The organism is Streptomyces sp. NPDC057287, from assembly GCF_042667905.1.
Taxonomy (GTDB): Bacteria; Actinomycetota; Actinomycetes; order Streptomycetales; family Streptomycetaceae; genus Streptomyces.
Map to the genome: position 1 here is coordinate 1 of NZ_JBHUYV010000015.1, position 57,015 is coordinate 57,015.

Below are 57,015 nucleotides of genomic sequence, written 5' to 3' on the forward strand. Positions count from 1 at the left end.
AGCTAAGCCTTTCAGCGCCGATGGTACTGCAGGGGGGACCCTGTGGGAGAGTAGGACGCCGCCGAACAATTATTCCGGGAAAGCCCCGTGCCCTTTTGGCACGGGGCTTTCCTGCGTTCCGGGGCCGAGCAGTTCACGAGCGAGGACGGCCGGCCCGAGGGGCGGGCGTGCGGCCTGCCCGGACGGAGCTGAGGCCCGAGGCCACGACCGCAGCCGAAGCCCGCTGCGACGCGTCCAGGATGTCTTCGAACTGGTGGTTCTGAGCACCCCCGTGTTCGGGGTATGCTTTACCTCGTTGCCGCAAGGCAGCAGGCCCCAATAGCTCAGTCGGTAGAGCGTCTCCATGGTAAGGAGAAGGTCTGCGGTTCGATTCCGCATTGGGGCTCAGCAGAGAAAGGCCCCCGCCTGTGGCGGGGGCCTTTTCTGTACCCCGGCTGGGGATCGCCGGCAGATGATCGAGGTGGGTACAGCAACAGGCCCTGCGAGGATCTGCACTCTCACGACGGCGATCGAACCCCTGCTACAGGGGGCGGAGAACGGGATCGATCTCCGCCAGGCTTTCGTGCAGTCGACGGGCCCCCCGGACAACACGATCGTCGATGTCGCCCGACATCTCCTCGCAGAGCCGTAGCGCCTCGCCCAGGTCGTCCGAGAAGATGCTGAAGACATCGACGATCGCGGTGTGGATGTGATCGGCGTGGTTGTCGTCGGCGGCTGCCAGTGCGGACGCGACTATCGTCAGTCCGGCCCTGTCCTTTCGCCGGAGCAAGCCCTCCGCGGTCCGCCGGGTGACGAAGGTGTCACCAGGATCGAGCACAAGCCCCAGGAGCGGCTCCGAGGCTTCCGGCATCTCGGCGAACCCTGCCAGGCCGTGACCGGCATCCGCCCGGTCACGCCAGTCGTCGCTTCGCCCGAGTTCGCCGAGCAGCACGACGACCGCACGCCGCAGGTCACTGTCCACGGATTCGCCCGCCCCTTCCCACGATGCCGGTCAAGACTCTTCCCCATCGTCCGTGGTGGTGCCGTCAGGTCTCCGTCCGAAGGAGGCTGCAAGAACCGCGGGGAGGTCTGCTTCCGTGACCCGGGCGCGTATGTCCGGCAGAACCTCGCGGAACTCGTCGTCGCTGATGACGCTGAGGAACTCCTGACGCAACTCGCGTATGACCTCGACGAGTTCCGGTCGCAGGCGCATCCACGCACGCGATGTGCGGATCTCCGCGTCCACCTGGTCCATGAACCAGCGGATCACCGTGTACGGGATGTCCAGGTGCTCTCCGTGCACGTCGAAGCAGACCGTGGGCTCCCGTGCCGGATCCTCGTCGGGGACGATCGCCGTGACCAGGGTGCGGTTGTCGGCAACGAGATCCAGCTCCAGGTACCAGGAGTCGTCGGGCACGGAGTACATCGTGGTGATCGCATAGTCGCCGTCGGGCGGGAAGATGGCCATGGCGGCATGCTGCCATCCCGGAGCGGGCCTCCTTGTTGAATCCGATCACCACGACAGCCGGAGTGAGCGCATGGCATGGACAGCACCGCCCGTCGTCCGGACCGTGGAGGTCGCCAGTCTGGGAAGCGTCCCCGAGCGTCGGATGCTGGAGGGCTGGTTGCAGTGGCACCGGGAGACGCTGATGGTCAAGTGTGCCGGGCTGGAGTCGGCGGACCTGGCCATCACGACGGTGGAGCCGTCCACGCTCAGTCTCCTCGGCCTCGTCCGTCATATGGCGGAGATCGAGCGCTGGTGGTTCCGGAGGAGCTTTGCGGGTGAGGCTCTCGGCGACGTCTTCACCGGCCCGGAGGACGGAGATGAAGGGCTGGACGGAGTCGAGGCGGCGGATGCGGCTCGGGCATTCGAATCGTTCCGGACCGAGGTTCGTCTGAGTGACGCGGCAGCTGCCGGGCACGACCTCGACGAGACGTTCCGGTCGGGCGGGGGAGTCCCTCTCAGCCTGCGATGGGTGTACGTCGTGATGATCCAGGAGTACGCCCGGCACAACGGTCACGCAGACCTTCTGCGGGAGCGGACCGACGGGGCGACGGGCGACACCGGCTGATCCACGGACGCGGGCTGCCCCGCCGGGGCGGGTGAGCACCGGGGACAAGATGAGCACCGGCGGTCCGCCGCAGGCGGGGGCCCGACGGGAGCCCTCCGCCGCGGCATGGCTCGACTAGTGCTGTGACCGCTATGGCTCGCCGGGTTGAGATGGAGGACTGTGGTGTTCGTGGAGATCGTCTTCGTGGGGCTGCCGATCGACCGTGACGAGGTCGAGGAGGCGTTGGAAGCGGCGTTCGAGCTCGACGGCGAGGTCACGGGGGCGGGCAGCGGCATGGGTCGTTGCCACCTCGACCTTGAAGTCGCGGAGAGTCTGGACGCTGCCGTGGCTCTGGAGCGACTGAAGCGCGTGCTGTCCGAACTGGGCGTCGCGGGGTGCGCGACGACGAACGTCAGCGAATGATCAGGCTGCCATCCGGGCTCGTCCGCCCCAGCGAATCCCCTTCTCGCTGCGGATCCGGGCGCGTTCGCGGCGTTCGGCCGCCAGGACATCGCGGTGGCGGGAGTTGGCGTTGCACCAGCGCAGATAGGCGTGCAGAGCCCTGGTCCGGACCGTGTGGTTGCGGTGGTTCGAGCTGGCGACGGCGAACTGCCGCAGCGGCCCGAAGTGCGCCTCGATCGGATTCGCCCAGGACGCGTAAGTGGGGGTGAAGCACAGCTCGACCCGGTTCTTCCTGGCCCAGGCACGGATCGCCGGTTGACGCCCCACAGGGTGTCGTCGCCGATTGAGTAGCAGCCATGGAAGTAGCGGACCCCGTGGGTGCGGTGGTAGGTCGCGGGATGCCGTTCGGGGTGTCCGGAGGCGGCCCAGCCCGAGCCGCCGGCCGGGCGGATTCCCGGGGGTCCGAACTCATCGAACGCGAAGACCCGGCCGGGGAAGCGGTCCAGGACGTGCTCGATCCGGTCGAGCTTGGCGTCGCGGTCCGGGTCCGGGGATTCCTTCCAGGTCTTCGTACGCTGGAAGGTGACGCCGCGGCGGGCGAGTAGGCACCGTAACGCCTCCCTGCCGATCCGGATCACGCGGCCGTGAACGCGCCGCAGGTAGATGACGGGTTTGCGGATCGACCAGCGCGTGAAGGGCTGGCCGAGCCTGGTCGGGCGAGTGATGGCCGTCGCGACGACGAAGTCCTCGTCGTCAGGACCGAGCAGGCGGGGACGGCCTCCCGCCCAGCGAGGGTCCAGGCAGGCCAGGCCGATCTCGTTGAACCGGTGGATCACGTCGCGGACCGTGTCCTCGTCCGCCTGCACCAGCTGGGCGATGACTGGGACGCGGTTCCCGCCAGCCGAGGCCGGCAGCGTCATCGCGCGCCGGTAGCGCACCGAACCGGTGCTGCCCCGGCGCACGACCTGCTGCAGCTTCTGCCCTTCCTGGTCGGTCAATCCGCGCACACGGACAGGGCACGGCCACCGCACCTCCACCGGTCGGATCGGACGTCACCGCACATCCAACTGCCTCGACCACCAACCCGGCGAACCAACCCGGTCAGAGCACTAGATGTTCTGCGGCTCCGGGACACGCATGGCCAGGATGGCCATGTCGTCGGACGCGGGCTCCGCAGCGAAGCGCTCGACCGCCCGCAGGATGCGCCCCGCGACCGCGCCGGCCGTCAGGCCCGTACACATGGCCAGGACATCGGCCAGGCCGTCGTCGCCCAGCATGCGGGTTCCCTCGCGGCGTTCGGTGACTCCGTCGGTGACGCACAGGAGGACGTCTCCGGGCTCCAGAGTGACCTCCTGCTCGTACAGCTCGAGGTCCTCGATGACGCCCAGCAGCGGCTGCGGTTCGGCCGCGGCCTCCACGGAGCCGTCCTGGCGCAGACGCAGGGGGAGAGGGTGCCCGGCACAGACGACCTTCAGGAGGGCGCTTCCGTCCTCCTGGGGCCACAGCTCCCCGTAGAGCAGGGTGAGGAAGCGGCTGCGGGCGCCCTCGTCCAGGATCGCGGCGTTGAGCCGCTCCAGGACCGCCGGGCCGCCGAACCCCTCGCGGGCCAGCAGGCGCAGGGCGTGCCGGGCGAGGCCGGTGACGGCCGCCGCCTCCGGGCCCGTACCGCAGACGTCGCCGATGGCGAAGCCGTAGGCCCCGTCGCGGATGGGGAACACGTCGTAGAAGTCGCCGCCGACCTCGTTGCCCTCGCCCGCGGCCCGGTAGATGACCTCGATCTCGACGTTGGGCACGTCGGGCAGGCCCGGCGGGAGCAGGCTGCGCTGGAGCGACTGGCTGATGGCCATGCGCTCCGAGTACAGGCGGGCGTTGTCGAGGGCCAGAGCGGCGCGTCGTGACAGGTCCTCCGCCAGCTCCAGGATCTCCTGGCGGAAGTGTTCGTCGGACGGCTTGCCGAGCGTGAGCATGCCGATGACGCGGTTCCTCGCCACCAGCGGCAGGACGACGGTCTCGCCTCCCACGGCAGCCGCCGTGGCCAGGACCGTGCGGGCGGCCGCTCCCATGCTCAGGGGCGCGTCCCTGCCCAGGGTGCGCTTGGAGGTCCGCAGGGCGGCCTGGTGGCCGGCCTCCGTGGGCACAGGCCAGAGGCGGGCGCCGGGGGCCGGGACGGGGTCGGGCGGGTCGATGGAGGAGAGCAGGGCCTTCAGGCCGTCGATGAGCTCCTCGTCCTCGTGGAGGACGTAGGAGAGATACGGCTCCGAGGACTGGTCGGCGATCGTGTAGACGGCGCACCAGGTGGCCAGCGTGGGCACGGTCATCTGTGCCATCAGCGCCAGTGTCTGATCCCTGTCCAGCGTGCCGGCGAGGAGGTCGGACGCTTCCACGAGGAAGGACAGCGAACCGCGGCGCAGGCGTTCCAGCTCGCCGAGTCTGGCCGACTCGACGGCCAGCGCGATGCGGTCCGCGGCGAACTGCAGCCTCAGCGCCTCCTCGTTGGAGTACCGCCCCGCCGCTTCGGCCGCGACTCCCAGCGAGCCGGTGAGGCGGCCCTCGACCTTGAGCGGGACCGTGACGACCGAGCGCATCCCGGTGTCGCCGAGCAGCGGTACTGCGCCCGGTACGACGGTGAGGTCCTCGTGGACGGCGGGCATGCGGGCGGAGCCGTAGCGTCCTGTGCCGGCCTCGACGGGCACCCGTGCGAAGCGCTGGCGGGCCGAGGGCAGGCCGGTCGTCGCCCGGACCTCCAGCTCGGTCTCGTCGTCCGTGGCCAGCAGCAGGAAGGCGGCGTCGGCGTCCAGCATGTCGCGGGCCCGCTCCACCGTGCGCTGCAGCAGTCCGTCGAGGTCGTCGGGTGCGGGGGAGCCGATGAAGATCTCGAACGGGTCCGCACTGCGGTTCTCGGACGTGGTGTCGGAGACGGGGGTACGGACCGGCGTCTGGAGGACGGCACGTTCGTAGTCGCGTACGAGGAGACAGACGGTGGACGGTTCGCCGTCCGCGTCGCGGACTCTGAGGTGCGAGGCGTACACGGGGATGTTCCGGCCGTCGGCGCCGCGGATGCCGTAGCTGCCCTCCCACCGGGAGAGCCGCAGGGCGTCGGCGATGCCGGTGTTGGTGCCCGGGGTGTGCGGCCAGGCCACGAAGTCGGTCAGCTGCTTGCCGTCGACCTGCTCCGCGGCGTAGCCGAAGAGGAAGGAGGCGTCGTCGTTCCACGAGGCGATGGATCCGGAGCCGTCGATCTGGACGACGGCCACCCGTACACGCGGTTCCGCCACCGGCAGCAGCGCGGTGGGCAGCACCGGGCTCGCGGAGCGGACACCCACGGGCCGTTCGGGAAGGTCGAGCTGGAACCAGACGTGCTTGTGCGTCGGGGTGTACTCGACGCCCCAGCGGGAGGCGAGGGCCGCGCAGAGCAGCAGTCCGCGACCGCCCTCGCGGTCCGGGCTGCCGAAGTCGAGGCCCGAGCTCTGGAGCGGGACCTCCCGCTCCGGGTAGTGGTCGGCGACCTCGACGCGTACGCCGTCCTCGGTGCGCAGGCAGAGGACATCGGCGGCGGTGCCCGCGTGCACGACCGCGTTGGTCACGAGTTCACTGGTAAGAACGACGGCGTCGTCAACGACGTCGGTGTAACCCCACCCCTGAAGGGTGTCGCGGACGAACGCGCGGGCGGTCGCGACCGAGCGTCCGACCGGATCGAAGGTGGCAGCCGCGCGCGCGGTGATCACAGCACTCCCCATTTGGTGTCTCGTCGCTTCCCCGAGTCCTGTGCCCGTATATCGCCGCTTCGATTCGCCTGCCAGGCTAGACGCTCGCCAGGTGTCCCGGGTACACGAGGGCGGACTTGGGTGCTCAGAGCACCCGGCGGTTGTGCGCCGGGCGCACAACTATGGGTCCCCCGGTGAGGGAAATGGGACGACCACGAGACTTTCCTCGCCCCGCCGCTCCGGCCTGGTACGTTTCAACGATTTGACGACCGCATAGTCACCCGTTGACGGTGTGCTGTGGCGGTGAGCCAAAGTGGAAGTGGGCAAGCTTCCGACAACGGCCCGAGCGATACGGTCAACCCCTGCGGGAGGGACACGGTGGAGTCTGGCGTGGCGGCGCGGGGTTCAGGAACGCGCACAAAAGGCGGGCAGTCCGTGAAAAAGCAGCGCAATGGGACCATCGACGTGGACGCGGCAGCTCTGAACAGACTGCTCGCGGGCCTGGTGGCGATGCGTGACGGCAACTTCCGCAGGCGGCTCACCGTCTCCGGCGACGGCGTGCTCACGGAGATCGCCGCGGTCTTCAACGAGGTGGCCGACCGCAATCTGCATCTGACGGGCGAGCTCGCCCGCGTGCGGCGCGTGGTCGGGCGCGAGGGGAAACTCACGGAGCGCCTGGAGACCGGCGCCTGCGAGGGCTCCTGGGCGGCGGCGATCGACGCCTCCAACGAGCTCGTCGACGACCTTGCACGGCCCGTGTCCGAAGTCGGACGCGTGCTCTCCGCGGTCGCCGACGGTGATCTCGAGCAGCGGATGGAGCTGCGCACCCACACGGCGGACGAGACCGTCCGCCCGCTGCGCGGGGAGTTCCTGAAGGTCGCCCGCACGGTCAACAACCTCGTCGACCAGTTGTCCGCGTTCACCGAACAGGTGACGCGCGTCGCGGTCGAGGTGGGCACCGAGGGCAAGCTCGGCGGCCAGGCCCAGGTGCGTGGCATGTCCGGGTCCTGGAAGGACCTCACCGACTCGGTGAACACCATGGCCTACCGGCTGACCGCGCAGGTGCGCGACATCGCCCTGGTGACCACGGCCGTGGCCAAGGGGGACCTGTCACGGAAGGTCACCGTCCATGTCGCCGGTGAGATGCTCCAGCTGAAGAACACCGTCAACACGATGGTGGACCAGCTGTCGTCGTTCTCCTCCGAGGTGACGCGGGTCGCCCGTGAGGTCGGCACCGAGGGCGAGCTGGGCGGGCAGGCGACGGTGCCCGGGGTCGCCGGGGTCTGGAAGGACCTCACCGACTCCGTCAACACGATGGCGGGGAACCTCACTTCCCAGGTACGCGGGATCGCAGAGGTGACGACGGCCGTCGCCAACGGTGACCTGTCGCAGAAGGTCACGGTGAGCGCCCGCGGCGAGGTCGCGCAGCTCGCCGAGACGATCAACCAGATGACGGAGACGCTGCGTACGTTCGCCGACGAGGTGACGCGCGTGGCGAGCGAGGTCGGTGGCGAGGGTCTGCTCGGTGGCCAGGCCCAGGTGCCGGGTGCCGCGGGCACCTGGAAGGACCTCACCGACTCGGTGAACACGGTCTTCCGGAACCTGACGACGCAGGTGCGCGACATCGCGCAGGTGACCACGGCGGTGGCCAGTGGTGACATGACGCAGAAGGTCACCGTCGACGTGGCCGGCGAGATGCTGGAGCTGAAGAACACCGTCAACACGATGGTGGACCAGCTCCAGGCCTTCGGTGGGGAAGTGACCCGGGTGGCCCGGGAGGTCGGCGTCGAGGGCCGTCTCGGCGGTCAGGCCGAGGTACCGGGGGCGGCGGGCACCTGGAAGGACCTCACCGACTCGGTGAACACCGCCTTCCGCAACCTCACCGGCCAGGTGCGCGACATCGCGCAGGTGACCACGGCCGTCGCCAACGGCGATCTGTCGCAGAAGGTCACCGTCGACGTGGCCGGCGAGATGCTGGAGCTGAAGAACACCGTCAACACGATGGTGGCGCAGCTGTCCAACTTCGCGGACCAGGTGACCCGGATGGCCCGCGACGTGGGCACCGAGGGCCGTCTGGGCGGTCAGGCACGCGTCGACGGTGTCTCCGGCACGTGGAAGGAACTCACCGACTCCGTCAACTTCATGGCGGGGAACCTCACCTCGCAGGTGCGCCAGATCGCGCAGGTGACGACGGCGGTGGCGCGGGGCGACCTGTCGCAGAAGATCGATGTGGACGCCCGGGGCGAGATCCTGGAGCTGAAGAACACCATCAACACGATGGTCGACCAGCTGTCCGCCTTCGCCGACCAGGTGACGCGCGTGGCCCGCGAGGTGGGCACGGACGGCCGTCTCGGCGGCCAGGCCCAGGTGCCCGGCGTGGCAGGCGTGTGGCGTGACCTGACGGACTCGGTGAACGGCATGGCGGGGAACCTCACCGCCCAGGTCCGTAACATCGCGCAGGTCGCCACGGCGGTGGCGCGGGGCGACCTGTCGCAGAAGATCGATGTGGACGCCCGGGGCGAGATCCTGGAGCTGAAGAACACCCTCAACACGATGGTCGACCAGCTCTCGAACTTCGCGGAGCAGGTGACCCGGGTGGCCCGTGAGGTGGGTACGGAGGGCATCCTCGGCGGGCAGGCGGAGGTGCAGGGCGTCTCCGGTACGTGGAAGGACCTCACCCAGTCCGTCAACGGCATGGCGAACAACCTGACCCTTCAGGTGCGCAACATCGCCGAGGTGACCACCGCGGTCGCCAAGGGCGACCTCTCCAAGAAGATCACGGTCGACGCCAAGGGCGAGATCCTCGAACTGGTGACGACGGTCAACACGATGGTCGACCAGCTGATGAACTTCGGCGACGAGGTGACCCGGGTGGCCCGTGAGGTGGGCACCGAGGGAATCCTCGGCGGCCAGGCCAGGGTGCGCGGTGCCACGGGCATCTGGAAGGACCTCAGCGAGAACGTCAACCTGATGGCCAACAACCTGACCAGTCAGGTGCGGAACATCTCCCGGGTCTCGTCCGCGGTCGCCAACGGCGACCTGACGAAGAAGGTCACCGTCGAGGCGCGCGGCGAGGTCGCCGAACTGGCCGACACCGTCAACACGATGGTGACGACCCTGTCCTCGTTCGCCGACGAGGTGACGCGAGTCGCCCGCGAGGTGGGCACGGAGGGCGAGCTCGGCGGTCAGGCGCGCGTCCCCGGGGTCTCCGGGACGTGGAAGGACCTGACCGAGTCGGTGAACTCGATGGCGTCCAACCTGACCGGGCAGGTCCGGCAGATCGCCACGGTCACCACGGCCATCGCCAAGGGCGATCTCACCAAGAAGATCGACATCGACGCCCGGGGCGAGATCCTGGAGCTGAAGAACACCATCAACACGATGGTCGACCAGCTCTCCTCCTTCGCCGAGCAGGTGACCCGGGTGGCCCGCGAGGTGGGTACCGAGGGGCAGCTGGGCGGCCAGGCCAGGGTCCGGGACGTCGACGGGACCTGGCGCGACCTCACCGAGTCGGTGAACGAGATGGCGGGGAACCTGACCCGTCAGGTGCGCGCCATCGCCGCCGTCGCCACCGCGGTGACCCGGGGCGATCTCAACCTCAAGATCGACGTCGACGCGGCCGGCGAGATCCAGGTGCTGCAGGACAACATCAACACGATGATCGCCAACCTGCGCGACACCACGCTCGCCAACAAGGAGCAGGACTGGCTCAAGGGCAACCTCGCCCGGATCTCCGGTCTGATGCAGGGCCGTCGTGATCTGGACGACGTCGCCTCGCTGATCATGAGCGAGCTGACCCCGGTCGTGTCCGCGCAGCACGGTGCGTTCTTCCTGGCCATCAGCACCGGTGACGGCGAGGAGGTGGGCTCCGACAGCGCCAACGAGAGCGCGTACGAGCTGCGGATGCGCGGCAGTTACGGCTATTCGGCGGGCTCGATGCCGACCTCCTTCCGGCCCGGTGAGACGCTCATCGGCACGGCGGCGGAGGAGAAGCGGACGATCCAGGTGGACAACGTGCCGCCGGGATACCTGAAGATCTCCTCCGGCCTCGGCGAGGCGCCGCCGGCACATGTGATCGTGCTGCCGGTGCTGTTCGAGGGGCAGGTGCTGGGTGTCATCGAGCTGGCCTCGTTCCAGCCGTTCACCCACATCCAGCGGGACTTCCTCAACCAGCTCGCCGAGATGATCGCCTCGAGCGTCAACACCATCAGCGTCAACACGAAGACCGAGAAGCTCCTCGAGCAGTCCCAGGAGCTCACCGAGCAGCTGCGTGACCGTTCGCAGGAGCTGGAGAACCGACAGAAGGCGCTGCAGGCCTCCAACGCGGAGCTGGAGGAGAAGGCCGAACTGCTGGCTCAGCAGAACCGCGACATCGAGGTGAAGAACACCGAGATCGAGGAGGCACGGCAGGTCCTGGAGGAGCGTGCCGAACAGCTGGCCGTCTCGATGCGCTACAAGTCCGAGTTCCTGGCCAACATGTCGCACGAGCTGCGCACACCGCTCAACTCGCTGCTCATCCTGGCCAAGCTGCTCGCGGACAACGCCGAGGGCAATCTCTCGCCGAAGCAGGTGGAGTTCGCCGAGACGATCCACGGGGCGGGCTCCGACCTGCTCCAGCTGATCAACGACATCCTGGACCTTTCCAAGGTCGAGGCGGGCAAGATGGACGTCAGTCCGACCCGTATCGCCCTGGTCCAGCTGGTCGACTACGTGGAGGCGACGTTCCGGCCGCTCACCGCGGAGAAGGGGCTCGACTTCTCCGTACGGGTGTCTCCGGAGCTGCCCGCCACGCTGCACACGGACGAGCAGCGGCTGCTGCAGGTCCTGCGCAACCTGCTCTCCAACGCGGTGAAGTTCACCGACGGCGGCGCCGTGGAACTGGTGATCCGGCCGGCCGGCGCCGATGTGCCGAACTCGATCCGGGAGCACCTGCTGGAGGCCGGTTCGCTGCGTGACGCAGACGGTGACCTGATCGCGTTCTCGGTCACCGACACCGGGATCGGCATCGCCTCCAGCAAGATGCTGGTGATCTTCGAGGCGTTCAAGCAGGCGGACGGCACGACCAGCCGCAAGTACGGCGGTACGGGCCTCGGCCTCTCCATCAGCCGGGAGATCGCCCGCCTGCTGGGCGGCGAGATCCACGCGGCGAGCGAACCGGGACGTGGCTCGACCTTCACGCTGTACCTGCCGCTGCACCCGAGCGAGCTGCCACCTCAGGGCTACCCGCAGATGGGGCCGGGGCCCATCGAGGTCCACGGCGGCTCCGGCGACGGTGCCCTGCGTCTGGAGGCACCGCAGGGCAACGGGGGCGAACAGCCCCTGGGTGACCCGGCCAACTCCGCAGGGGTGTTCCGCCGCCGGCGCAAGGCCCTCGGAGGATCGGTGCAGCGCCCCGCCCTGGCGAACGGCAGCTCCGGTGAGGCGACCGGCGCGGCACCGGAGGAGTGGGTGAAGAGCGCGCCGGAGGAGCAGGAGCCCCGCAGGACCTTCCGCTTCCACGGGGAGAAGGTGCTGATCGTCGACGACGACATCCGCAACGTCTTCGCGCTCACCAGCGTGCTGGAGCAGCACGGACTGTCGGTGCTGTACGCGGAGAACGGGCGCGAGGGCATCGAAGTCCTCGAACAGCATGACGATGTGACGATCGTTCTGATGGACATCATGATGCCCGAGATGGACGGCTACGCCACGACGACTGCGATCCGCCGGATGCCGCAGTTCGCCGGTCTGCCGATCGTCGCGCTGACCGCCAAGGCGATGAAGGGCGACCGTGAGAAGGCGATCGACTGCGGAGCCTCCGACTACGTGACCAAGCCGGTCGATTCCGATCATCTGCTGTCGGTGATGGAGAAGTGGATGCGCGGAGAGTGACGGTACGAGGAACGGTTCGCCGGGATCCGTCGAGCGACTGCGCCCGCAGGGGTGTGAGCGAGCGGATTCCGGGGAACCTTCTGGTCTTCGACCGCGTTTTCGCTGTGTGCACAGTGACATCGCGGTGACAGGGTGTGGTGACGGGCGGGGTGCGGCTACCATGACCGGCACAAGGACGGACGGCGTAAGGGAGTCGTCCTCTGGGGCGGCACCCGGTGCGATTCCGGGGCGAGGAGGACGGGCCATGGTGCAGAAGGCCAAGATCCTCCTGGTCGATGACCGGCCGGAGAATCTGCTGGCGCTGGAGGCCATCCTCTCTGCGCTCGATCAGACACTGGTACGGGCATCGTCAGGGGAGGAGGCGCTCAAGGCGCTGCTCACGGACGATTTCGCGGTCATTCTGCTGGACGTACAGATGCCCGGTATGGACGGATTCGAGACCGCTGCGCACATCAAGCGGCGGGAGCGGACCCGGGACATCCCGATCATCTTCCTGACGGCGATCAACCACGGTCCGCATCACACCTTCCGGGGTTATGCGGCGGGCGCGGTGGACTACATCTCGAAGCCCTTCGACCCCTGGGTGCTGCGCGCCAAGGTCTCGGTCTTCGTCGAGCTCTACATGAAGAACTGCCAGTTGCGTGAACAGGCGTCGCTGCTGCGGCTCCAGCTCGAAGGCGGTGCTCACCAGGGCGCCGAGGAGAAGGAGCCGGCCGGTCTGCTCGCGGAGCTGTCGGCGAGGCTCGCCGCGGTCGAGGAACAGGCCGAGGCCCTCTCCAAGCAGTTGGACGACGAATCGGCGGACGCGGGAGCCGTGGCCACCGCCGCCCACCTCGAGCGCAAGCTCACCGGACTGCGCCGTGCGCTCGACGCGCTGGAGCCCGGCGCGGGCGGTTCCGCGGCCCACCTGCCCTCGCAGGGCTGACCGGCGACGGCCTGAGGGTGAGTCAGTTCGGCGCCTGTGCAAGGGCGACACGGACGGGTGAAGCCGTAGGCACACGTGTCCACCGGCGTCGGCACCGGTAACCTCAGTCACATGGCCTCACGTACGTCCGGCAAGGGTTCCCTGGGCACGGCGGGCACCGCGAAGCGCGCCGGCCGTACCCAGGGACCGGCGAAGAAAGCCGCGCCCGCCAAGAAGGCGGCGGCGAAGAAGACAGCGCCCGCCAGAAAGGCGCCCGCCAGGAAGGCGGCGGCGAGGAAACCCGCGCCCAAGCCCGCGCCGTCTCCCACGGGGGGCGTGTACCGGCTCGTCCGTGGGCTGTGGCTGGGTACCGCGCACGGCGTCGGGGCGGTGTTCCGCTCCATAGGGCGTGGAGCGAAGGGACTCGACCCCGCACACCGCAAGGACGGGCTCGCCCTGCTGCTCCTCGGCCTCGCGCTGGTCGTCGCTGCGGGCACCTGGTCGCATCTGAAGGGCCCAGTCGGCGATCTCGTCGAGATGCTCGTGACAGGCGCGTTCGGCCGGCTCGACCTGCTGGTGCCGATACTGCTGGGTGCCGTCGCCGTGCGGCTGATCCTCTATCCCGAGAAGCCCGAGGCCAACGGCCGTATCGTCATCGGGCTCTCGGCCCTCGTCATCGGCGTGCTCGGCCAGGTCCACATCGCCTGCGGATCGCCGGGCCGCGAGGACGGCACGGGCGCCATGCAGGACGCGGGCGGGTTGATCGGCTGGGCGGCCTCCCAGCCCCTCGTCTTCATGATGGGCGAGGTCCTCGCAGTCCCACTGCTCCTGCTGCTGACGGTCTTCGGACTCCTGGTCGTCACCGCCACCCCGGTCAACGCCATCCCGCGCCGGCTGCGGCAGCTCGGCGTCAAGCTCGGCATCGTCGACCCCGTGTACCTGCCGGACGAGGAGGACGGGAGCGACGACGAGCGGTACGACGAGCAGTGGCGCGACGCGCTGCCCGAGAGCTCCCGGAGGCCGGCGGCACGCGGCGTGGGGCCGGACGTGTACGACCCGGACCAGGCCGAGGGCGAGGCGCTGACCAAGCGGCGCCGGTCCCGCAGGACGTCCGCCCAGCCCGCGATGAACCGCACCATGGACGCGGTGGACGTCGCGGCCGCCGCGGCCGCCGCGCTCGACGGGGCGGTGCTCAACGGCATGCCCCCTTCCCCGGTGGTCGCCGATCTGACCCAGGGCGTCTCCACCGAGCGGGAACGGGCCGGTACCCCGGTCCCCGGTGCACGTTCGTCCGGGAAGGTCCCGTCCGGCGACGGGGGCGCCGAGAAGAGCTCCTCCACCGGAGGCGTCCCCGATCTGACGAAGCCGGTCCCCGAGCGGTCGCTGCCTCTGCCCGCCCGGGCCGAGCAGCTCCAGCTCTCCGGCAACGTCACCTACTCGCTGCCCTCCCTGGACCTCCTGGAGCGCGGGGGCCCCGGCAAGACGCGCAGCGCCGCCAACGACGCGGTCGTCGCCTCACTGACCACCGTCTTCACGGAGTTCAAGGTCGACGCCGCCGTCACCGGATTCACCCGTGGCCCGACGGTCACCCGCTACGAGGTCGAACTCGGACCCGCCGTCAAGGTCGAGCGGATCACCGCCCTCACCAAGAACATCGCGTACGCCGTCGCCAGCCCCGACGTCCGGATCATCTCCCCGATCCCCGGCAAGTCCGCCGTCGGCATCGAGATCCCCAACTCCGACCGGGAGATGGTCAATCTCGGGGACGTCCTGCGCCTCGCCGACGCGGCCGAGGACGACCACCCGATGCTGGTCGCGCTCGGCAAGAACGTCGAGGGCGGCTACGAGATGGCCAACCTGGCGAACATGCCGCACGTCCTGGTCGCCGGTGCGACCGGCTCCGGCAAGTCCTCCTGCATCAACTGTCTGATCACATCGGTCATGGTGCGGGCGACGCCCGAGGACGTACGGATGGTCCTCGTCGACCCGAAGCGTGTCGAGCTCACCGCCTACGAGGGCATTCCGCACCTCATCACGCCCATCATCACCAACCCGAAGAAGGCCGCCGAGGCGCTCCAGTGGGTCGTACGGGAGATGGACCTCCGCTACGACGACCTGGCGGCCTACGGCTTCCGGCACATCGACGACTTCAACCACGCGGTACGCACCGGCAAGGCGAAGGCGCCCGAGGGGAGCGAGCGGGAGCTCTCGCCCTACCCGTACCTGCTGGTCATCGTCGACGAGCTGGCGGACCTCATGATGGTGGCCCCGCGCGACGTCGAGGACTCCATCGTCCGCATCACCCAGCTGGCCCGCGCCGCCGGCATCCACCTGGTGCTCGCCACGCAGCGCCCGTCGGTCGACGTCGTGACCGGGCTGATCAAGGCCAATGTGCCCTCCCGGCTCGCCTTCGCGACCTCGTCGCTCGCCGACAGCCGGGTCATCCTCGACCAGCCGGGCGCCGAGAAGCTCATCGGAAAGGGTGACGGTCTGTTCCTGCCCATGGGGGCGAACAAGCCGACCCGCATGCAGGGGGCCTTCGTCACCGAGGCCGAGGTCGCGGCCGTCGTCCAGCACTGCAAGGATCAGATGGCGCCGGTCTTCCGCGAGGACGTGGTGGTCGGCACGAAGCAGAAGAAGGAGATCGACGAGGACATCGGCGACGACCTCGATCTGCTCTGCCAGGCGGCCGAACTGGTCGTGTCCACCCAGTTCGGCTCGACATCGATGCTCCAGCGCAAGCTGCGGGTCGGCTTCGCCAAGGCCGGTCGGCTGATGGACCTCATGGAGTCGCGCAATATCGTGGGTCCCAGCGAGGGTTCCAAGGCGCGCGATGTCATGGTGAAACCGGACGAGCTCGACGGTGTGTTGGCCGTCATTCGTGGGGAAACCGCTTCGTAGGAGTTTTGCGGGCAACCGTTTCGCCCGGCCGTACGTCAAGTTGAAGGGAGGAGCAGCGGGATGATCCGTTGTGCTCTCCGCCCTCCGTCCTGCCCGAGGGGCTGCCCGGCGAACCCGATGGCGTACAAAGTCGTCGCTCCCGGTTGCCCCACCCTTTCGTACCACCCCTAGACTGAACATCCAGCAGGTGGCTCACGCTCGAAAGGCGCCCCCGTGTCCATCGGCAACTCCCCCGAAGACGACCGGCCTTCGATCGGTCGCGCGCTTCAGCAGGCTCGTATCGCCGCAGGTCTGACGGTCGAGGAAGTCAGCAGCTCCACCCGGGTGCGCATCCCCATCGTGCACGCGATCGAGGAGGACGACTTCTCCCGCTGCGGCGGCGACGTCTACGCACGCGGCCACATCCGCATGCTCGCCCGTGCCGTCCGGCTCGACCCCGATCCGATGATCGAGGAGTTCGACGCCGAGCACGGTGGGCGCCCCGCGCCCACCCCCGCGGCACCTCTGTTCGAGGCGGAGCGGATCCGCTCCGAACCCCGTCGGCCCAACTGGACCGCTGCCATGGTCGCCGCGATCGTCGCCGTCGTCGGCTTCGTCGGCTTCACGCTCTTCAGCGGCGAGGACGAGGGGTCGGGCTCGGCACAGGTCGCCGAAGGCTCCACCCCCGACAAGACCACTCCCAAGCCCACAGCCACCAAGCCCGCAGACCCCAAGCCCGCTCCCTCCGAGAGCGCCATCGCCGCGGCCCCCCGGGACAAGGTGACGGTCAGGCTCAGCGCCACCGAGGGCAAGAGCTGGATCTCCGCCAAGGACCACAACGGACGGCTGCTCTTCGACGGGCTGCTGGACCAGGGTGACTCCAAGACCTTCCAGGACAAGGAGCGGGTCGACCTCGTCCTCGGAGACGCCGGGGCGATCGATCTCTTCGTCAACGGCAAGAAGGTCGACGACCAGTTCGAGTCGGGTCAGGTCGAACGGCTCTCGTACACCAAGGGTGACCCCGAGGTCGGCTGACCTCTTCCCACCCTCGCGTTCCCGACGGTGCGTGCCCGGCAGTCCTGCCGGGCACGCACCGTCCGCGTTCGCCCTCTCCTCCCTCGGATCCACCGCGTGCTCGGTCACTCCCTGTAGCGGGCAACCCTGCACGGTAGGACGAGTGCCGGGACAAAGTAGTCTTGAGCCCATGCCCGAACGCCGTACCGTCGCCCTTGTCACTCTTGGCTGCGCCCGTAACGAGGTGGACTCGGAGGAGCTCGCAGGCCGCTTGGCAGCGGACGGCTGGGAGCTCGTCGAGAACGCCACCGACGCGGATGTCGCCGTAGTCAACACCTGTGGGTTCGTCGAAGCTGCCAAGAAGGACTCCGTCGACGCCCTCCTCGAAGCGAACGATCTGAAGGACCACGGCAGAACCCAGGCCGTCGTGGCCGTGGGCTGCATGGCCGAGCGCTACGGCAAGGACCTCGCCGAGGCGCTGCCGGAAGCCGACGGAGTCCTCGGATTCGACGACTACGCCGACATCTCCGACCGTCTTCAGACCATCCTCAACGGCGGCATCCACGCCTCGCACACCCCGCGCGACCGGCGCAAGCTGCTGCCGATCAGCCCTGCCGAGCGGCAGGACGCCGCCGTCGCGCTGCCGGGGCACGCCCAGGAGATCGCGCCCGCCCCCGCGGACCTGCCGGAAGGCGTCGCGCCGGTCTCGGGGCCGCGGGCACCGCTGCGCCGCAGGCTGGGGACCAGCCCGGTCGCCTCCGTGAAGCTCGCCTCGGGCTGTGACCGGCGCTGCTCGTTCTGCGCCATCCCGTCCTTCCGCGGCTCGTTCATCTCGCGGCGCCCCTCCGACGTCCTCCAGGAGACCCGCTGGCTCGCCGAGCAGGGTGTCAAGGAGGTCATGCTCGTCTCCGAGAACAACACCTCGTACGGCAAGGACCTCGGGGACATCAGGCTCCTGGAGACCCTGCTGCCCGAGCTCGCCGACGTCGACGGGATCGAGCGGATCCGCGTCAGCTACCTGCAGCCCGCGGAGATGCGGCCGGGGCTGATCGACGTACTCACCTCGACGCCGAAGGTCGCCCCGTACTTCGACCTCTCCTTCCAGCACTCCGCTCCCGGGGTCCTGCGCGCGATGCGGCGGTTCGGCGACACGGACCGTTTCCTCGAACTGCTGGACACCATTCGGGGCAAGGCTCCGCAGGCCGGTGCCCGGTCGAACTTCATCGTCGGATTCCCCGGCGAGACGGAGGCCGACCTGGCCGAGCTGGAGCGCTTCCTCACCGGCGCGCGCCTGGACGCCATCGGGGTCTTCGGCTACTCCGACGAGGACGGCACCGAGGCCGTCGGCTACGAGAACAAGCTGGACGCCGACGTCATCGCGGAGCGCCTCGCACACATCTCGCAGCTCGCCGAGGAGCTGACCTCACAGCGTGCCGAGGAGCGGGTCGGCGAGACCCTCCAGGTCCTCGTCGAGTCCGTGGAGTCCGACGAGGACGGGCCCGTGGCGGTGGGCCGAGCCGCCCACCAGGCGCCGGAAACGGACGGCCAGGTCGTCTTCACCACACGCGAAGGGCTCGTGCCGGGCCGTATGGTCGAAGCCAAGGCAGTGGGCACCGAGGGAGTGGACCTCGTGGCCGAACACCACGAGCTTGCGGAGGCAGCCAGATGACGGGAGCCCCGGCATCCGCGGCAGGCGGCTCCGGCGCGACGCCGGTTCCCCGAGGCGGCAAGCTGGGTGCGGCGGCGGTCAACCAGGCCGGCCTGTGGAACATCGCGAACATCCTCACGATGGTGCGGCTGCTGCTGGTCCCGGGCTTCGTCGTGCTGCTCCTGCACGACGGTGGCTACGACCCGGTGTGGAGGGCGTTCGCCTGGGCGGCCTTCGCCGTCGCGATGATCACCGATGTCTTCGACGGCCATCTGGCACGCACGTACAACCTGGTCACGGACTTCGGCAAGATCGCCGACCCGATCGCGGACAAGGCGATCATGGGTGCGGCGCTGATCTGCCTCTCGTCGCTGGGTGACCTGCCCTGGTGGATCACCGGTGTGATCCTCTTCCGCGAGCTCGGCATCACGCTGATGCGCTTCTGGGTCATCCGGCACTCGGTGATCCCGGCCAGCCGCGGCGGGAAGGTGAAGACCCTCGCCCAGGGCATCGCCGTGGGCATGTACGTCCTGGCGCTGACGGGGCCCCTGGCGACCCTGCGCTTCTGGGTGATGTTGGTCGCCGTCGTGCTGACGGTGGTCACGGGCCTCGACTACGTGCGGCAGGCCATCGTGCTGCGCGGGCACGGGCTCGCGGCCGAGCAGGCCGCCGCCCTGGAGGCGGTCGCGGCGGCGGCGGAAGCCGAGGGGACCGTGGGCGGCGAGTGCGCCGCCGATGACGTGGACGTGAAGGCGCAACACGGCGTGGAGCCGATGGTGGAGTCCCTCGGGGAGCCCGTCGGGGAGCGCGTGGCGGGCGGCCGGGGGACTGCGGAGACCGAGCGGTGACGTCCGGGGCGGCCCGGGTGCTGCGGCAGCTTCAGGAACGCGGTGAGACGCTCGCCGTCGCCGAGTCGCTCACCGGCGGTCTGGTGGCCGCCGAGCTCACTTCCGTCCCCGGTGCCTCGCGGACCTTCCGCGGGTCCGTCACGGCGTATGCCACACCCCTCAAGCGGGACGTGCTGGGCGTCGACGGCGCGCTCCTGGCCGAACGCGGAGCGGTGGACCCCTCGGTCGCCCAGTCGATGGCCGCCGGCGTGCGCCGGGTCCTGGGTGCTGACTGGGGGATCTCGACCACGGGGGTCGCCGGACCCGAGCCGCAGGACGGCAAGCCCGTGGGAACGGTCTTCATAGCCGTTTCCGGTCCGGGCGACGTACGGAAAGTCACCGAGCTGAGGTTGAACGGCGGGCGGGCGGACATCCGTAAGGAGAGTGTGCGGAGCCTGCTGGAGCTGCTCTCCGGCGAACTCGGTGAAAATGCGAGGGCACAGGATACGGAACAGAACGGGGAGAATTGATGTTTGCAGCCCTGAGTGAACACGACATCGCTCCCCGCACGGCCGCAGCGCGAGGCGGTACGGTGGGGCGTGAAGGATGCGGCTACGCGGTCCGAGGAGGGAGCCACCGATGATTCTGCTCCGTCGCCTGCTTGGTGACGTGCTGCGTCGGCAGCGCCAGCGCCAAGGCCGTACTCTGCGCGAAGTCTCCTCGTCCGCCCGAGTCTCGCTCGGCTATCTCTCCGAGGTGGAGCGGGGGCAGAAGGAGGCATCCTCCGAACTGCTCTCCGCCATTTGCGACGCGCTGGACGTACGGATGTCCGAGCTCATGCGTGAAGTGAGCGATGAACTGTCGCTGGCTGAGCTGGCCGAGTCGGCAGCGGCCAGTGATGCGGTGCCTGTGCCAGTACGCCCGATGCTCAATTCCGTCTCCGTTGCGTCGGTCGCCGGCGTACCGACAGGACGGGTGACCATCAAGGCGCCCGCGGAAGCGGTGGATGTCGTCGCCGCCTGACCACGCGGTTCGTGGTGTACGAAGCCCCGGCCGGCCCCTCACGGGGCCGGCCGGGGCTTTCGCGTGTGCGGGGTGTGTGCGGAGCTCGTTGCAGGGCAGGCGCGAAGTGAGGCCGGGTGGGAGCCCCTCGGGGAGTCCATCCGAATGACTGTTTTATGTTATTTGTGCCATCGTGGACGGGTGGTAGGCCGAGCAGCTATCCGATCGGAGAATTGCATGTCTGTCGTGAAGAGCGCGTTGGCCGACAGCGACCGCAAGGTCGTCGGAGACGCTCTGCAGGGTGCCCTGGTGGATCTCATCGACCTCTCCCTGGCGGCCAAGCAGGTCCACTGGAATGTCGTGGGTCCCCGGTTCCGGTCCGTCCATCTGCAGCTCGACGAGGTCGTCGACACGGCGCGGCAGCACTCGGACACCGTCGCGGAGAGGGCTTCCGCGATGGGAGTCAACCCGGACGGGCGGTCCCGGACCCTCGCGAAGACCACGGCCATCGACTCCGTGCCCGACGGCTGGATCAAGGACGGGGACGCGGTACGGGTACTGGTCGATGCGCTCCGTGTGGTCATCGACCGCATGCGCGAGCGGATCGACGCGACCGCCGAGCCGGACCCCGTCAGCCAGGACATCCTGATCACGCTGACGGCGGACCTCGAGAAGCACGCCTGGATGTTCCAGGCCGAGAGCGCCTGACCTGCGGTGACGGCCGGACCCGGAACGCGGGTACCGGTGACCGGCAGCGAGTGAGGAGTACGAGATGACTGACGACAAGGCCATGGACAAGATCAAGGGCAAGGCCAAGGAAGCGACGGGCAAGCTCACCGGAGACCGCCGCAAGGAGTCCGAGGGCAAGGCGGACCAGGCCAAGGCCAAGGCGGAAGGCGCCCTGGGCGGTGCCGGTGAACGCGCCAAGGGCGTGAAGGACTCCATGAAGGACGACGACGGGCGCTAGCCCCGACCGACCGGCTTTCGACGCTCAGGCAGGACGGATCCACCCTCGGTCGGGAGACCCGGCCGGAGTGTCTGCCACGGGCACGTGTGCCCCCGCCGATGCGATCGGCGGGGGCACACGCGTGTGCGCCTGCCCGCTTCCCGCCGGACGCGGGATGCAGCCGCCGCCGACCCGGGGGAAACTGCGGGGGAGGGCCACGGGTTCCCAAGGGTTCATACCTCCCGAAGCGGCTGGGAAAGGGCGCGCAGTGTCGTCCCGCCTCCGCCGCGCACGCCGGTCGCGCATCGGTGCGCCCTCCCGTCAGGTGAACGTGCCGTACTAGCGTCGGCCGGAGGAGGCAGCCATGGTGCGGCGATGGGTGCCGGCGCTCGTCCTCGGCGGCGTGTGGTGGTGGGCGGTGCTGCGGCTCTTCCTGAGACCGGAGCACGCCGGAGTGGTCGAGGGTGCGGTGGCGGCCGGCGGTTGGGGGCTGAGCCTCCTGCCGGTACACGTGGCGGCGGCGTCGCGGGCGGAGAAGGTCCTCGAAGAGCCCGGGACGGATCGAACGGAGATACCCTCCGAGCCGTCCGAGCCCTCCTAGCCTTCCCGGCGAGGCCGGCCCGACGGTGTGGGGCCGGGGCCGTGGCGGCCAAGGTCATTCAGGTAGTGGGTCCGGATGCATGCGGCCGGTGGTCCGGGCCGCTCAGGCCGGTGGGCCCCGACTGGCAGCGCGGACACCAGTAGGTGGGGCGATCGTCGCGGTCCGCCACACGGATGAGTGTGCGGCAGCGGAGGCAGGGGCGGCCCGCCCGACCGTAGACGAAGAGACGCTCCCGTGTCCGGCTGCGGGACAGCGCCGCGGTCGCCCTCGTGGTGGTCCGCATCGGACGTTCGCGGTTGGCGTCCAGGAGCTGCTTGGCCGTGCTGACCAGGCGGGTGGCGACGGGCAGGGGCAGCTCGCCCACCGGGAGCCAAGGTGTCGCGCGGGCCATGAAGCAGAGCTCGCACATGTAGACATTGCCGATACCGGCCAGATTGCGCTGGTCCAGGAGCGCGTCCCCGACACGGCGTCCGGGGTCTGCGAGCAGATTGCGCAGGGCGGTGTCCGGATCCCAGTCGGGCCCCAGGAGGTCGGGTCCGAGGTGGCCGACGACCTCCTCCTCGTCCTCGGTGCGGAGCAGTTCGAGGATGGGCAGCCGGTAGCCGACGGCGGTGTTCTCCGCGGTGGCAAGGACGGCGCGGATCTGGTGGGAGGGACCACCCCGCCAGCGCTCCCCGCGGCTGTACACGCGCCAGGCGCCCTCCATGCGCAGGTGGCTGTGGAGGGTGAGGCCACCCTGGAAGCGGGTGAGCAGGTGCTTTCCGCGGGCGGCGACGCCCAGGACCGTGCGACCGGTCAGATCCGAGGTGGCGAACCGGGGGACCCGCAGGTCGAAGACCGTCAGCACCTGGCCTGCCAGCGCTGTGTCGAGACGTCGGGCGGTCTGCAGGACGGTGTCACCTTCGGGCATGACTCCATCATGCGCGGACGGGGCTGCGCGCGGCCCCTGCCCCGCGCCGTTCCTCGGGCGTTCGCTTCCCCGCGGCGGGGCCTAGGCGCGAAGACGCAGCCCTCGCGGCGTGGCGAGGAAGCCGGCGGCTTCCAGAGTGCGGCCCAGCGGGGACGTCAGCGAGGAGGCGCCGTTGGTGCGCTCCACCGTGACCGTGCCGAGCGTCCCCGCGCGGGAGGCCGACGCGAGCGCCTCTGCCGCGGCGCGGAGTGCCGGGTCGGCGGGGTCGGTCGGCCACGCGAGGAGGGACTTGCCGCCGCGCTCCATGTAGAGCGTCAGCTCACCGTCGACGAGGACCACCAGCGAGCCGGCCTTCCGTCCCGGCTTGTGTCCCGCGCCGTCCGGTGACTCGGGCCAGGGCAGGGCGGCGCCGTAGGCGTTGGCGGGATCGGCCGCGGCGAGGACCAGGGCGCGGGGAACCGAGCCGGGGTCGGCACGGTCGCGTGCGGTGGAGGCGGCCCGGAGCCGGTCCACGGCGCCGTCCATCGCGAACTGGGCCGCCCCCAGCCCCTCGACGACGTAACCGCGGCGGGCCTGCCCGCTGTCCTCGAACGCGGCGAGGATGCGGTAGATCGCCGAGAACCCGCCCTCGACCCCCTCGGCCTGCACCGCACCGCGGGTGACCACACCGTGGCGGTCGAGGAGCGTCCTGGCCAGGGCGTGTGCACGGTGGGTCGGCTCGGGCTCGGGAGGGGGCAGGAGCGACCAGCGTCCGGAGACGGTCGGGGGCCCGGTCCGGGAGGCGGGGCGGGCAGCCGCGGTCAGGGATCCGTATCGACCGCGCGGCACGTTGCGTCTCGCGCGGTGTGCGGTGGAGCCGGCCGTGCGCCCCGAGCCGAGGAGCGAACGCAGCGGGGCCAGCGTGTCGTTGGTGAGACGGCCGGACCAGACCAGGTCCCAGAGCGCGTCGGCCAGCTGGGCATCGGTGCAGTCCGGGTGGGTGGTGGCGCGGACCTGGTCGGCGATCTGGCGGAAGAAGAGCCCGTATCCACCGGAGAGGACGGTGAGAACCGACTCGTGCAACGCGGTCAGTTCCAGTGGCGGTGGCGGCGGCAGGAGCAGGGGCGCACTGTCGGCCAGGTAGACGGAGAGCCAGCCGTCCTTTCCGGGCAGGGCGCCCGCTCCCGCCCAGACGACCTCGCCGGTGGTCGTGAGCTCGTCGAGCATCGCGGGGGTGTATCCCATGACGCGGCTCGGCAGGATCAGCTTCTCCAGTGCGGACGCGGGGACCGGAGCGCCTTGCAACTGCTCGATGGCGCGGGCCAGTCCGTCGATCCCGCGAAGGCTGTTGTCGCCCACGTGCTGCCATTGGGGGAGGAAGCCGGCCAGTGCCGCAGGCGGAACCGGCTCCAGCTCCTGGCGGAGCGCGGCGAGCGAACGGCGGCGGAGTCGCCGCAGGACGGTGGCGTCGCACCACTCCTGGCCGATGCCCGCGGGGTGGAACTCACCCTGGACGACGCGGCCCGACGCGGCGAGCCGCTGGAGTGCGCCGTCCGTGACGGCGGTTCCGAGGCCTAGACGGCTTGCCGCCTGTGTGCTGGTGAACGGGCCGTGGGTACGGGCGTAGCGGGCGAGCAGGTCGCCCAACGGGTCCTTGACCGGCTCGGTGAACGCCTCGGGGACCCCCACCGGAAGCGCGGTGCCGAGGGCGTCGCGCAGCCGGCCCGCGTCCTCGACGGCCGCCCAGTGAGGGGCGCCGCCGATGCGGACCTGGATGGCGCGCCGTGATGTCTCCAGCTCCGGCGCCCATGCGGGCTCCGCGCCGCGCTCGGCCAGCTCCGCGTCGGTGAGCGGGCCGAGGACGCGCAGCAGGTCGGCGACGCCCTCGACGTCCTTGATCTTCCGGTCGTCGTTCAGCCACTGCAGCTCCCGCTCCAGCTCGCCCAGGACGTCGGCGTCGAGCAGCTCGCGCAGCTCGGCCTGGCCGAGCAGCTCCGCCAGGAGATGGGAGTCGAGCGAGAGCGCTGCCGCACGCCTCTCGGCGAGGGGCGAGTCGCCCTCGTAGAGGAACTGCGCCACGTAGCCGAAGAGAAGTGAGCGGGCGAACGGGGACGGCTCGGGCGTGGTCACCTCGACCAGGCGGATACGGCGTGCCTCCAGGTCGCCCATCAGCTCGGTGAGGCCCGGGACGTCGAAGACGTCCTGAAGGCACTCGCGGACGGCTTCGAGGACGATCGGGAACGAGCCGAACTCGGAGGCCACCTGGAGCAGCTGGGACGCGCGTTGGCGCTGTTGCCACAGGGGCGTGCGCTTTCCGGGACTGCGCCGGGGCAACAGCAGGGCGCGCGCGGCACATTCGCGGAAGCGGGAGGCGAACAGAGCCGAACCGCCGACCTGTTCGGTGACCATCTGGCTGATCTCGCCCTTGTCGAACACCACGTCGGCGGCCGCCACCGGGGGCTGGTCACTGTCGAATCCGGCGTCGGGAAAGCCGGGGCGGGCATTGCCGCGCCCGGGCTCGGCGCCCCCGCCGCCCCCCGCGTCCGCCTGGACCGGATCGAAGTCGAGGAGGTCGAGACCCATGAGATCGGCGTCGGGCAGCCGCAGCACGATGCCGTCGTCCGCGTGCATGACCTGGGCGTCCATGCCGTACCGCTCGCTGAGCCGGGCGGACAGGGCGAGCGCCCACGGGGCGTGTACCTGCGCGCCGAACGGCGAGTGCACCACGATCCGCCAGTCGCCGAGCTCGTCGCGGAACCGCTCGACCAGGACGGTCCGGTCGTCGGGGACGTGGCCGCAGGCGCGGCGCTGCTCGTCGAGGTACGACAGGATGTTGTCCGCCGCCCAGGCGTCGAGCCCGGCGGCGAGCAGCCGGAGCCGGGCGTCCTCGTCGGACAGGGCGCCGATCTCCCTGAGGAACGCGCCCAGCGCTCGGCCCAGCTCCAGCGGGCGGCCCAACTGGTCGCCCTTCCAGAAGGGCAGCCGTCCCGGGACCCCGGGGGCGGGCGAGACCAGGACCCGGTCCCTGGTGATGTCCTCGATGCGCCACGATGTGGTGCCCAGGGTGAAGACGTCGCCGACCCGGGACTCGTAGACCATCTCCTCGTCCAGCTCGCCGACGCGTCCGCCGCCCTTCTTCGGGTCCGCGCCGGCCAGGAAGACGCCGAAGAGCCCGCGGTCGGGGATGGTGCCGCCCGAGGTGACGGCGAGCCGCTGCGCGCCCGGACGGCCCGTGACGGTGCCGGTGACGCGGTCCCACACGACGCGGGGGCGCAGCTCCGCGAAGGCGTCGGACGGATAGCGTCCGGCGAGCATGTCGAGCACGGCGGTGAACGCGGACTCGGGCAGCGAGGCGAAGGGAGCGGCCCTGCGGGCGAGAGCGAGCAGGTCGTCGGCCTGCCAGCTGTCGAGGGCCACCGTGGCGACGATCTGCTGGGCGAGCACGTCCAGGGGGTTGGACGGGATCCGCAGGGCCTCGATGGCTCCCTCACGCATCCGCTCGGTGACCACGGCCGCCTGCACCAGGTCGCCGCGGTACTTGGGGAAGACGACGCCGGTGGACACGGCGCCCACCTGGTGACCCGCGCGGCCCACCCGCTGCAGCCCCGAGGCCACGGACGGCGGCGACTCGACCTGGATCACCAGGTCGACCGCGCCCATGTCGATGCCCAGCTCCAGGCTGGAGGTGGCGACCACGGCCGGCAGCCGGCCTGCCTTGAGGTCCTCCTCCACCTGGGAGCGCTGCTCCTTCGACACCGAACCGTGGTGCGCACGGGCGAGGACGGGGGGTGCGCCCTTGGCGGCCCCGGACTGGGCCATGATCTCGGCGGGGGAGTGGGCCTCGGCCAGGGGCCCGCCCTCGGCCCCCTCCTCGAACGCGGCGCCGGTCGCCCGTTCGTGGGCGATCTCGTTCAGCCGGTTGCACAGGCGCTCGGCCAGCCGCCGGGAATTGGCGAAGACGATCGTGGAGCGGTGGGACTGGACCAGATCGGCGATCCGCTCCTCGACATGGGGCCAGATCGACGGCTTCTCGGCCTGGCCGCCCTCGTCGCCCGTGGCCGGGGACCCGCTCAGCTCGCCCAGATCCTCGACCGGAACCACGACGGAGAGGTCGAACTCCTTGGTGGACCGCGGCTGGACGATCTCCACCTTCCGCTGGGGCGACAGGAACCGCGCGACCTCGTCGACCGGGCGGACCGTCGCCGACAGCCCGATACGGCGCGCGGGCCGTGGCAGCAGCTCGTCCATCCGCTCCAGGGACAGAGCCAGATGGGCACCGCGCTTGGTGCCCGCGACGGCGTGCACCTCGTCCACGATCACCGTCTCGACCCCGGCCAGTGCGTCCCGGGCCGAGGACGTGAGCATCAGGAACAGTGATTCGGGAGTGGTGATGAGGATGTCCGGGGGTTTCGTCGCCATCGAACGGCGCTCGGCCGGAGGGGTGTCGCCGGAGCGGATCCCCACCCGCACCTCCGGCTCGGGCAGGCCCAGCCGCACGGATTCCTGGCGGATCCCGGTCAGCGGTGAACGCAGATTCCGCTCCACGTCCACGGCGAGCGCCTTCATCGGCGACACGTACAGCACGCGGCAGCGCTTCTTCGCCTCGGCTGGCGGCGGGGCCGCCGCCAGCCGGTCCAGGGAGGCGAGGAAGGCGGCGAGCGTCTTGCCCGATCCGGTCGGTGCGACGACCAGCACGTCCGAACCCCGGCCGATGGCCCTCCAGGCGCCCTCCTGTGCCGCGGTGGGCGCGTCGAATGCGCCCGCGAACCAGCTACGGGTCGCGGGCGAGAAGGAATCGAGTGCGGAACCGGCCATGCCCCCCATCGTGCACCCCACCACCGACAACGGCCGGTGGACGTGCCCGCCGCCCACCTCCGCGGCCTTCTGCCACCGCCCGGACCTGCGAGAATGTGAGCATGGCGGAGGTGGACACGACACAGGAATGGGCGAGGCACTGGCAGCACGCCGAACTGCCCGAGCTCGACCTGCTGCGTGCCCGCTACGTCCGTCACACCTTTCCGCGCCACAGCCACGAGGGCTACGTCTTCGCCACGATCACCAGCGGTGTCGAGGATGTCGGTCTTCCTGGCGGCACCGTGCACGCCGGGCCGGGGACCGTGCTCATGATCAACCCGGAGGTGCCGCACACCGCCCGCGCCGGAGTGCCCGAAGGGTGGGTGTACGCCACGCTCTACCCGTCCGCCCAGGTGGTCGACGACATCGCTGCCGATCTGACGGACACACGTGGCACGGTCGGCTTCGCCGAGACAGCCGTGAGGGATCCGAGCGCCGCCCGGCTGATCACCGAGGTGCACCGGGCCGCCGAGGAGGGCAACGCCCTGGCGGCGGACAGCGTCCTGCGCGTCCTGGTCGCGCAGCTGCTCGACCGCCACGGCAGCGTGCTGCCGACCAGGGCGCCCCACGTCGCCGGTGCCCGCGACGCGGCCCGCGCACGTGCCGTGCTGGAGGAACGGATGGAGCGGCCGCCCACCCTGGAAGTGCTCGCCGCGGAGCTGGGCACCAGCCCGTTCGCGCTGCTGCGGGCCTTCAAGAAGCAGTACGGAATGCCCCCGCACACCTGGCTGACCGATGCCCGCGTGCGCCGTGCACGCCGCATGCTCGACGCGGGCACCGCCCCCGCCGAGGCCGCCACCGCCGTGGGCTTCACCGACCAGCCCCACCTCAACCGCCATTTCACCCGGATCGTGGGGGTGCCTCCGGGCGCCTACCGCCGTGAGCGCGCAAGAACGTACAAGACCGGCCGGGATCTCTCCCCGTAGCGTCACGGACGTGGCAGAACAGACAGCACCCCCTCAGCACACGGCAGGCCCGGACGTCCGGGGCCCGGCCGAGGAGAAGCCGGACGCGGCAGTCGTCCGGGACGCGCTCGGTGTGGGCATAGCCGTGGGTCTCTCCGGCTTCGCCTTCGGCGTGACCTCGGCGGGTTCCGGACTCACCCTTCTCCAGACGTGCGCGCTGAGTCTCCTCGTCTTCACGGGCGCGTCCCAGTTCGCGCTCGTGGGCGCCCTCGCTGCCGGCGGAAACCCCTACACCGCGGCGGCGGGAGCGTTCTTCCTCGGTATCCGCAACGCGTTCTACGGGCTGAGGCTGTCGCAGCTGCTGTCCCTTCCGCGCGTGCTGCGTCCCCTTGCCGCCCAATGGGTCATCGACGAGACGACCGCCGTCACCCTGCCCCAGCCCACCCGGCGCGCAGCGCGCATCGGGTTCACCGTGACGGGGCTCACCCTCTACACCCTGTGGAACCTGACCACGCTGATCGGCGCGCTCGGCGCCGAGGCGCTCGGCGACACCGACGCCTGGGGGCTGGACGCGGCCAGTCCCGCCGTGTTCCTCGCACTGCTCGCCCCGATGCTGAAGAGCACCACGGAGCGCGTCACGGCGGGGCTCGCCGTCCTGCTGGTGCTGGGCCTCCTGCCGGTGCTGCCGGCGGGCGCGCCCGTACTGGTGTCCGCGCTGGCGGCACCGGTCGTCCTCTTCCTGAAGGGCCGCAGGGGCACCGCCGACGAGATCGCCGCCGAGGACATGACGCCCGGGGAGGGCCGATGAACATCTGGATCGCCATCGGGCTCACCGCCGTCGGCTGCTACCTCGCGAAGCTCCTGGGGCTGCTGGTCCCCGCGGGCGTCCTGGAGCGCCCCCTCGTGCAACGCATGGCGGCGCTGCTCCCGGTGGCCCTGCTCGCCGCGCTGACCGCCCAGCAGACCTTCGGCGACGGGCAGCACCTCGCGCTGGACGCCCGGGCGGCGGGACTCGCCGCGGCGGCACTCGCTCTCGTCCTGCGGGCTCCCTTCCTGGTCGTCGTCGGCGCCGCTGTCCTGGTCACCGCCGTCGTACGCGCCGTGTCCTGAGCGGGACGGTTCAGCGCAGGCCGCGACCGTACGCCCGGAGCGTCTGCAGAGCCTTGAGCGTCACGATCGGGCGGCCCTCCAGGGCCGTTCCGGGTGCCCACTGCCGCCAGTTGACCGGCCAGCCGCCGTCCTCCTGCTGTTCGGCGGACAGCTGGTCCAGGGAGCTCTCCAGTTCGCCGTCGCTGAACCAGCGGCGGGCGAGCGATCCGGGGGTACGGGCGTAGTCGTAGGGGAAGTGATGCTCCCCCGGGGCGTAACCGGGGGCCACCGGACACTCCGCGCGGCGTCGCGGATCGAGAACCACCAGCCGCTGTTCACGTACCAGTTGGCCCAGCCTGTCGGCGGCCGGTTCGGCACGCGCCCGGTCCGGGACGCCGTCCAGGAAGGCGACGGCCGCCTCGATCTCGTAGGGATGGGACTGTTCCAGCGCGTCGACTGCGGCCCAGCAGAAGTCGGTGGCCCTGAACAGCCAGGCGTGCCAGACCTGATTGCGGTGCAGCAGCCCGACCACCGGTCCCGTCGTCAGCAGTTCGGCGGGCGGGTCGTCGACGACGGGGATGAACGGGGCCGCGGGGTAGCCCCGCTGGGAGGGGTGGAGCGCGGGCAGAGCGCCTTCCTTGGTCGACACGTCCGTCAGGTAGCGGCAGATCCGCTCGACGCGCAGGCCACCGCAGCGGCCGATCGAGTCGAGAACGCTCAGGGCGTGAGCGGTGTGCAGCGGTTGGCTGACAGGCCCGCGGAGATCGGGTTCGAGTGCGTGACCGAAGCCGCCGTCCTCGTTCCGGTAGGCGGTGAGCGCGGTCTCGACGGCGTCCGCGCTTCCCTCCAGGAAGAGGTGGGCGAACCGCCGCTGTTCGAGAACGCGTGCGGTGAGCCAGATGAACTGCTCGGCGCGGGCGAGAGGGTTTGGTCCGGTTCCAGCCATGGACCGACCGTAGAGGGCGAAGCACCCGCGGCAGGGCCCTCCCGGCCGGGCTGCACTCTCAGGAGCGGGATACTGGGGGCATGCGGTTGACGATTTTCTGGGAACGGATGGCGGATCACTTCGGCGAGACGTACGCCGATTCCTTCGCGCGCGATCACCACATGGCGGAGCTCGGCGGACGCACGGTGCATGAGGCGCTGGCCGCGGGCTGGGAGGCCAAGGACGTCTGGCGGGGGGTCTGCTCGGCCGTCGGCGTGCCTCCGGACAAGCGCTGAGGCCGGCGGTTCCGCCCCCCGGCCGGACCGCGTGACCTGCGTCACCGCGCGGCACCCGTCGGCCCGCGCGTCCGGCTGTCACCGCGGTGAGCGAGACTTGTCCCGTGGCACCGACAGACGAGACCGCCCAGACCCAGCCGCCCGCCTCGCCGCCCGTCCCGCCGGCCGTACCACCGAATCCGCCGACCGGTACCGGCCCCGCCCGCATGCCCGGCTGGCTGCCGCGTGCCGTGGTCATGGCACTGGCTCTCTACGGGTGCTTCCAGCTCGGCAGCTGGGCTTTTTACCAGCTCATCGGGCTGCTGACCAACATCCTCATCGCTTTCTTCCTCGCGCTGGCCATCGAGCCGGCGGTGAGCCGCATGGCCGGGCGCGGGATGCGCCGCGGCCTCGCCACCTTCCTGGTCTTCCTCGCCGTGCTGATCGCCGGGGTGGGCTTCGTCGTCCTGCTCGGATCGATGCTCGCCGGGCAGATCGTCGACATGGTCGAGGAGTTCCCCAAGTACCTCGACTCGGTGATCAACTGGGTCAACCAGACCTTCCACACGGAGCTCTCCCGCGTCGAGGTGCAGGACAGCCTGCTGCACTCCGACTGGCTCCAGAGGTACGTGCAGAACAGCGCGACCGGCGTGCTCGACGTCTCCACGACCGTGCTCGGCGGGCTGTTCCGGCTGCTCACGATCTTCCTGTTCTCGTTCTACTTCGCCGCCGACGGCCCCCGGCTGCGGCGCGCGCTGTGCTCCGTACTGCCGCCCTCGCGGCAGACCGAGGTGCTGCGCGCGTGGGAGATCGCGGTCGACAAGACCGGTGGTTACATCTACTCGCGCGGGCTGATGGCGCTGATCTCGGGCGCGGCGCATTACGTCCTGCTGGTGGTCCTCGGGGTGCCCTACGCTCCGGCGCTCGCGGTCTGGGTCGGCCTGGTCTCGCAGTTCATCCCCACGATCGGCACGTATCTGGCCGGGGCGCTGCCCATGCTGATCGCCTTCACCGTCAACCCCTGGTACGCGTTGTGGGTTCTCGGTTTCGTCGTGGTCTACCAGCAGTTCGAGAACTACGTGCTGCAGCCGAAGCTCACGTCCAAGACGGTCGACATCCACCCCGCGGTCGCCTTCGGCTCGGTGGTCGCGGGCACCGCGCTGATGGGCGCCGTCGGGGCGCTGATCGCCATTCCGGCGGTCGCGACGCTCCAGGCGTTCCTGGGGGCGTACGTGAAGCGCTACGACGTCATGGACGACCCCAGGGTGCAGGGCGGCCACCGCTGGAGGCGTGGCGAGCCGGTACTGACGCGGATCCGCCGCTGGGCGCGGGGCGCGGGCGGGGAGTGAGGCGGGCCGCGCCCTCACTTGTCGGATTTTCCCGAAAGGTAGTGCCCGGACGTCCGGAATTGCCGTGAATCCATCATGAGGTCTGTCACAGTTCCTTGACCTGCTCGATGTCGACTGTTATAAGCCGCTACTCTCGGCTGTGTCGGCCCGGCGTGGTGCGCTTGACACGCAATTCGAACATCCATTCTCATGGAATTCCGGCCGGGTTTTGCCGGGCCCGACCGTGGAGTTGTCCACAGGGCGGGAGGACGTCGAGGCCCATTGTCAGTGGCAGGGGTTAGCGTCTGTGACGTGAAGCGATCGACTCAAGCAAATCGGGTGGAACCCATGGCAGGAACCGACCGCGAGAAGGCGCTGGACGCCGCACTCGCACAGATTGAACGGCAATTCGGCAAGGGCGCGGTGATGCGCCTCGGTGAGCGGCCGAACGAGCCGATCGAGGTGATCCCCACCGGATCCACCGCGCTCGACGTCGCGCTCGGCGTCGGCGGACTGCCGCGCGGCCGCGTGGTCGAGGTCTACGGGCCGGAGTCGTCCGGTAAGACGACGCTGACGCTGCACGCCGTGGCGAACGCGCAGAAGCTCGGCGGCTCGGTGGCCTTCATCGACGCGGAGCACGCTCTGGACCCGGAGTACGCGAAGAAGCTCGGCGTCGACATCGACAACCTGATCCTCTCGCAGCCGGACAACGGCGAGCAGGCGCTGGAGATCGTCGACATGCTGGTCCGCTCCGGTGCGCTGGACCTCATCGTCATCGACTCCGTGGCGGCCCTGGTGCCCCGTGCGGAGATCGAGGGCGAGATGGGTGACTCGCACGTGGGCCTGCAGGCCCGCCTCATGAGCCAGGCGCTCCGTAAGATCACCAGCGCGCTCAACCAGTCCAAGACCACCGCGATCTTCATCAACCAGCTCCGCGAGAAGATCGGCGTGATGTTCGGCTCCCCGGAGACCACGACCGGTGGCCGGGCGCTGAAGTTCTACGCCTCGGTGCGCCTGGACATCCGGCGGATCGAGACCCTCAAGGACGGCACCGACGCCGTGGGCAACCGCACCCGCGTCAAGGTCGTCAAGAACAAGGTCGCGCCGCCGTTCAAGCAGGCCGAGTTCGACATCCTCTACGGCCAGGGCATCAGCCGCGAGGGCGGGCTGATCGACATGGGTGTGGAGCACGGTTTCGTCCGCAAGGCCGGCGCCTGGTACACGTACGAGGGCGACCAGCTCGGCCAGGGCAAGGAGAACTCCCGCAACTTCCTCAAGGACAACCCCGACCTGGCCAACGAGATCGAGAAGAAGATTCTCGACAAGCTCGGCGTCGGTGTCCGTCCGGAGGAGGCGACGACGGAGACCGCGTCCGATGCCGCTGTCGCCGCGGGCGCACCGGTGGACGGGGCGGCCAAGTCGGTACCGGCTCCCGCGACCAAGGCCAAGCCTGCCAAGGCCGCGGCGGCCAAGAGCTAGGCCGTGACGCGTCGCACGGAGTGGCCGGGCGCCGACGCCGCCGGTGCGGGTTCCGGCCCCGAGTACGCCGCAGAGCCGTCCGGGGATTCCCCGGAGCCCGGCCGGGGGGCCGGGTTCGGCGAGGGGGCGGGCCGCCGTTCCCGCTCCCGTTCCAGGAGCAGCGGTTCCCCTTCCTCGTCGAGGGCCGAGAAGGGGGAACCGCGAGACCCGGTCGAGCAGGCGCGCAACATCTGTCTCAGGCTGCTGACCGGGACCCCGCGCACCCGTAAGCAGCTGGCCGACGCGTTGCGCAAGCGGGAGATCCCCGACGAGGCGGCGGAGGAAGTGCTGTCGCGGTTCGAGGACGTGGGCCTGATCGACGACGGGGCGTTCGCGGACGCCTGGGTCGAGTCGCGGCACCACGGCAGAGGGCTCGCCCGGCGCGCCCTCGTGCGGGAGCTGCGCACCAAGGGGGTGGACGCGGCGGTGATCGACGAGGCCGTCGGGCAGCTCGACCCCGAACAGGAGGAGGAGACGGCCAGAGAGCTCGTCGCACGAAAGCTCCGCTCCACCCGGGGGCTGGACCGTGACAAGCGGCTGCGCCGACTCGCGGGCATGCTTGCGCGCAAGGGGTACGGGGAGGGGATGGCCCTGCGCGTGGTGCGCCAGGCGATCGAGGCCGAGGGGGAGGACACGGAAGGGCTGGACGAGCCCTTCTGACCGGGGAGCCGGGGGACGGGGGACCCCGGGGGACGGGCGCGCGGCGGACGCGCGAATTGCGGACAGGGGGACGGGCCGACCGATGAGGTGCACGGGAATCGTGGTGTGTGCCCGGGGTGACCGGGGACGGGTGCGTGCACAGGTCGTGCGAGCTGGTGTCCGCGGCGGTGGCGGAGGGGGCCGCCGCCGCGGAGTCACCGGCTGCCGGGAGCCGGGAGCTGCTCGTACTGCCGGCGCCGGTGCCGGGGCGGGGGCGTAAGGGCGCTCCCGCTGATCCGGGCGGGGCGACACGCGGCGGGCGTGTGTCGCCGTGCTCAGTGCCCTGCCAGGGAAGCCCGGCGGATCGTGGCGTCGATCAGTGCCAGTGCCTCGGCGGCACTGCGCCCGGGATGCCGGTTCCAGGGGCCGATCAGGCCGGTCCAGCCCTGCGAGCGCAGCTCGGTGATGAGCCAGGCACCCGCGCGGTCCACGGTGCCGAGCGAGCCGTAGCCGAGGCGGTGGGCGGTCAGCATGGCCCCGCAGAGGCAGCGCTCACCGCGGGCGTTGCGCAGGCGGTAGGGGGTGTTCTGCCAGCCCCACTCGGTCAGGATCTGCCGCGCGTAGCCGAGATGGACGGACGGACGCACGTCGGGCTGTCCGATACGGCGCCATGCGTGCAGGCGCTCGGGCAGCACGGCGCCGAAGCGCCCGGGCAGGGGGCGCTCGCGGGGCAGCCGCGCCGGCACGGCCCGCAGGGAGTCCTCGACGAGCCGGTCGACGGGCACGGACAGCAGATCGCGCCAGTCGGCCGGGCGCACGGGCGGAGCAGCACCGTCGTCCGATGCGGGCGCCGGTGGTGAGGGTTCCGGGGCGGTGCGCTCCCAGCCCGTGACGATGTGCTGCCACGCCTCCGTGTCGTGGAGCCGGGAGGCTTGTGCGTCGAGCTGGTCAGGGGTGAGGTGAGCGGTTTCCATCGGCGCGCCATCTCCGTACATTCCGGTCCTCAGTGATGAGGCGAATGTCCGTCGTGCGCGACGATTGCTCCACCGGAGAGCAGCGTTCGGGTGGGCCGGAGAGCCATTCGGTCCTGCCTGCGCGGCGGCCGGTGGGAGCGCCACCCACCGGCCCTGTCTCCCGCGACACCGGTGACCGGAGCGGTGGCCGACCCGGGCCGGCTCGGGGAATCCGGCCACGGGAGGGGAGGCAGGTGAAGGTCACCTCCGGGAGTCCGGCCAAGGTCACCTCAGGAAGGCGGCCACCGGAGCGGAAGCAGGCCAGGTGCACCTCCGGGAGCCCGGCCGTCGGCGCGGAGAGCCGCCAGCGGCGGAACCCGGGCTCTTCCGGTCAGACGATGACGGGGAGACCTGCCGCCCGCCACGCCTGGAAGCCGCCGGTCAGGTCCGTGGCCCGGTGCAGTCCCAGCTGACGCAGGGAGGCGACGGCGAGACTCGAGGCGTAGCCCTCGTTGCAGATCACCACGACCCGCAGATCGTGGCTCACCGCCTGTGGGGCGCGGTGGCTGCCCTGTGGATCGAGCCGCCACTCCAGTTCGTTGCGCTCGACCACCAGCGCCCCGGGGATCAGCCCGTCCTCCTCGCGCAGCGCCGCGTAGCGGATGTCGACCAGCAGCGCCCCCTCGGCAGCGGCGGCCGCGGCCTCCTCGGGGCCGATCCGTTCGTAGCCCGCCCGCACCCGGTCGAGCAGCTCGTCGATGCCCACCGGTGCCTCACGGTCCTCGTGCCCGCTGCTCACTGCCAGTCCTCCGGACGCTCCGTCTGCTCCAGGCGCAGCACCGCTCCCGCGCGGCTGAACCGGCGGATCTGCGGCAACGGCGGATAGTACGCGTGTACGGATACGGCGTGCTCGCGTCCGGACTCGTTGAGGACCTCGTGGACGTGGTGCCGTCCGAAGGCCCTGCCCTGGCCGGTCGCCAGGAGCCGGGTCCTGTCGACGCCTTCGCTCAGTTCGAGGGTCTTCCAGCCGTCGGTGGGCAGCCGGGCCGCCAGCGAGTGCTCCCTGAGGGCGCCCGCAGCGACGGTGAACGCACCTGTCGACTCGGCATGGTCGTGCCAGCCGGTGCCGGTACCGGGAGGCCAGCTGATCAGCCACGCCTCGCTGCCACCGGGGCCGTCGAGCCGGAGCCAGGTGCGTCCCTCGGGATCGAGGGGGAGCGAGGCCACGAGCGCTGAGTCCTCGGCGGTCCGGCGGACGAAGGCGAGCAGCTCCGCGGCGGTCGGGGCGGGAACCCCCGCGCCGGTGGCGACCGAGGTGGGCGCTTCCGGAGCGGCCGGAGCGGCCGGAGCGGCCGGAGCGGCGGCATCCGTGACGACGGCGGACGCGGGTGTGGGTACGGAAGGGGAGGATGCAGACACAGCTACCGTCCTGAGAAGTTCGCTTGGAAGCACGGCCGCACGGGGAAACAGCACGGCGTGGCCGGAAAGGCGATTCAGCAGGACGGGCGACACACGCAGCCCGCATAGCGGACGAGGTCCATATGGACCCTCCGCCACAGGCGCACATCGGTGTCGGTCATGATCTGGAGTACACCATGTGCGCCTGCGACGGTCAATTGACGTCCGCGGTCCGGTCGGAGCTCGAAGTGGTGTGCGCATCGTCCCCGTGCGCCGTCTCCGCGCCACCGCGCGCCGCGTCGGCCGCAGCGAAGAGCTCGGCGGGTCGCACCCCGCCGAAGGCCGCCACGAGGTGCCCGTCGGGCCTGACCAGCAGCACCGTGTGGGCCGTCGCTCCCGGATAGCCCTCGGTCACCAGCAGTTCGGCCTTCACGGGCAGGGCGTCCACCGCGTCGACGAGCCGGGGCATGACACCCGCGGTCATCCAGTGCCGCCTGTCCCACACGCCGGTACCGGGCGCCACCAGGATCACCAGCAGATGCCCCTGGCCCAGCCGGTCGCGCAGCCGCACCGTCTTCCCGTCCGGCGCGGTCACCCGCACATCGGCGACCGGCGCGCCGGGAGCCGTCCCCACCGTCGCGTGAGCCGCGGTGCGTGGAGGTGATAGGGGGGAGTGCGTGTACGAAGGGGGCGCGCCCAGGGGGCCGCATCCCAGATGGCCGTCGGCCAGCAGGGTGTCGTGCCCGCGCGCGGTGCCGGGCACGAGGGTCCGGAGGCCGGCGCCGCCCCGCAGTATCGGCAGTGACTGGTCGGCGGCGCGGAGCCGGGAGGCGACAGCGGCCCTGCGCTCGGCCTGGTAGCTGTCGAGCAGCAGCTCGGAGGCGCTCTGGTGCCAGGCCTGGGCCAGCTTCCAGGCCAGGTTCTCCGCGTCCCGGAGCCCCTCGTCCAGTCCCTGGGTGCCGAGCGCGCCCAGCAGGTGCGCGGCGTCACCCGCGAGGAACGCGCGCTTCGACCGCCACCGCCTCGCCAGCCTGTGGTGCAGCGTGTACACGCCCGTGTCCAGCAGCTCGTAGGCCGGTGTCTCACCGCACCAGCCCTCCAGGGTGTCCCGGATCCGGGAGATGAGGGCGTCGGGGGTGACGAGCTCGCCGCGTGGCGGAAGGAGCCAGTCCAGCCGCCAGACGCCGGCCGGCAGCGGTCGCGCCGTGACCTCCGCACCGCCGCTGCGCCAGGGCGGAGACCGGTGCAGCACGGCCTCGCCGGGCCAGGGCAGATCGGCCCGCAGAGCGGCGACGGCGTGCCGCTCCACCGCCGTACGTCCGGGAAACCTGATGTCCAGGAGCTTGCGCACGGTTGACCGCGCGCCGTCGCAGCCCACCAGGTAACTACCGCGCCACCAGGTCGATCCGGGCTCCCGTGTGTGCACCGTGACCCCGTGCGGGTCCTGTTCCAGGGTGTCGATCCTGCTGAACGGCACCATGGTGACGAGGTCCTCCGAGGCGACCGCGGCCCGCAGCCCCCCGGTGAGCGCGTGCTGGGGCAGGTGGACGGGAGAGGGCAGCGGAACGGCGCCTTCCTCATCGCCCAGCGGTACGGCCCGCACGAGCTGCTTGCGCCGTACCGACCGCCAGCCGGCCCACCGCAGCCCCTCGTCGTGGAGTGCCGGGCAGCCCAGCCGTTCCACCAGGTCCGCGGTGTCCTCCCGTAGGACGACGGTGCGAGCGGGACGGGGTTCGTCCTTGCCCGGACCCTCGTCGAGGACGACCGAGGGAACGCCCTGCGCGGCGAGAGCGAGCGACAGCGCCAGCCCGACCGGCCCGGCGCCGACGACGATCACCGGGTCCACGATGCGAACCCTTCCGCGCGGAGGACCGAGGGGGATGAAGAGGGTGCGGCGGCGGTGGTTCGGGGCGCGATCACAGAACGAATGCAACCCACTGCCGGTGCCCGCGTCAAGCGACCGTGGGAACGGACGCCCGCGTTGCCGCCCCACGCAACCCATGCAGCTCTTCCGCCCCCTGTTGTCCGGGAGCGACGCGTCGTGCGAGGCGTGTGGCCCCGGAGTCGCCGCCCCCGGGAACCCGGACAGCCCGCCGGATGCACCGACGGGCTGTCATGGACGGAAGAGGAGGGACCGACGGTCCGTCAGTCTCGCCGACCGGCACGGGAGACGGGGGAGACGGGGGAGACGGGGGAGACGGGGGAGACGGAGGAGACACCTGGCCCGTCCGGCTGGAGGACCGGACGGGCTCCAGGTCTTCCTCAGTCGGTCTTGCTGATTCCCTTGTCCGTCTCGGGGCCGTTCGCCGGGCCGTCGTCGGCGCGGGGCTCCGTGAGGCTGCCGGGAGTGAGGACACCGGGCGTCTCGGCGGCCGCGGCCACGGCGATGCCGGTCTTGGCCCGCCGGCCGCGCTTCTCGATCCAGGTGGCGAGCGCCGACAGGAGCAGACACATCGCCACGTAGATCGTGCCGATGACCGCGATGGTCGAGACGTACGGATACTGGCCGTTGACCTGGGTGTTGGAAGCGATCAGACGCGCCGTCTGGAGGAGCTCCGGGTACAGGATGATGAAGCCGAGCGAGGTGTCCTTGAGGGTCACCACGAGCTGGCTGATGATCGTCGGCAGCATCGCCCGGACGGCCTGGGGCATCAGCACGCTGACCATGACCTGGGTCTTGCTCATGCCCAGGGCGTACGCCGCTTCGCTCTGGCCCCGGGGGACCGAGTTGATGCCGGCCCGCAGCACCTCGGCCTGGACGCAGCCGTTGTAGACGGACAGTCCGAGTGCCAGCGCCCACATCGAGTAGTCGGTGAGGAAGCCGACCCAGATGGCGTAGATGGTGATCAGCAGCGGGATCGAACGGAAGAGTTCGATGAACGTGGTGGAGGCCCAGCGGACCGGTTTGTGGTCCGAGAGCCGGCCGACGGCGAGCAGGACGCCGAGGACGAGCGAGCCGACCGCCGCCAGCCCGAAGGCCTTGAGCGTGGCGAGCACGGCGTCGGCGATGTTCTGCCGGATGCCGGTGTAGTTGAAGATGTCCCACATCTCGGGGGCGAGATGCCCCTTGTCGGACAACCGCATCAGGCTGACCGCGATCAGGCCCAGGATGGCGAGGCTTCCGACCACGGCGTAGATCCGGTTGCGTACGGCCGCCTTGGGACCCGGGGCGTCGTAGAGAACGCTGGCACTCATCGGGCGACCTCCATGCGGCGCTCCAGCAGCCGGAAGAGACCGCTGATGGCAAACGTGACGACCAGGTAGCCGAGGGCCACCCAGATGAAGACGGGCGTGATCTCGTAGCCCCGGTCGCTCATCAGCTTCTGCCACCCGAAGAGTTCGGTGACGCTGAAGGCTCCGGCGATCGCAGAGTTCTTCGTGAGCGCGATGAAGATGCTGCTCAGCGGCGGGATGACGGACCTGGTGGCCTGCGGGAGGATCACGATGCGCAGGGTCTGGGCGAACGTCATACCGATGGAGCGGGCGGCCTCGGCCTGCCCCAGGGGCACGGTGTTGATGCCGGAGCGGACCGCCTCGCACACGAAGGACGAGGTGTAGAAGCCGAGAGCCAGCGAGCCGAGCAGGAAGGGGCTCATGCCCGGGAAGAGGATCTCCGGCACGACGAAGAAGAAGATCAGGAAGAGAAGCGTCAGCGGGGTGTTGCGCAGCAGCGTCACCCAGGCGGTGCCGAAGAAGCGCAGCGGCGGCACGGGCGACACACGGAAGCCGGCGATGGCAACGCCCAGGACCAGCGCGATGACCGAGCTGACGGCGGTGATCGACACGGTGCCTATGAAACCGTCGCGGAATTCCGGGAAGTTGTCGAGCAATACGTTCATGGGGTCTCCGCGTCGGCGGTCAGCGGCATCAGGGCAGGGGAAGCGGCGCCCCGTGCACCGCCGTGCTCAGCGACGGCGGTGTACGGGACGCCTCACTCACGCGGTGGCGTCAGTGACGGACGTCAGCGACGAGGCTGCGTCAGTAGCGCTCGATGGCCGGCGGCTCGGTGTAGTCCGAACCCGACAGGCCGAGGGTCGCCTCGTAGATCTTCTTGTACGTGCCGTCCTGGATGTGCGTCTCCAGCGACTTGTTGATCGCCTCGCGGAGCACCTTGTCGTCCTTGTTCAGGCCGACACCGTAGGGCTCGTCGGTGAAGGGCTTGCCGACGACCTCGAGCTTGCCGGAGTTGGCGGCGGCGTAGCCCTTGAGGATCGAGTCGTCGGTGGTGACGGCGTCGACCTGCTTGGTCAGGAGCTGCTGCACGCAGTCCGAGTACTTGGCCAGCTCGACGACCTGCGCGCCGTACTCGGGCTTCTTGATCTCCTGGAGCGGGGTGGAACCCACGATCGAGCAGACCTTCTTGTCCTTCACCGACTCCTTGCCGGTGATGGACGTCTCGCCCTTGCGTACCAGCAGGTCCGCACCGGCCTTGTAGTACGGGCCCGCGAAGCCGACCTGCTTCTTGCGCTCGTCGTTGATCGTGTACGTGCCGACGAAGTAGTCGACCTGGCCCTTGGAGATCGCGGTCTCACGGATGCCGGAGTCGACGGTCTTCCACTCGATCTGCTTCGCCGAGAAGCCGAGGTCGGCCGCGACCATCTTGGCGATCTCGATGTCGAAGCCGGAGCGCTCCTTGGTCGACTGGTCCTCGAAGCCGAGGTACGGCTGGTCGGCCTTGGCGCCGATGACCAGCTTGCCGCGCTTCTTGGCGTCCTTGAAGGCCGGCGAGTCCAGGTCGACGCCGGTGGCGACGGTGTACGTCGGCAGCTTCGGGGCCGCCGACGAACCGGGCTTGACACCCGACGGCTTGTCACCGGCGGAGCCCTCCTTGCCGCCACAGGCGGTCGCGGTCAGGGCGAGCACAGCGATGGCCGCGACAGCGGCCGACTTGCGGAGCTTCATGTGAACAATCCTCGTGTCGTAGGTCGTTGGTGTCAGTGGTGAAGGATCTTCGACAGGAAGTCCTTGGCCCGGTCGCTGCGCGGATTGCTGAAGAACTGGTCGGGAGTCGCCTCTTCGACGATCTTCCCGTCCGCCATGAAGACCACACGGTTGGCCGCCGAGCGGGCGAAGCCCATCTCGTGGGTGACGACGACCATCGTCATCCCGTCCCGGGCCAGCTGCTGCATGACCTCGAGGACCTCGTTGATCATCTCCGGGTCGAGCGCCGACGTGGGCTCGTCGAAGAGCATGACCTTGGGGTCCATGGCCAGTGCGCGGGCGATCGCGACGCGCTGCTGCTGACCGCCGGAGAGCTGCGCGGGGTACTTGTCCGCCTGCACGCCGACCCCCACGCGGTCGAGCAGGATCCGGGCCTTCTCCTCGGCAGGCTTCTTGTCCGTCCCACGGACCTTGACCTGGCCCAGCATCACGTTCTCGAGCACCGTCTTGTGCGCGAAGAGATTGAACGACTGGAAGACCATGCCTACATCGGCACGCAGCCTGGCGAGCTCCTTGCCCTCCTGGGGCAGCGGCTTGCCGTCGATCGAGATCGCGCCCGAGTCGATCGTCTCCAAGCGGTTGATCGTGCGGCACAGCGTGGACTTCCCGGACCCGGAGGGTCCGATGACTACGACGACCTCGCCACGGGCGATGGTCAGGTCGATGTCCTGGAGCACATGCAGCGCGCCGAAGTGCTTGTTGACGTTGCTCAGTACGACAAGGTCGTCTCCCGCAGGTGCGGCATCCTCGGCGGCCTTGGTCACTGAAACTCCGCTCATCGGCTTCTTGCTCCGTCCTCCTCGGTTAGGCAAGGACCCTAGTGACGCAGTGCTACCAGCGTCATTACATCTGAGCGGAAATTGAGCATAACGATCCGGCCGCAACCGGACACACCGCGTGAACGGGACGACACGGTGTGCTCGTCGGCGTACCGGGTGGGTAACGGAAACCTGGTGGTAACGGGCAGGGACTTGACTGACGTACCCGTCATCGGAGTGGATGCCCTGGTACGGAAATGACGTGAATCGCCGCTGTACGGGAAGGTTCGCCGGGCGGAACACCGGCGCACCGTCACGTACGGTCCGGGCCGTATCGAAAACGCGAAGCACCTTGAGAAGTCATGAGGCGGTGAGGGGACCATGAGACTGCTGCTCGTCGAGGACGACGACCACGTCGCGGCCGCCCTGTCCGCCGTGCTCTCCCGGCACGGCTTCCAGGTCGTCCACGCCCGCAGCGGCGAGGAGGCACTGCAGGCACTGCTGCCGGCCGACAAGGAACCCTTCGGGGTCGTGCTCCTCGATCTGGGGCTGCCCGACCAGGACGGTTACGAGGTGTGCGGGAAGATCCGCAAACGCTCGGCGATCCCGGTCATCATGGTGACCGCGCGGTCAGACGTCCGGTCCAGGATCCACGGCCTGAACCTCGGCGCCGACGACTACGTCGTGAAGCCGTACGACACCGGTGAGCTGCTCGCCCGTATCCACGCCGTCGCCCGGCGCAGGACGGCCGCCGAGGACACCGGGCCGACCCCGCTCGCGGCGCTGCGGATCGGCCCGGTCCGCATCGAGCTGCCCACACGCAGGGTCAGTGTCGACGGCCAGGAGGTCCAGCTCACCCGCAAGGAGTTCGACCTGCTCGCGCTGCTCGCCCAGCGGCCGGGCGTGGTCTTCCGCAGGGAGCAGATCATCAGCGAGGTCTGGCGGACCAGCTGGGAGGGCACGGGCCGGACACTCGAGGTGCACGTCGCGTCGCTGCGCTCGAAGCTGGGGCTCCCCGCACTGGTCGAAACCGTCCGGGGCGTCGGCTACCGGCTCGTCCCCCCGTCGGCCTGAGGACGTAAGCCTCCCTGTGCGCACCCGCCTGCTTCCCCTGCTCATCGTCCTCATGGCCGCCGTGCTGCTCGCCCTCGGCTTCCCGCTCGCCGTGCGGGTGGCCGCCGCCGAACAGCAGCGGGTCGTCATCGACCGGATCGACGACACCGCGCGCTTCGGCGCGCTGGCCCAGTTCGTCAGCGAACCCGTCCGGGGCACCGACGAACGGCAGCGCATCCTGCAGACCGAACTCGAGGCCTACGACTCGGTCTACGGGATCCGGGCCGGAGTCTTCTACCGGGACGACCGGGCCCTCGCCAAGGCCCCTGCCTCCTGGACCCTGCCCGTCGAGGGCGAGGGCCGGGAGGCCTTCCAGGAGGCCCTCCTCGGCCGCCGCTCCCACGACCCGCCCCAGGTCTGGCCCTGGCAGCACGGCCGGATCGTCGTCGCCTCCCCGGTGGTCCGGGACGGGGACGTGGTCGCCGTCGTCGTGACCGACTCGCCCACCGGCGACATGCGGTCGCGGACCCTGCGCGGCTGGCTGCTCATCGCCCTCGGGGAGGCTGTGGCCATGCTGGTGGCGGTCGGGGCGGCGTTCCGGCTCACCGGCTGGGTGCTGCTGCCCGTCCGGGTCCTGGACGCGGCCACCCACGACATCGCGAGCGGACGGATGAGGTCCCGGGTCGCCGCGTCCGGCGGGCCCCCCGAACTCAGGCGTCTGGCCCGCTCGTTCAACGAGATGGCCGACAACGTCGAGGACGTGCTGGAGCAGCAGCGGGCCTTCGTCGCCGACGCCTCGCACCAGCTGCGCAACCCGCTGGCCGCGCTCCTGCTCCGGATCGAGCTCCTCGCGCTCGAGCTCCCCGAGGGCAACGAGGAGATCGCCTCGGTCCGCACGGAGGGCAAACGGCTCGCGCAGGTGCTCGACGACCTGCTGGACCTCGCGCTGGCCGAGCACTCGGCCGCGGACCTCCGGCTCACGGACATCGCCGCGCTCACCGGCGAACGGGTCGCCTCGTGGCGCCCGCTGGCCGAGGAGAAGGGCGTCCGGCTGACCCTGGACGGGGCGCCCGCCGTGACCGGCTGGGCCGACCCGATCGCCCTGTCGAGCGCGCTGGACGCCGTCATCGACAACGCCCTGAAGTTCACGCCGGAGGGCGAGGAGGTCCGGGTCACGGCCGGATCCGAGGGCGAGGACGCGACGGTCGTGGTCGCGGACCGGGGGCCCGGTCTCACGGAACAGGAGCTGGAGCGCGTCGGCGACCGCTTCTGGCGCAGCGGCCGGCACCAGAACGTCAAGGGATCCGGTCTCGGACTCTCCATCTCGCGTGCGCTGCTCGCGGCGGGCGGCGGTTCGATCGGCTACGGCACCCACGAGCCGCACGGCCTGCGGGTGACGGTGACGGTGCCGCGCAACCCTCCGCACGTGTGAGCCCGGAACCTGCCCGTCAGGGCTTGGCCGAGCGGTAGTACCGCCTGGCGCCCTCGTGCAGGGGCAGGGGATCCGTGTAGATCGCCGTCCGCAGATCCACCAGCTGCGCCGAGTGCACCTCGCGGCCGATCCGGTCCCGGCTGTCGATCACGGTCCGGGTGAACGCCTCGGTCGTCAGCGCGTCCGTACGGTCCGTGGTGATCAGAAGGTTGGAGACCGCGACCGTCTGCACGGCCTGGCCCTGCTGGGCGTCGAGGTAGGCGTCCGCGGGCATCACGGCCGAACGGTAGTAGCGGGTGGACCCGCCGGCCGCCTGGAGCTCGGTGACCAGCTTCTCGTCGAGGGGCACCAGCCGGATCGCGAACCTCTCCGAGAGGTCCTGCACCGCGCCGGTCGGCAGTCCGCCCGACCAGAAGAAGGCGTCCAGCCGGTCGTCCGCCAGCTTCTGCGGCATGGTGTCGATGCCGGCGTGGACGGGAGTGATGTCCGCGGTGGGGTCGACACCGGCCGCCTTCATCAGCCGGTCCGCGACGAGGCGGACCCCCGAGCCCTTCTGTCCGACGCCGACCCGCTTGTCCCGCAGGTCGGCGACGGTCCGGATCCCGGAGTTCCTGGGCACGACCAGCTGCACGTAGTCGTCGTACAGCCGGACGCATCCGCGCAGCCGCTCGGCGCCCGGTCTGCGGCTCTGCAGGTAGGTGGCGACGGCGTCGGCGGTGGCGATCGTGAAATCGGCCTTCCCCGTCGCGACCCGTTCGATGTTCTCCTGGGAGCCCTCGCTGGTCCGCAGCCGTATCGACACCTGGGGCATGTCCTTGGCCAGCGCACCCTCCAGCCGCTGTCCGTAGCGCTGGTACACCCCGCTCCGCACGCCGGTGGAGAAGGTGAGCGAACCGCTGGGTTCCTCATCCCCGATCGGGAGGACCCACCACAGCAGCAGTCCGAGCACGACCGTGGCGGCGACGCCCCCCTGAAGGGTGCGTCGCCGGCCGAAGCGGGACAGTGCGTGCAGCATGGCGCGATCCTGCCATTTCCCTGCCCGTGCTGGCCAGGGCGGGAAAGTCACACACACCTGCCGGGACACGGCCGGCCCCGCCGAACGGATCAGGCCTTCCGTGCCGCGGCGCTGGTCCCCGTCGCTCCGGAGACGGGCGGGAGCCCTCGCTCTTCCGTCACTCCGGAGGCGTCGGGGTGTCGGGTCCCTGGAACATGGTCTGGATGTCCATCTCCAGCTGGATCGTGGGCCCGACGATGGCGATGCCGCGGGCGAGCATGTTGCGCCAGTTCAAGGTGTAGTCCTCGCGGTGCAGCTCGGCCGAGGCACGTGCCGCGCAGCGCAGTTCCTCGCCGTAACCGCCGTTGACGGCACCCAGGTACTGCGTGTCCAGGGAGACGGAACGGCTGACACCGTGCATCGTCAGCCCTCCCTGGACCGTCCAGTTGTTCCCGCCCCGGTACACGAAGCGCCTGCTGGCGAAGTGAAGGTGCGGGTAGTTCTCCACGTCGAGGAAGTCGGCCGAGCGCAGGTGGTTGTCCCGGGTCTTGTTGCCCGTGGTGATGCTCGAGGCGTCGATGCGTATCTCGACCTGTGAGTCCTCGACGACGGGTGCGATCCGGACTCCGCCCTCGAAGGCGGTGAAGCGGCCGTGCACGTTGGCCATGCCGACGTGCTTCGCGATGAAGCGGATCGCGGTGTGCGGCGGATCGAAGAGCCAGGTGCCGGGGGCCGGGGGCTCCAGCTGCCGGGCGACGTCCAGCTGCACGCGGCCCATCGACAGGGTCTCGCCCGCTGCGATGCCGAAGGTCCAGCTGGCCGGCTGCATCCCCTCGGCCGTCATCAGCAGGCGGTAGTCGCCGGGCGGCAGAGCGGCGACGAACATGCCGTAGAGGTCCGTGGTGCCCTTCGCGACCGTCCGGGCCGATTCCTGGGCGGTCACCTTGATCTCGGCGCCGCCGAGCGGCTGGCCCATCGGGTCGGTCACCTCGCAGGTGACGGTGCCGGCCCCGGCCGGTACGGGAAGAGCGAATCTCGCACCGCCGTCGGAGGCCGCCTTCGATCGCCTGCCGCGGAGGAGTGAGAGGACCATGACATGCACCTTTCGAGCGTGGAAGATCAGCATAGGAAGAGACCGGAACGAGGCATTCAACGGCCCCCCGGGCCCTCCGGCCCCGATCCGGCCCCCGTTGTCCACAGACCCGCGGGCCCAGTCGGGCGGGCCTTGGCGTTCCGCGCCGGGACGCCGCAGCACGGGCCGGGCCCGGGAGGACGGCCCGCCCCGCGGCCGTCGTCCGCGTCGTGCCTCGGCTCCGGCGTAGGGGCGCGCCCCGGCCACCGCCTACCCTTGTCCCATGACCAGCGGCAACCGGAGCGAAGCAGTGGACGTCCAGAAGAGCTACGAGGTACGCACTTACGGGTGCCAGATGAACGTCCACGACTCCGAACGCTTGTCGGGTCTTCTGGAGGGCGCCGGATACGTGCGCGCCCCCGAGGGCTCCGACGGCGACGCCGACGTCGTCGTCTTCAACACCTGCGCGGTGCGTGAGAACGCCGACAACAAGCTCTACGGCAACCTCGGCCGCCTCGCCCCGATGAAGACCAAGCGCCCCGGGATGCAGATCGCCGTCGGCGGCTGCCTGGCGCAGAAGGACCGCGACACGATCGTCGCGCGCGCCCCCTGGGTGGACGTCGTCTTCGGTACGCACAACATCGGCAAGCTGCCGGTGCTGCTGGAGCGTGCCCGGGTCCAGGAGGAGGCCCAGGTCGAGATCGCCGAGTCCCTGGAGGCGTTCCCCTCGACGCTGCCCACCCGCCGGGAGTCCGCCTACGCCGCGTGGGTGTCGATCTCCGTAGGCTGCAACAACACCTGCACCTTCTGCATCGTCCCGGCGCTGCGCGGCAAGGAGAAGGACCGCCGCACCGGCGACATCCTCGCCGAGATCGAGGCGCTCGTGGCCGAGGGCGTCAGCGAGATCACCCTGCTCGGGCAGAACGTGAACGCCTACGGCTCCGACATCGGCGACCGCGAGGCCTTCTCCAAGCTGCTGCGGGCCTGCGGCACGATCGAAGGTCTCGAGCGCGTGCGCTTCACCTCGCCCCACCCGCGCGACTTCACCGACGACGTGATCGCGGCGATGGCCGAGACGCCGAACGTGATGCCGCAGCTGCACATGCCGATGCAGTCGGGGTCGGACACGATCCTCAAGGCCATGCGCCGCTCGTACCGGCAGGAGCGCTTCCTCGGAATCATCGAGAAGGTGCGTGCCGCCATGCCGGACGCCGCCATCTCCACCGACATCATCGTCGGCTTCCCCGGGGAGACGGAGGAGGATTTCGAGCAGACCATGCACGCCGTGCGCGAGGCCCGTTTCGCGAACGCCTTCACCTTCCAGTACTCCAAGCGCCCCGGGACCCCCGCCGCCGACATGGAGGGGCAGATCCCCAAGGAGGTCGTGCAGGAGCGGTACATGCGCCTGTCGGCCCTCCAGGAGGAGGTCTCCTGGGAGGAGAACAAGAAGCAGGTCGGCCGGACCATCGAGGTCATGGTCGCGGAGGGCGAGGGACGCAAGGACGGTGCCACGCACCGGCTCTCCGGCCGCGCCCCCGACAACCGTCTCGTTCACTTCACCAAGCCGGCCGAGGACGTACGCCCCGGGGACGTGGTGACGGTCGAGATCACCTACGCCGCCCCGCACCACCTGCTCGCCGAGGGCGCGCCCCTGGGCGTCCGCCGGACCCGGTCGGGAGACGCCTGGGCGAAGCGCACGGCTGCTCCCGCCGCACAGCCCGTCGGAGTCATGCTCGGCCTGCCCGGCATCGGCGCCCCGGCACCGCTGGCCGCGGCCGCCACTCCGGGGTGCGGCTGCGACTGAGTACGCTGACCGGCATGCTTGTCGCCGCCGCCGTGTGTCCCTGCCCGCCGCTCCTGGTTCCCGAGGTGGCCGCGGGCGCCGGGCCCGAGCTCGACGCCGCGAGGAACGCCTGCCTCGACGCACTGGGCGTGCTCGCCGCCGCGCGACCGGACCTGCTCGTCGTGGCCGGTCCCGCCGGGCCGGACGACCGCGGCCCGTTCCTTCCGGGGTCGGCCGGTTCCTTCGCCGGATTCGGCGTCGGCCTGACCGTGCGGCTGGGGGAGCCGCCCGCGGGGGCACCCGCACCGGGACGCCCGCTCCCGGCGTCCCTCGCCGTCGGGGCCTGGCTGCTGGACCGAGCCCGGTGGGCCGGCGCCCCTGTCGAAGGGCTCGGCGTGGGGGAGACACTCGCCGCCGAACGCTGCCTGCGGGCCGGTGCCGACCTGGCCGCCCGGGCGGAGCGGGTCGCCCTGCTCGTCATGGGTGACGGCAGCGCCTGCCGTACGGTCAAGGCGCCCGGCTACCTGGACGAGCGGGCAGCCGCCTTCGACGCCGAGGCGGCCCGGGCGCTGGGCCGCGCGGACGTGGCCGCGCTCAGCGCCCTGGACGAGTCCCTCGCGTACGAACTGAAGGCGGCGGGCCGGGCACCGTGGCAGGTGCTCGCGGGCGCCGCCCGGGGTGCGGGCCTCGGAGGGCGGCTGCTGTACGAGGACGCCCCGTACGGCGTGGGCTACGCCGTCGCCGCCTGGTCGTGAATCGCTGCCCGGCCGGTCACCGACCGGTCGTGAACGCTGCCCGGCCTGTCACCGGCCGGTCGTGAGCCCCTGCCGGTCCGCCACCGGCACGCGCGAGGGCCGTGGAGCTGTGTCGCTCCACGGCCCCCGGTTCCGCTGACACCCGGGTCAGTGTGCGGGCGGCGGCGGTGGTGTACCGCCCTCGTTCTTGTTGCCCAGGCGGTCGACCGCGTCCTTGGCCTTCTGCGTGCCGGACACGATCTTGTCGCTGTACTTGCCCTTGGTCCTTTGATCGACCGTGCGGGCGGCCTTGTCGAGACCTTGGTCGATCTTGCCCCCGTGCTGCTGCGCGAGGTCGCCGACCTTTTCCTTGGCCGGGGCCAGCTTGGCCTTCAGGTTGTCCAGGAAACCCATGGGTCACCTTCCGTGCTGGGGGACTGTGGGTCACATTTTACCCGTCTGTGAGCAAACACGCGTCACTCGCCGTGTCCGTCCGTGCCCGGCGGGAACCGGACGGAGAAGGGCCCATGAGAAGCGTGCGCGGCCTCTCCCGGTCGGGGCGCCTCCCGAAGTTTGGGAGACTGTCACGGTGAGAAGACCAGCTCCCACTCCCCGTGTCATCACCGTCGTCGGCCCCACCGCCGCCGGGAAGTCCGATCTGGGTGTGTTCCTCGCCCAGGAGCTCGGTGGCGAGGTGGTCAACGCCGACTCCATGCAGCTCTACCGGGGCATGGACATCGGCACCGCGAAGCTGACTCTTCCCGAGCGCCTCGGCGTACCCCACCACCTGCTGGACATCTGGGACGTCACCGAGGCCGCGAGCGTCGCCGAGTACCAGCGTCTCGCCCGTGCCGAGATCGACCGGCTGCTGGCCGAAGGGCGGACCCCCGTCCTGGTGGGCGGCTCCGGTCTCTACGTGAAGGGCGCGATCGACGCCCTGGAGTTCCCCGGCACGGACCCCGAGGTGCGCACCAGGCTCGAACAAGAGCTGACGGAGCGCGGCTCCGGCGCCCTGCACGCCCGGCTCGCCGCGGCGGACCCCGAGGCGGCGAGCGCCATCCTGGCCAGCAACGGGCGCCGCATCGTCCGGGCCCTGGAGGTCATCGAGATCACGGGCAAGCCCTTCACGGCCAACCTTCCGGGAGACGAAGCGGTCTACGACGCCGTCCAGATCGGCGTGGACGTCGAACGCCCCGAGCTCGACGAGCGGATCAGCAGCCGGGTGGACCGGATGTGGGACGCCGGCCTGGTGGACGAGGTCCGCGCCCTGGCGGCCCGGGGCCTGCGTGCGGGGCGGACCGCGTCCAGGGCGCTCGGCTACCAGCAGGTCCTCGCGGCACTCGGCGGGGAGTGCACCGAGGAAGAGGCGCGCACCGAGACCGTACGCGCCACCAAACGCTTCGCCCGCCGTCAGGACTCATGGTTCCGCCGCGACCCGCGCGTCCACTGGCTGAGTGGCTCGGAGGAACAGCGCGGGGAACTCCCGCACCGGGCGCTGGCGTTGGTCGAACGAGCGGTCACAGCCTGATCACGTGATGGCATCGGGACGCTCCGCCCGTCATTTCGGCGGCCCCCGCCGTGCCATCATCGAGCATCGATCGACCAGTGGAGTCCGAGTTGGGAGGGCGCGTGGTGATGGAGGCCGGCCCTCGCGACACAGACCGAGACGCACCGGGTACGCAGCACGAGGCAGGACGTCTGAGTCCTGACGGCCCGGACGAGCACGCGGTGATCCCCGAGGTCGAGGTCGAGCTCCGCCCCGCCCGCCGGCTGCGCATCTGGCAGCTCGCGCCCATCGTGGGCCTGGCGGCGGTCGGCTCCCTGATGTTCGCCTTCCCGCTCGCCTTCGAGTTCGGCGGCGGCGGTGCCGTGGTCGCGATGCTGGGACTGCTGATCAGCTGCTGCGCCGCCGGCTGGGGCATGATGGCGGCGCGCCGTGTGGGCCACACCTGGCCCGGCCTGCCGGGCAGGGGATCGGACGAACGGCCCGACTGGCGCGTGGTCGCGCTGTACGTGGCCGTGTGCGCCGCGCTGGTGGCCCTGGCCGTCTGGCGCGTCGCCCGGCTCCGCTGACCCGCCCGGCCCCCGCTGACCCGCCCGGTCCCCGCGGACCCGGATCGGGGGCCTGTCGGTGAAGCCTCGTACAGTTGGCTCGTGAGCACTTCGCAGATCGCCTTCCTCAAGGGCCACGGCACCGAGAACGACTTCGTGATCGTCCCTGACCCGGACAACGCCCTCGACCTGCCGGTTTCCGTCGTCGCCCGGCTCTGCGACCGCAGGGCGGGCATCGGCGGCGACGGGCTGCTGCACGTCGTGCGGTCCGCGGCGCACCCGGAGGCCCGGGACATGGCCGAGCAGGCCGAGTGGTTCATGGACTACCGCAACGCCGACGGTTCGGTCGCCGAGATGTGCGGCAACGGGGTGCGCGTCTTCGCCCACCACCTGCAGCGCGCCGGTCTCGTCGCGGAGGGGGATCTGGCCGTCGCGACCCGGGGCGGGGTCAAGCAGGTCCACATCGCCAAGGACGGTGACATCACGGTCTCCATGGGGCGTGCCGAGCTGCCGGAGGACGGCGTCACGGTCACGGTCGACGGCCGGAGCTGGCCGGCCCGCAACGTGAACATGGGCAATCCGCACGCCGTCGCGTTCGTCGAGGATCTGGCACACGCCGGAGAGCTCCGCTCCGTACCGCCGTTCGGCCCGCAGTCCGTCTACCCGGACGGGGTCAACATCGAGTTCGTCGTGGACCGGGGGCCGAGGCACGTCGCCATGCGCGTCCACGAGCGTGGCTCCGGCGAGACCCGCTCCTGCGGCACCGGTGCCTGCGCCGTGGCCGTCGCGGCCGCCCGCAGGGACGGCGTGGACCCGGCGAGGACCGGCGCCCCCGCGACGTACACCGTGGACCTGCCCGGCGGCACTCTCGTGATCACCGAACACCCGGACGGCGGGATCGACATGACGGGACCCGCCGTGATCGTCGCCGAGGGCGTCATCGACTCCGCCTGGCTCGAAACGGTGATCGGTTAGAGCTTCGCTCGAATGGGTGATCCGTTTCACGCTGAGCGAGAGCTGGACTGCGCCACGTGGTGGGGTCGATAGCATCAAGCACCGGCCCGGAGGTGTATCCGCACCTCTCCACCGCCGGTCGACGTTGCCGGAGGTGCCCCATGAGCGCAGAGGCCACCAATCCAGGTGCTCCCCTTCGCAAGCGCGGTCGTCCACGGATCGATCTGCGCAGGCTGGGCCGTGTCGCCCTGCTCGGGCCGGTCTCCCGTGACCGGCTGCCCGACGCCATCGGGCATGTCGCGGAGGCCCATCGCGCCCACCACCCCGACAGTGACCTCTCCGTCCTGCGCAAGGCCTATGTCCTCGCGGAGTCGTCCCACCGCGGCCAGATGCGCAAGAGCGGTGAGCCCTACATCACCCATCCGCTGGCCGTGACACTGATCCTCGCCGAACTGGGTGCGGAGACCACTACCTTGACGGCCTCGCTCCTCCACGACACGGTCGAGGACACCGAGGTGACCCTCGATCAGGTGCGCGAGCAGTTCGGCGACGAGGTCTGTTATCTGGTCGACGGGGTCACCAAGCTGGAGAAGGTCGACTACGGCGCCGCCGCCGAACCGGAGACCTTCCGGAAGATGCTCGTCGCCACCGGCAACGACGTCCGCGTCATGTCGATCAAACTGGCCGACCGGCTGCACAACATGCGGACCCTCGGTGTGATGCGTCCCGAGAAACAGGCCAGGATCGCCAAGGTCACCCGCGACGTCCTCATCCCGCTCGCCGAACGCCTCGGCGTGCAGGCACTCAAGACGGAGCTCGAGGACCTCGTCTTCGCCATCCTGCACCCCGAGGAGTACGAGCGCACCCAGGCCCTCATCTCCGCCTGGGACGGCGCGCAGGACCCGCTCACGGAGATCGCCGACAGTGTCAGGACGACGCTGCGCGAAGCCGGAATCAGCGCCGAAGTGCTCATCAGACCGAGGCACTTCGTCTCCGTCCACCGGGTGCGGATCAAACGCGGCGAGATGCGGGGCACGGACTTCGGACGGCTGCTGGTGCTGGTCGGCGAGGACGCCGACTGCTACGCGGTCCTGGGTGAACTGCACACCTGTTTCACCCCGGTGATCTCGGAGTTCAAGGACTTCATCGCAGCCCCGAAGTTCAACCTCTACCAGTCGTTGCACACAGCGGTCGTCGGACCCGAGGGCGCCGTCGCCGAGGTCCTCATCCGGACGCACCGGATGCACACGGTGGCCGAGGCGGGCGTCGTCGCGCTCGGCAACCCGTACACCCAGGACGGCACCACCGCGGCGCACCAGGCCGAACCCGCGGACGGGGAGCGCGCCGACCCGACCAGGCCCGGCTGGCTCTCCCGCCTCCTGGACTGGCAGGAATCGGCCACCGACTCCGACACGTTCTGGGCCACCCTCCGTGCCGACCTCGCACAGGACCGGGAGATCACGGTCTTCCGCACCGACGGAGGGAGGCTCGGGCTGCCCGCCGGTGCCAGCTGTGTCGACGCCGCCTACGCGCAGTACGGCGAGGAGGCGCACGGCTGTATCGGAGCCCGGGTGAACGGCCGTCTGGCCACGCTCAGCACCGCCCTGAACGACGGCGACACCGTGCAGCTGCTCCTCGCCCAGGACGCCTCGTCCGGCCCCTCCCCGGAGTGGCTCGACCATGCCCGTACCCCCGCCGCCCGCATCGCGATCACGGCATGGCTCGACGCGCATCCCGACAGCGTGCAAGGGCCTCAGAGGAGCCGGGCCGACACACCGAGGCCGCACGTCCAGCCTCCCGACGGCAACCCCTCCAGCCGGACCAGGGCGGGTGGCAGGGCTCCGAGCGTGGCCGTCGACGCACCGGGCGCGTCGGTCCGGCTCGCCGGCTGCTGCACCCCCGTCCCGCCCGACGGCATCATCGGGTTCACCGTGCGCGGCGGGGCCGTGACCGTGCACCGCGAGGAGTGCCCCGCGGTGGCACGTATGCGGGCGATCGGCCGTGCGGCCGTCGAGGCACGCTGGAGCGACCCGGGCGACTGGGGCGGCGCCGCCGACTACCGGGTCACCCTCGTCGCCGAGTCCTTCGGACGGCCCCGTCTCCTCGCCGACCTCACCGAGGCCATCGCGACCGCGGACGCGGCCATCGTCTCGGCGACCGTGGAGCCGCCCAGCGAGCAGCGTGTCCGGCACACCTACACGCTGCAGCTGCCGGACGCGGCAGGGCTGCCGGGTCTCATGCGGGCGATGCGCGACGTACCGGGTGTGTACGACGTGAGCCGGGCCCAGCAGCCTGCCGCCACGGGCGGCTGACGGCAGGCCCCCTCGCGGGCCTCTCCTTGCCGCGTCCCCGGACCCCGTTCGGGTGGTGCGGCGCGCGCCACCTCCGTGCGGACCGTGCGCGCTGGTAGCCGTAGTCCATGCCGCTCACCTCGCGCCGACTGCGCGCCGCTCTGCTGGCCACCGCGTCGGTCACCCTCGTAGCCGCCACCCTGCCCGCACCCGAACCGCTCGGCATCGGCGACCGCCTGTTCCCCCACCTCGGCAACCCGGGCTACGACGTCCTCGCGTACGACATCTCGTTCACCTACAAGGGCAGCAACACCAAGCCCCTCGACGCCGTCACCACCATCGACGCACGGACCACGACGCCCCTGGACCGGATCAACCTCGACTTCGCCCGCGGCACCGTCCGGTCCGTGGAAGTCAACGGGCTGGAAGCGGAGTTCGCCACGGCCGGCGAGGACCTGGTCGTCGACGCGCCCGCCCCTCTCCCGGGCGGGGCGCCCGTGCGGATCACCGTCCGGCACACGAGCGACCCCACCGGGAACAAGGCCAACGGGGGCTGGGTCCCCACGGCCGACGGTCTCGCGATGGCGAACCAGGCCGACGCCGCGCACCGGGTCTTCCCCGGCAACGACCACCCGGCCGACAAGGCGTACTTCACCTTCCGGGTGACCGCGCCGAAGGAGTTCACGGTCGTGGCGGGCGGCCTTCCCGCCGGCCGGCGGCACCGCGCGGGTGCGACCACGTGGACCTACCGCACCGAGCACCCGATGGCGACCGAGCTGGCCCAGGTGTCCATCGGCCGCTCCGCCGTCCTGCGCCGCACCGGGCCGCACGGACTGCCGGTGCGCGACGTGGTGCCCGCGGCCGACCGCGAGAAGCTGGAGCCCTGGCTGAAGAAGACCCCGGCGCAGCTGGCGTGGATGGAGAAGCAGGTCGGGCCGTACCCGTTCGAGACGTACGGGCTGCTCGTCGCCGACACGGAGACCGGCTTCGAGCTGGAGACCCAGACGCTCTCGCTCTTCGAGCGCTCCCTGTTCACCGGCACCGGGTACCCCGAGTGGTACGTCGACTCGGTGATGGTGCACGAGCTCGCCCACCAGTGGTTCGGCGACAGCGTCTCCCCGCGCTCCTGGTCCGATCTGTGGCTCAACGAGGGGCACGCCACCTGGTACGAGGCCCGCTACGCGGAGGAGCACGCGAAGAAGCCGCTGGAGCGGCGGATGCGGGAGGCGTACGCCCGCTCCGACACGTGGCGCGCCGCGGGCGGCCCGCCCGCCCGCCCCGACGTCCCCACCCCCGACCACAAGATCAGCCTGTTCCGACCGGTCGTGTACGACGGGAGCGCGCTCATCCTGTACGCCCTGCGCGAGGAGATCGGCGAGGCCGCGTTCGACCGCCTGGAGCGGACCTGGGTGCGTGCGTACCGCGACGAATCGGCGAACACCCGGCAGTTCACGACCCTCGCGTCGACGATCGCGGGACGCGACCTGACGGCGTTCTTCGACGGCTGGCTGTACGGGAAGAAGACCCCGCCGATGCCGGGGCACCCGGACTGGCGCACCGAGGCACCCCGGAAGGCCGCAGCCGCGCACAGCCCCGCGCGGGCACCGAAACCCGAGTGACGTGCCGAGCGGGGACATGTCACTATCGACGCGTCGGCACGGCGGCCGGCCGGTCGGTCCTCCACGGGGGAATCTTCCGGCGGGGTCACGCGTTGTGACTGACGTATCGGACTTCTATCGACGTAAGGATCCAATGACCTCCTCTTCTTCCCTTCCCCAGGACGCGCAGGACGCGCAGAGCGCCCCGGAAGCCGACTCCGAGAGCCTCACCGAAAGCCTTCGGGCCGACGCCCTGATGGAAGAGGACGTCGCCTGGAGCCACGAGATCGACGGAGAGCGGGACGGCGAGCAGCTCGACCGCTCCGAGCGCGCGGCGCTGCGCCGCGTGGCCGGTCTCTCCACCGAGCTCGAGGACGTCACCGAGGTCGAGTACCGGCAGCTGCGCCTGGAGCGCGTGGTGCTCGTCGGTGTCTGGACATCGGGGACCGTCCATGACGCGGAGATCTCTCTCGCGGAGCTCGCGGCGCTGGCCGAGACGGCCGGTGCCCAGGTGCTGGACGCCGTGTTCCAGCGGCGTGACAAGCCCGACCCGGCCACCTACATCGGTTCGGGCAAGGCGCTGGAGCTGCGCGACATCGTTCTCGAAACCGGGGCCGACACCGTCGTCTGCGACGGTGAGCTCAGTCCCGGCCAGCTGATCCACCTGGAGGACGTCGTCAAGGTCAAGGTGGTCGACAGGACCGCCCTGATCCTCGACATCTTCGCCCAGCACGCCAAGTCCCGCGAGGGC

At 70.6% G+C, this 57,015-nt stretch carries 48 protein-coding genes, 1 tRNA gene and 1 pseudogene (1 of these 50 only partly in view); 31 read left to right on the top strand and 19 right to left on the bottom strand.

Annotation, left to right across the window (positions count from 1 at the left end; translation table 11 throughout):
* Positions 1 to 312: 312 nt before the first annotated feature.
* Positions 313 to 385: transfer RNA gene (locus tag ACFUNE_RS26425), tRNA-Thr, on the top strand.
* 135 nt (positions 386 to 520) lie between these two features.
* Here ACFUNE_RS26425 and ACFUNE_RS26430 read toward each other — a convergent pair.
* Positions 521 to 961, bottom strand: a complete 441-nt coding sequence (locus tag ACFUNE_RS26430) for a hypothetical protein (protein ID WP_383572979.1) — start codon at positions 959 to 961, stop codon at positions 521 to 523.
* Between the two features lie 30 nt (positions 962 to 991).
* The gene (locus tag ACFUNE_RS26435; protein WP_383572982.1) at positions 992 to 1,447 is read right to left on the bottom strand and encodes a hypothetical protein; all 456 of its coding nucleotides are present in this window, start codon (positions 1,445 to 1,447) and stop codon (positions 992 to 994) included.
* Positions 1,448 to 1,517: 70 nt separating this feature from the next.
* Between ACFUNE_RS26435 and ACFUNE_RS26440 the strand changes: the two genes are divergently transcribed.
* Positions 1,518 to 2,051, top strand: a complete 534-nt coding sequence (locus tag ACFUNE_RS26440; RefSeq protein WP_383572985.1) for a DinB family protein — start codon at positions 1,518 to 1,520, stop codon at positions 2,049 to 2,051.
* 162 nt (positions 2,052 to 2,213) lie between these two features.
* The gene (locus ACFUNE_RS26445) at positions 2,214 to 2,453 is read left to right on the top strand and encodes a hypothetical protein (protein WP_383572988.1); all 240 of its coding nucleotides are present in this window, start codon (positions 2,214 to 2,216) and stop codon (positions 2,451 to 2,453) included.
* Here the strand turns inward: ACFUNE_RS26445 and ACFUNE_RS26450 are convergent.
* A pseudogene (locus tag ACFUNE_RS26450) lies at positions 2,454 to 3,352 on the bottom strand (helix-turn-helix domain-containing protein).
* Positions 3,353 to 3,541: 189 nt separating this feature from the next.
* Complete coding sequence (locus ACFUNE_RS26455) at positions 3,542 to 6,169, bottom strand: SpoIIE family protein phosphatase (RefSeq protein ID WP_383572990.1); 2,628 nt, start codon at positions 6,167 to 6,169, stop codon at positions 3,542 to 3,544.
* Positions 6,170 to 6,571: 402 nt separating this feature from the next.
* Here ACFUNE_RS26455 and ACFUNE_RS26460 point away from each other — a divergent pair, with 402 nt between their 5' ends.
* From ACFUNE_RS26460 to ACFUNE_RS26510, 11 genes are all read left to right on the top strand, one after another.
* The gene (locus ACFUNE_RS26460) at positions 6,572 to 12,007 is read left to right on the top strand and encodes a HAMP domain-containing protein (RefSeq protein WP_383572993.1); all 5,436 of its coding nucleotides are present in this window, start codon (positions 6,572 to 6,574) and stop codon (positions 12,005 to 12,007) included.
* A gap of 244 nt (positions 12,008 to 12,251) precedes the next feature.
* A complete protein-coding gene (locus ACFUNE_RS26465; protein ID WP_383572996.1) occupies positions 12,252 to 12,932 on the top strand; it encodes a two-component system response regulator in 681 nt (226 codons plus the stop codon).
* Positions 12,933 to 13,043: 111 nt separating this feature from the next.
* Entirely contained in the window at positions 13,044 to 15,812 is a 2,769-nt protein-coding gene (locus ACFUNE_RS26470) for a DNA translocase FtsK (RefSeq protein ID WP_383572999.1), read from the top strand.
* 213 nt (positions 15,813 to 16,025) lie between these two features.
* A complete protein-coding gene (locus tag ACFUNE_RS26475) occupies positions 16,026 to 16,826 on the top strand; it encodes a helix-turn-helix domain-containing protein (RefSeq protein WP_383573002.1) in 801 nt (266 codons plus the stop codon).
* Positions 16,827 to 16,995: 169 nt separating this feature from the next.
* A complete protein-coding gene (rimO, locus tag ACFUNE_RS26480) occupies positions 16,996 to 18,474 on the top strand; it encodes a 30S ribosomal protein S12 methylthiotransferase RimO (RefSeq protein WP_383573004.1) in 1,479 nt (492 codons plus the stop codon).
* Complete coding sequence (gene pgsA, locus ACFUNE_RS26485) at positions 18,471 to 19,301, top strand: CDP-diacylglycerol--glycerol-3-phosphate 3-phosphatidyltransferase (RefSeq protein WP_383573007.1); 831 nt, start codon at positions 18,471 to 18,473, stop codon at positions 19,299 to 19,301. The genes rimO and pgsA overlap by 4 nt, the downstream gene beginning before the upstream one ends.
* Positions 19,298 to 19,810, top strand: coding sequence for a CinA family protein (locus ACFUNE_RS26490; RefSeq protein ID WP_383573010.1), 513 nt, complete (start codon positions 19,298 to 19,300; stop codon positions 19,808 to 19,810). The genes pgsA and ACFUNE_RS26490 overlap by 4 nt, the downstream gene beginning before the upstream one ends.
* Before the next feature lie 109 nt (positions 19,811 to 19,919).
* Positions 19,920 to 20,303 (top strand): helix-turn-helix domain-containing protein, encoded by a 384-nt coding sequence (locus ACFUNE_RS26495; RefSeq protein WP_014153702.1) that lies wholly within the window; start codon positions 19,920 to 19,922, stop codon positions 20,301 to 20,303.
* A 216-nt stretch (positions 20,304 to 20,519) separates the two neighbouring features.
* Complete coding sequence (locus ACFUNE_RS26500; RefSeq protein WP_383573013.1) at positions 20,520 to 20,990, top strand: Dps family protein; 471 nt, start codon at positions 20,520 to 20,522, stop codon at positions 20,988 to 20,990.
* Between the two features lie 64 nt (positions 20,991 to 21,054).
* Entirely contained in the window at positions 21,055 to 21,249 is a 195-nt protein-coding gene (locus ACFUNE_RS26505) for a CsbD family protein (protein ID WP_383573016.1), read from the top strand.
* Between the two features lie 343 nt (positions 21,250 to 21,592).
* The gene (locus ACFUNE_RS26510) at positions 21,593 to 21,829 is read left to right on the top strand and encodes a hypothetical protein (protein WP_383573019.1); all 237 of its coding nucleotides are present in this window, start codon (positions 21,593 to 21,595) and stop codon (positions 21,827 to 21,829) included.
* Between the two features lie 58 nt (positions 21,830 to 21,887).
* Here the strand turns inward: ACFUNE_RS26510 and ACFUNE_RS26515 are convergent, their stop codons facing one another.
* Both ACFUNE_RS26515 and ACFUNE_RS26520 read right to left on the bottom strand, forming a co-directional pair.
* A complete protein-coding gene (locus ACFUNE_RS26515; protein WP_383573022.1) occupies positions 21,888 to 22,739 on the bottom strand; it encodes an Fpg/Nei family DNA glycosylase in 852 nt (283 codons plus the stop codon).
* A gap of 81 nt (positions 22,740 to 22,820) precedes the next feature.
* Positions 22,821 to 27,533, bottom strand: coding sequence for a DEAD/DEAH box helicase (locus tag ACFUNE_RS26520; RefSeq protein ID WP_383573026.1), 4,713 nt, complete (start codon positions 27,531 to 27,533; stop codon positions 22,821 to 22,823).
* A gap of 101 nt (positions 27,534 to 27,634) precedes the next feature.
* On the opposite strand from ACFUNE_RS26520, the gene ACFUNE_RS26525 reads away from it, so the two are divergent.
* Genes ACFUNE_RS26525 through ACFUNE_RS26535 form a run of 3 tightly spaced genes read left to right on the top strand, consistent with a single transcriptional unit; the run spans position 27,635 to position 29,587 of the window.
* Positions 27,635 to 28,498 (top strand): AraC family transcriptional regulator, encoded by an 864-nt coding sequence (locus tag ACFUNE_RS26525; RefSeq protein WP_383573029.1) that lies wholly within the window; start codon positions 27,635 to 27,637, stop codon positions 28,496 to 28,498.
* A gap of 10 nt (positions 28,499 to 28,508) precedes the next feature.
* Positions 28,509 to 29,285 (top strand): AzlC family ABC transporter permease, encoded by a 777-nt coding sequence (locus tag ACFUNE_RS26530; protein WP_383573031.1) that lies wholly within the window; start codon positions 28,509 to 28,511, stop codon positions 29,283 to 29,285.
* Positions 29,282 to 29,587 (top strand): AzlD domain-containing protein, encoded by a 306-nt coding sequence (locus ACFUNE_RS26535; protein ID WP_383573034.1) that lies wholly within the window; start codon positions 29,282 to 29,284, stop codon positions 29,585 to 29,587. The genes ACFUNE_RS26530 and ACFUNE_RS26535 overlap by 4 nt, the downstream gene beginning before the upstream one ends.
* 10 nt (positions 29,588 to 29,597) lie before the next feature.
* On the opposite strand, the gene ACFUNE_RS26540 is transcribed toward ACFUNE_RS26535, so the two are convergent.
* A complete protein-coding gene (locus tag ACFUNE_RS26540; protein WP_383573037.1) occupies positions 29,598 to 30,512 on the bottom strand; it encodes a hypothetical protein in 915 nt (304 codons plus the stop codon).
* 80 nt (positions 30,513 to 30,592) lie between these two features.
* Between ACFUNE_RS26540 and ACFUNE_RS26545 the strand changes: the two genes are divergently transcribed.
* From ACFUNE_RS26545 to recX, 4 genes are all read left to right on the top strand, one after another.
* Positions 30,593 to 30,787 (top strand): DUF3046 domain-containing protein, encoded by a 195-nt coding sequence (locus ACFUNE_RS26545; RefSeq protein WP_383573040.1) that lies wholly within the window; start codon positions 30,593 to 30,595, stop codon positions 30,785 to 30,787.
* Positions 30,788 to 30,993: 206 nt separating this feature from the next.
* Entirely contained in the window at positions 30,994 to 32,115 is a 1,122-nt protein-coding gene (locus ACFUNE_RS26550; protein ID WP_383573431.1) for an AI-2E family transporter, read from the top strand.
* Positions 32,116 to 32,442: 327 nt separating this feature from the next.
* Positions 32,443 to 33,573, top strand: coding sequence for a recombinase RecA (recA, locus tag ACFUNE_RS26555; protein WP_383573043.1), 1,131 nt, complete (start codon positions 32,443 to 32,445; stop codon positions 33,571 to 33,573).
* Between the two features lie 3 nt (positions 33,574 to 33,576).
* Positions 33,577 to 34,272: a recombination regulator RecX gene (recX, locus tag ACFUNE_RS26560; RefSeq protein ID WP_383573046.1), complete on the top strand. Its 696-nt coding sequence runs from the start codon at positions 33,577 to 33,579 to the stop codon at positions 34,270 to 34,272.
* 314 nt (positions 34,273 to 34,586) lie between these two features.
* Here recX and ACFUNE_RS26565 read toward each other — a convergent pair whose 3' ends face one another.
* From ACFUNE_RS26565 to ACFUNE_RS26605, 9 genes are all read right to left on the bottom strand, one after another.
* Positions 34,587 to 35,225, bottom strand: a complete 639-nt coding sequence (locus tag ACFUNE_RS26565; protein ID WP_383573049.1) for a hypothetical protein — start codon at positions 35,223 to 35,225, stop codon at positions 34,587 to 34,589.
* 370 nt (positions 35,226 to 35,595) lie between these two features.
* Positions 35,596 to 36,003, bottom strand: coding sequence for a rhodanese-like domain-containing protein (locus ACFUNE_RS26570; protein ID WP_383573052.1), 408 nt, complete (start codon positions 36,001 to 36,003; stop codon positions 35,596 to 35,598).
* Positions 36,000 to 36,623, bottom strand: coding sequence for a cysteine dioxygenase (locus tag ACFUNE_RS26575; protein WP_383573055.1), 624 nt, complete (start codon positions 36,621 to 36,623; stop codon positions 36,000 to 36,002). The genes ACFUNE_RS26570 and ACFUNE_RS26575 overlap by 4 nt, the downstream gene beginning before the upstream one ends.
* A 74-nt stretch (positions 36,624 to 36,697) precedes the next feature.
* Entirely contained in the window at positions 36,698 to 36,784 is an 87-nt protein-coding gene (locus tag ACFUNE_RS26580) for a putative leader peptide (protein ID WP_311605579.1), read from the bottom strand.
* Positions 36,785 to 36,816: 32 nt separating this feature from the next.
* Complete coding sequence (locus tag ACFUNE_RS26585) at positions 36,817 to 38,448, bottom strand: FAD-dependent monooxygenase (RefSeq protein ID WP_383573058.1); 1,632 nt, start codon at positions 38,446 to 38,448, stop codon at positions 36,817 to 36,819.
* Positions 38,449 to 38,864: 416 nt separating this feature from the next.
* On the bottom strand, positions 38,865 to 39,797 hold the full coding sequence (locus ACFUNE_RS26590) for an amino acid ABC transporter permease (RefSeq protein ID WP_383573061.1): 933 nt from the start codon (positions 39,795 to 39,797) through the stop codon (positions 38,865 to 38,867).
* Positions 39,794 to 40,441 (bottom strand): amino acid ABC transporter permease, encoded by a 648-nt coding sequence (locus ACFUNE_RS26595; protein WP_383573064.1) that lies wholly within the window; start codon positions 40,439 to 40,441, stop codon positions 39,794 to 39,796. The genes ACFUNE_RS26590 and ACFUNE_RS26595 overlap by 4 nt, the downstream gene beginning before the upstream one ends.
* Before the next feature lie 139 nt (positions 40,442 to 40,580).
* A complete protein-coding gene (locus ACFUNE_RS26600) occupies positions 40,581 to 41,504 on the bottom strand; it encodes a glutamate ABC transporter substrate-binding protein (protein WP_383573067.1) in 924 nt (307 codons plus the stop codon).
* Positions 41,505 to 41,536: 32 nt separating this feature from the next.
* Entirely contained in the window at positions 41,537 to 42,322 is a 786-nt protein-coding gene (locus tag ACFUNE_RS26605) for an amino acid ABC transporter ATP-binding protein (protein WP_383573070.1), read from the bottom strand.
* A 360-nt stretch (positions 42,323 to 42,682) separates the two neighbouring features.
* Here ACFUNE_RS26605 and ACFUNE_RS26610 point away from each other — a divergent pair, with 360 nt between their 5' ends.
* Together ACFUNE_RS26610 and ACFUNE_RS26615 are read left to right on the top strand one after the other, a co-directional pair.
* Positions 42,683 to 43,375, top strand: coding sequence for a response regulator transcription factor (locus ACFUNE_RS26610; RefSeq protein ID WP_383573073.1), 693 nt, complete (start codon positions 42,683 to 42,685; stop codon positions 43,373 to 43,375).
* Between the two features lie 16 nt (positions 43,376 to 43,391).
* Positions 43,392 to 44,786, top strand: a complete 1,395-nt coding sequence (locus ACFUNE_RS26615; protein WP_383573076.1) for a sensor histidine kinase — start codon at positions 43,392 to 43,394, stop codon at positions 44,784 to 44,786.
* A gap of 16 nt (positions 44,787 to 44,802) precedes the next feature.
* Here the strand turns inward: ACFUNE_RS26615 and ACFUNE_RS26620 are convergent, their stop codons facing one another.
* Entirely contained in the window at positions 44,803 to 45,801 is a 999-nt protein-coding gene (locus ACFUNE_RS26620; RefSeq protein ID WP_383573079.1) for a TAXI family TRAP transporter solute-binding subunit, read from the bottom strand.
* A 157-nt stretch (positions 45,802 to 45,958) separates the two neighbouring features.
* Positions 45,959 to 46,873 carry a YceI family protein gene (locus ACFUNE_RS26625; protein ID WP_383573082.1) on the bottom strand — a complete coding sequence of 305 codons (915 nt, stop codon included), beginning with the start codon at positions 46,871 to 46,873 and terminating at the stop codon, positions 45,959 to 45,961.
* A gap of 262 nt (positions 46,874 to 47,135) precedes the next feature.
* On the opposite strand from ACFUNE_RS26625, the gene miaB reads away from it, so the two are divergent.
* Together miaB and ACFUNE_RS26635 are read left to right on the top strand one after the other, a co-directional pair.
* Positions 47,136 to 48,656, top strand: coding sequence for a tRNA (N6-isopentenyl adenosine(37)-C2)-methylthiotransferase MiaB (gene miaB, locus ACFUNE_RS26630; RefSeq protein ID WP_383573085.1), 1,521 nt, complete (start codon positions 47,136 to 47,138; stop codon positions 48,654 to 48,656).
* Between the two features lie 14 nt (positions 48,657 to 48,670).
* Positions 48,671 to 49,390, top strand: coding sequence for a class III extradiol dioxygenase subunit B-like domain-containing protein (locus tag ACFUNE_RS26635; RefSeq protein ID WP_383573088.1), 720 nt, complete (start codon positions 48,671 to 48,673; stop codon positions 49,388 to 49,390).
* A gap of 147 nt (positions 49,391 to 49,537) precedes the next feature.
* On the opposite strand, the gene ACFUNE_RS26640 is transcribed toward ACFUNE_RS26635, so the two are convergent.
* Complete coding sequence (locus ACFUNE_RS26640) at positions 49,538 to 49,783, bottom strand: antitoxin (RefSeq protein ID WP_383573091.1); 246 nt, start codon at positions 49,781 to 49,783, stop codon at positions 49,538 to 49,540.
* 175 nt (positions 49,784 to 49,958) lie between these two features.
* On the opposite strand from ACFUNE_RS26640, the gene miaA reads away from it, so the two are divergent.
* The 6 genes from miaA to hflX form a co-directional block, all read left to right on the top strand.
* Positions 49,959 to 50,897: a tRNA (adenosine(37)-N6)-dimethylallyltransferase MiaA gene (gene miaA / locus ACFUNE_RS26645; RefSeq protein WP_383573094.1), complete on the top strand. Its 939-nt coding sequence runs from the start codon at positions 49,959 to 49,961 to the stop codon at positions 50,895 to 50,897.
* A gap of 107 nt (positions 50,898 to 51,004) precedes the next feature.
* Positions 51,005 to 51,442: a hypothetical protein gene (locus ACFUNE_RS26650; RefSeq protein WP_383573434.1), complete on the top strand. Its 438-nt coding sequence runs from the start codon at positions 51,005 to 51,007 to the stop codon at positions 51,440 to 51,442.
* Positions 51,443 to 51,523: 81 nt separating this feature from the next.
* Complete coding sequence (gene dapF / locus ACFUNE_RS26655; protein ID WP_383573097.1) at positions 51,524 to 52,396, top strand: diaminopimelate epimerase; 873 nt, start codon at positions 51,524 to 51,526, stop codon at positions 52,394 to 52,396.
* A 140-nt stretch (positions 52,397 to 52,536) separates the two neighbouring features.
* Positions 52,537 to 54,687: a RelA/SpoT family protein gene (locus ACFUNE_RS26660; RefSeq protein WP_383573100.1), complete on the top strand. Its 2,151-nt coding sequence runs from the start codon at positions 52,537 to 52,539 to the stop codon at positions 54,685 to 54,687.
* A 107-nt stretch (positions 54,688 to 54,794) separates the two neighbouring features.
* Positions 54,795 to 56,285, top strand: coding sequence for a M1 family metallopeptidase (locus ACFUNE_RS26665; RefSeq protein ID WP_383573103.1), 1,491 nt, complete (start codon positions 54,795 to 54,797; stop codon positions 56,283 to 56,285).
* A 133-nt stretch (positions 56,286 to 56,418) separates the two neighbouring features.
* A protein-coding gene (gene hflX, locus ACFUNE_RS26670; RefSeq protein WP_383573106.1) for a GTPase HflX crosses the window boundary here: on the top strand, positions 56,419 to 57,015 show its 5' portion. 924 nt of this gene lie beyond the right edge of the window; only the first 597 of its 1,521 coding nucleotides appear in the window; the start codon lies at positions 56,419 to 56,421; its stop codon lies beyond the right edge, outside the window.

What these genes read in the sequence shown, in the direction of transcription:
- ACFUNE_RS26605 (WP_383573070.1), bottom strand. Translation starts at nt 42,322, where the DNA reads ATGAGCGGAGTTTCAGTGACCAAGGCCGCCGAGGATGCCGCACCTGCG.
- rimO (WP_383573004.1), top strand. Translation starts at nt 16,996, where the DNA reads ATGCCCGAACGCCGTACCGTCGCCCTTGTCACTCTTGGCTGCGCCCGT.
- ACFUNE_RS26525 (WP_383573029.1), top strand. Translation starts at nt 27,635, where the DNA reads ATGGCGGAGGTGGACACGACACAGGAATGGGCGAGGCACTGGCAGCAC.
- ACFUNE_RS26590 (WP_383573061.1), bottom strand. Translation starts at nt 39,797, where the DNA reads ATGAGTGCCAGCGTTCTCTACGACGCCCCGGGTCCCAAGGCGGCCGTA.
- ACFUNE_RS26470 (WP_383572999.1), top strand. Translation starts at nt 13,044, where the DNA reads ATGGCCTCACGTACGTCCGGCAAGGGTTCCCTGGGCACGGCGGGCACC.
- ACFUNE_RS26595 (WP_383573064.1), bottom strand. Translation starts at nt 40,441, where the DNA reads ATGAACGTATTGCTCGACAACTTCCCGGAATTCCGCGACGGTTTCATA.
- ACFUNE_RS26465 (WP_383572996.1), top strand. Translation starts at nt 12,252, where the DNA reads ATGGTGCAGAAGGCCAAGATCCTCCTGGTCGATGACCGGCCGGAGAAT.
- ACFUNE_RS26500 (WP_383573013.1), top strand. Translation starts at nt 20,520, where the DNA reads ATGTCTGTCGTGAAGAGCGCGTTGGCCGACAGCGACCGCAAGGTCGTC.
- ACFUNE_RS26545 (WP_383573040.1), top strand. Translation starts at nt 30,593, where the DNA reads ATGCGGTTGACGATTTTCTGGGAACGGATGGCGGATCACTTCGGCGAG.
- ACFUNE_RS26505 (WP_383573016.1), top strand. Translation starts at nt 21,055, where the DNA reads ATGACTGACGACAAGGCCATGGACAAGATCAAGGGCAAGGCCAAGGAA.
- ACFUNE_RS26660 (WP_383573100.1), top strand. Translation starts at nt 52,537, where the DNA reads ATGAGCGCAGAGGCCACCAATCCAGGTGCTCCCCTTCGCAAGCGCGGT.
- ACFUNE_RS26625 (WP_383573082.1), bottom strand. Translation starts at nt 46,873, where the DNA reads ATGGTCCTCTCACTCCTCCGCGGCAGGCGATCGAAGGCGGCCTCCGAC.
- ACFUNE_RS26435 (WP_383572982.1), bottom strand. Translation starts at nt 1,447, where the DNA reads ATGGCCATCTTCCCGCCCGACGGCGACTATGCGATCACCACGATGTAC.
- ACFUNE_RS26455 (WP_383572990.1), bottom strand. Translation starts at nt 6,169, where the DNA reads ATGGGGAGTGCTGTGATCACCGCGCGCGCGGCTGCCACCTTCGATCCG.
- ACFUNE_RS26565 (WP_383573049.1), bottom strand. Translation starts at nt 35,225, where the DNA reads ATGGAAACCGCTCACCTCACCCCTGACCAGCTCGACGCACAAGCCTCC.
- ACFUNE_RS26580 (WP_311605579.1), bottom strand. Translation starts at nt 36,784, where the DNA reads ATGACCGACACCGATGTGCGCCTGTGGCGGAGGGTCCATATGGACCTC.
- ACFUNE_RS26520 (WP_383573026.1), bottom strand. Translation starts at nt 27,533, where the DNA reads ATGGCCGGTTCCGCACTCGATTCCTTCTCGCCCGCGACCCGTAGCTGG.
- ACFUNE_RS26550 (WP_383573431.1), top strand. Translation starts at nt 30,994, where the DNA reads ATGCCCGGCTGGCTGCCGCGTGCCGTGGTCATGGCACTGGCTCTCTAC.
- ACFUNE_RS26610 (WP_383573073.1), top strand. Translation starts at nt 42,683, where the DNA reads ATGAGACTGCTGCTCGTCGAGGACGACGACCACGTCGCGGCCGCCCTG.
- ACFUNE_RS26640 (WP_383573091.1), bottom strand. Translation starts at nt 49,783, where the DNA reads ATGGGTTTCCTGGACAACCTGAAGGCCAAGCTGGCCCCGGCCAAGGAA.
- ACFUNE_RS26495 (WP_014153702.1), top strand. Translation starts at nt 19,920, where the DNA reads ATGATTCTGCTCCGTCGCCTGCTTGGTGACGTGCTGCGTCGGCAGCGC.
- ACFUNE_RS26510 (WP_383573019.1), top strand. Translation starts at nt 21,593, where the DNA reads ATGGTGCGGCGATGGGTGCCGGCGCTCGTCCTCGGCGGCGTGTGGTGG.
- ACFUNE_RS26600 (WP_383573067.1), bottom strand. Translation starts at nt 41,504, where the DNA reads ATGAAGCTCCGCAAGTCGGCCGCTGTCGCGGCCATCGCTGTGCTCGCC.
- ACFUNE_RS26665 (WP_383573103.1), top strand. Translation starts at nt 54,795, where the DNA reads ATGCCGCTCACCTCGCGCCGACTGCGCGCCGCTCTGCTGGCCACCGCG.
- ACFUNE_RS26620 (WP_383573079.1), bottom strand. Translation starts at nt 45,801, where the DNA reads ATGCTGCACGCACTGTCCCGCTTCGGCCGGCGACGCACCCTTCAGGGG.
- ACFUNE_RS26540 (WP_383573037.1), bottom strand. Translation starts at nt 30,512, where the DNA reads ATGGCTGGAACCGGACCAAACCCTCTCGCCCGCGCCGAGCAGTTCATC.
- miaB (WP_383573085.1), top strand. Translation starts at nt 47,136, where the DNA reads ATGACCAGCGGCAACCGGAGCGAAGCAGTGGACGTCCAGAAGAGCTAC.
- ACFUNE_RS26515 (WP_383573022.1), bottom strand. Translation starts at nt 22,739, where the DNA reads ATGCCCGAAGGTGACACCGTCCTGCAGACCGCCCGACGTCTCGACACA.
- recA (WP_383573043.1), top strand. Translation starts at nt 32,443, where the DNA reads ATGGCAGGAACCGACCGCGAGAAGGCGCTGGACGCCGCACTCGCACAG.
- ACFUNE_RS26635 (WP_383573088.1), top strand. Translation starts at nt 48,671, where the DNA reads ATGCTTGTCGCCGCCGCCGTGTGTCCCTGCCCGCCGCTCCTGGTTCCC.
- ACFUNE_RS26440 (WP_383572985.1), top strand. Translation starts at nt 1,518, where the DNA reads ATGGCATGGACAGCACCGCCCGTCGTCCGGACCGTGGAGGTCGCCAGT.
- ACFUNE_RS26650 (WP_383573434.1), top strand. Translation starts at nt 51,005, where the DNA reads ATGGAGGCCGGCCCTCGCGACACAGACCGAGACGCACCGGGTACGCAG.
- ACFUNE_RS26535 (WP_383573034.1), top strand. Translation starts at nt 29,282, where the DNA reads ATGAACATCTGGATCGCCATCGGGCTCACCGCCGTCGGCTGCTACCTC.
- pgsA (WP_383573007.1), top strand. Translation starts at nt 18,471, where the DNA reads ATGACGGGAGCCCCGGCATCCGCGGCAGGCGGCTCCGGCGCGACGCCG.